Below are 55,281 nucleotides of genomic sequence, written 5' to 3'. Positions count from 1 at the left end.
GTTGCCGGGCACATCGGGCAGGTCGATGCGCAGCCGGCCGTTCTGGGCGAGGATCGCCGCGCGTTCGATCACGTTCTGCAATTCGCGGACATTGCCCGGCCAGTCGTAGCGGGCAAGGCGCCTGGCGTCGCCCTCCGACAGGCGCAGATCGGATCTCGGCGCCTTGCTTTCGCTGCTCAGGAAATGCTGCGCCAAGAGCGGGATGTCTTCGCGCCGCTCGCGCAAGGGCACCGATTCGATCGGAAACACGTTGAGGCGGAAATAGAGATCCTCGCGAAACCGGCCGCGCTGCACCTCCTGCTTGAGGTCGCGGTTGGTGGCGGCGATCAGCCGCACATCCACGGTGCGGGTGCGTTCCTCGCCGACCCGCTCGAAATTGCCTTCCTGCAGCACGCGCAGCAGCTTGCCCTGCAGCTCCAGCGGGATTTCGCCGACCTCGTCGAGAAACAGCGTGCCGCCGTCGGCCAGCTCGAACCGGCCGATGCGGTCGCGCGTCGCGCCCGTGAAGGCGCCGCGGACATGGCCGAAGAATTCGCTCTCGAACAGTTCGCGCGGGATCGCGGCGCAGTTGACGCGGATCAGCGGCCGGTCGGAGCGGCTGCTCGCTTCATGGATGGCGCGCGCGATCAGCTCCTTGCCGGTGCCGGACTCGCCTGTGATCATCACCGCCGCCGACGTCGGCGCCACCAGCTTGACCTGGCGCAGCGTCTTCTGGATTGCCTCGCTCTGGCCGATGATGCCGCGTGGATTGGTCTCGATGCGAATTTCTTCTTGCAGGTAGGCGTTTTCCAGCTCCAGCCGCTCGCGCAGGCGATCGACCTCGGCAAGCGCGGCGTGCAGCTTCTCGTCCGCCTCGCGCCGCTGGCTGACGTCGCGAAACACCACGACGGCGCCGACCACGACGCCGCGGTCGCGGATCGGCGTCGAGGTATATTCGACCCAGACCGGCGAGCCGTCCTTGCGCCAGAACACTTCGCCGTCGACCTGGTGCACGGCGCCGTCGCGGAACGCCGCATAGATCGGGCAATCATGATCGGGATAGTGCCGCCCGTCATGATGGGTGTGGTGGACGATCGGGTGGATCTCCTTGCCCACCAATTCCTCGGCGGTCCAGCCCAACATCCGCTCGGCGGCGGGGTTGACGAAGGTGGTCTTTCCTTCCGCGTTGACGCCATAAATGCCTTCGCCGGCGGCGCGCAGGATCAGCTGGTTCTCGCGCTCGATGTCCTGGAAGACGCGCTCGACCCGCTGCCATGTGGCAATGCCGCTGCGCATGTGATCCTCGGCGGCGGCATCGACATAGCGCCGGCGGCGCGCGTCGAGGTCGCTCATCGTCAGCAGCATCAGCGTGCGCCCGTCATGCGGCACCACGCAGCCGGCATATTCGATCCGAAGATTCTGTCCGGTCGCATGTCGCGGTGTCAGCGCATCGGTCCAGTACGCGCCCTTGTCGAGCACCGCCTGGGTGAAGACGATCAAAGCCGGCAATTGGCCTGCATGCAGCGTGCTCACCTTGGTCTGGCGCAGCAGCGCGCGGTCATAGCCGAGCAGGGAACAGGCGGCGGGGTTGGCGTCGAGGATCACGTCGGCATCGGGATCGAGCAGCAGCGTCGGCTCGATCGAGCACTCGAAGGCAGCGGCACGCAGGTTCGCATCGTGCGCGCTCGCGGTCGCGCTGAGAGCCAGGTCCATTGTGCAGGTCGCCCCGAAAAATCGTAATTTGATTACGATTTGTCGTGTATCACGAATTCTTGTAGTCGCCAATGCGCTGATAAAAGCCTGCGACATCAATGCTATCGGCTCAAAAAGAGGCTGGCATGGACCTTGCGTAAATGCACGGCAAACGCCGCGCGCAGGAGGCCCGATGTCCATCTTCGACAATCCATTCGATCCCGATCGCCATCTCCACACCGGTTGCAGTTGCGGCCGCCATCTCAGCGAGGCCGAGCACCGGAATGAGGCGCTGGCGCTGCGCAGCGCGCTCGCGGAAAGCGAGGACAGGCGTTACGAGGGCGTCGTCGCCTCAGCCGTAATGCGCGCGGTGTTTCCGCAGGACGCGACCCGGCGGGCGTTCCTGAAGTCGGTCGGTGCTTCGACGGCGCTTGCGGCGTTGTCGCAGTTCTTCCCGATCAAGGTGGCGACCGAGGTGTTCGCGCAAGGCGCTGCGCCCGAGAAGAAGGACCTCAAGGTCGGCTTTATCCCGATCACCTGCGCGACACCGATCATCATGGCCGCGCCGATGGGCTTCTACGCCAAGCACGGATTGAACGTCGAAGTCATCAAGACCGCCGGTTGGGCTGTCATCCGCGACAAGACCATCAACAAGGAATACGACGCCGCGCACATGCTGTCGCCGATGCCGCTCGCCATCACCATGGGCGTCGGCTCCAACCCGCTGCCCTACACGATGCCGGCGGTCGAGAACATCAATGGGCAGGCGATCACGCTTGCGATCAAGCACAAGGACAAGCGCGATCCCAAGGATTGGAAGGGCTTCAAGTTCGCCGTACCCTTCGACTATTCGATGCACAATTACTTGCTGCGTTATTATCTCGCCGAGCACGGCCTCGACCCCGACGTCGATGTGCAGATCCGCGCGGTGCCGCCGCCGGAGATGGTCGCCAATCTCCGCGCCGACAATATCGACGGCTTCCTCGGGCCCGATCCGATGAATCAGCGCGCGGTCTATGACGGCGCCGGCTTCATCCACATCCTGACCAAGGACATCTGGGAGGGCCATCCCTGCTGCGCCTTCGCGGCATCGAAGGAGTTCGTCACGTCGATGCCGAACACCTATGGCGCGCTCCTGAAATCGATCATCGAGGCCACCGCGTTCGCGCACAAGGCCGAGAACCGCAAGCAGATTGCGGAAGCGATCGCGCCGGCGAATTACCTGAACCAGCCGCAGATCGTGCTCGAGCAGATCCTGACGGGCACCTTCGCGGACGGTCTCGGCAACGTCGTCACGCAGCCGGGCCGCGTCGATTTCGATCCGTTCCCCTGGCAGTCCTTCGCGGTCTGGATCATGACGCAGATGAAGCGCTGGGGCCAGATCAAGGGAGACGTCGATTACAAGGCGGTCGCCGAGCAGGTCTATCTCGCCACCGACACCGGCAAGCTGATGGCCGAGATCGGGCTGACGCCGCCGACCACCACGTACAAGTCGTTCGCGGTGATGGGCAAGACGTTCGATCCCGCTAAGCCCGACGACTATCTCGCCAGCTTCAAGATCAGGAAGGCGTCGTGAGGGCGCTTACGGGGAGAGGGAGATGATGAACTCCCTTCGCCTGCGCGCGGCGATCGTCTCGATCGTGCTGTTCGCCGCCTTCATCGGCGTCTGGCATCTTGCGACCCGCAGCACCGGTCCGGCCACCAACATGAGCCCGGAATACGCGAAGCTGATGGGGCTCACCGCCACGCAAGGCAAATCGGCGATGCCGGGTCCGCTCGATGTCGGCGCCAAATTGTGGGAGCACTTGAGGCGCCCGTTCTACGACAACGGGCCGAACGACAAGGGGCTTGGCATCCAGCTCGCTTATTCGATCGGCCGCGTCGGGCTCGGCTATCTGATTGCGGTCCTGGTCGCGATCCCGCTCGGCTTCCTGATCGGCATGTCGCCGTTGATCAGCCGGGCGCTCGACCCGTTCATCCAGGTCTTGAAGCCGATCTCGCCGCTCGCCTGGATGCCGCTCGCGCTCTACACCATCAAGGATTCGTCGATTTCAGCGATCTTCGTGATCTTCATCTGCTCGGTGTGGCCGATGCTGCTCAACACCGCGTTCGGCGTCGCCGGCGTGCGCAAGGAATGGATCAACGTCGCGCGCACGCTCGAAGTCGGCACCGTCAGGCGCGCCTTCACCGTGATCCTGCCGGCCGCGGCGCCGACGATCCTGACGGGCATGCGGATCTCGATCGGCATCGCCTGGCTCGTGATCGTCGCTGCCGAAATGCTCGTCGGTGGCACCGGCATCGGTTATTTCGTCTGGAACGAGTGGAACAACCTCTCGATCACCAATGTCATCATCGCTATCCTCATGATCGGGATCGTCGGCATGCTGCTCGACCAGATCCTCGCGCGCTTCACGCGCATGGTCACGTTTCCGGAGTAGGGCGATGACCGACAAATTCATCTCGATCGAAGGCATCGCGCGGCGTTATCCGGGCGCGGGAGGCGGCACCACCACCGTGTTCGAGGACTTGTGGCTCGCGATGGCGCGCGGCGAATTCGGCTGCGTGATTGGCCATTCCGGCTGCGGCAAGACCACGGTGCTCAACATCCTGGCAGGCCTCGACGAGCCGAGCGAGGGCGCCGTGATCGTCGACGGGCAGGCGATCGAGGGCACGAGCCTCGACCGCGCCGTGATCTTCCAGAGCCACGCGCTGCTTCCCTGGCGCACCGTGCTCGGCAATGTCGCCTACGCCGTCAGCTCGAAATGGCGCAAATGGGACCGCGCGAAGGTCAAGGCGCATGCGCAGAAGTTCATCGATCTCGTCGGTCTCACCGGTTCGGAGCACAAGCGTCCGTCCGAACTGTCGGGCGGCATGAAGCAGCGCGTCGGCATCGCGCGGGCGCTGTCGATCACGCCGAAGATCATGCTGATGGACGAGCCGTTCTCGGCGCTGGACGCGCTGACGCGCGGCACGCTGCAGGACGAGGTGCGGCGCATTTGTCTCGAGACCGGGCAGACCGCGTTCATGATCACCCACGACGTCGACGAGGCAATCTATCTCGCCGACAAGATCTTCCTGATGACCAACGGCCCGGGCGCCGTGCTGGCCGAGATCGTCGAAAATCCGTTGCCCAAGGGTCGCGGCCGCATAGATCTGCATCGGCATCCCTATTACTACGCGCTCCGCAACCACATCATCGATTTCCTGGTCAGCCGCAGCAAGAGCTTTGCGGCTGATGCCACCGATCACGACCCGCGCAACGTGCCGACGGTGCGGCCGGGTTTGCCTGAATTGGCGATCGCATCGGACGCCGAGCCGCCAACCGAGACGTCATGGCCGGGCCTGTCCCGGCCATCAACGTCTTCCTGAATCCGATCGATAATTTGGATGCCCGGGACAAGCCGGGGCATGACGAGCAGAAGGAGACCCTGACATGAAACGTTCCGACCTCACCGAAAAGCTGCTCGACATCAAGCGCGAGAAGGGCTGGAGCTGGAAATACATCTGCGAGCAGATCGGCGGCTATTCCGAGGTGCTGATAACAGGCGCGATCCTCGGCCAAATGAAGTTGACCAAGCCGCAGGCCGCGAACGCCGGCGAACTGTTCGGCCTGTCCAAGTCGGAAATCGCGATGCTGAACGAGACGCCGATGCGCGGGGAGGGCGTGCCGATGCCGCCGACCGATCCCTTGATCTACCGCTTCTACGAGCTCGTGATGGTCAATGGCCCGGCCTGGAAGGCGCTGATCGAGGAGGAGTTCGGCGACGGCATCATGTCGGCGATCGACTTCGACATGGTGATGGAGCGCCTGCCGAGTCCCAAGGGCGACCGCGTCAAGTTCACGATGTCCGGAAAATTCCTGCCGTACAAATATTACGGCGCCAGCGGCAACGTACCAGAGTACGGGTTCAAAGAGGGATAGACATACGGCGGTTAACGCGGGATGAAGTGGTGCATCGATTTTTCGCGGCATGGGTTCGTCTTGTTGCAATCCAAGGTCGCTATAGACCGGCGCGTCACTTCAACCGCAAGGGTCCGCCATAATGTCGCCGATGCGCCTTCTTCTCCCGGCAGCTATAGGCCTGCTGTTCCTGATCGCTCCTGCTTTCGCCCAGACGCCGGGGCAGCGGATCGTCGTTGAGCAATCCGGCAGCTCTCCGCGCCAGGAGGGGGCGGTGCGGGTTCAGAGCTCGATCAATTTCTTTATCGCCGGTCCGACCGGAGAGGGGGATGAGGCGTAGAAGCTCCGTGAACGCGCGCGCCGCATCGTGTATGAGATGGCGGCGCGCGAATGTGATCTGCTGCGGGAAGTGCTGGCCAAGGACTGCCGGATGGAATCGGTGACCAGCAACATCAACATCAACCGGTAATTTGGTCAGCAGCAGGAGGGCTTGACCATCAACGGCTCGATGAGCTTTCAAACCACGTTGAAATAGCCCCGAGCAGCAGGGGCCTATGCCCCCGCCTTCACCTGCGCCACGGCCTGGACCAGCAGTTCGTCCATCTTGGCGCGGATTTGAGCTTCCGTGATGGCCTCGCCCTTCGCGGTGAGGTCCTTGAAGACCTTCTGCAGCACGTCCTGGTCGCCGGCTTCCTCGAAATCGGCGGCAACCACTTCCTTGGCGTAGGTGTTGGCGGCATCGCCCGCGAGGCCAAGCTTTTCCGCCGCCCACATGCCTAACAACTTGTTGCGGCGCGCCTCGGCCTTGAATTTCTGCTCCTCGTCGAGGGCGAATTTCTTCTCAAAACCTTCCTCGCGCTTATCGAATGTGGTCATCGGTGGTTCCAATTGCTGCTGACGGACGGATGGAGCTTGCGTTGCGGCAGCCCCAGCGGATGCCTAGATAGAAGGGACGAATCGGCAAGACAACGAGCCGTTAAGCCGCAGGCAGAATGGCAGATTTTGGCGCCCTAATCCAAGGCGGATAAGTCGGCCATAAAGGGTCCGGGTCGATTGTGCTGGATGGGCCAATCGGATAGGTTGCCATACGGCTTGGTTCTTGTTCTGTTTGGGGTTCCAGGCTTCCGCGGCAGCTCCGTCGTGGGTCGCGATCCCTAGTCAACCGGAGCACACCAGATTCATGGATTTCAACAAAACACGGTACATCCCAATGAGCCGTCGACGCCGCATTTATGAAGGCAAGGCCAAGGTCCTTTACGAAGGTCCCGAGCCCGGAACCCTCATCCAGCACTTCAAGGACGACGCGACCGCGTTCAATGCCAAGAAACACCAGGTGATCGAGGGCAAGGGCGTCCTCAACAACCGGATTTCGGAGTACCTGTTTCAGCACCTCAATGACATCGGGGTGCCGACGCACTTCATCCGTCGCCTCAACATGCGCGAGCAATTGATTCGCGAGGTCGAGATCGTGCCGCTGGAAGTGGTGGTGCGGAACGTCGCCGCCGGCTCGCTGTCGCAGCGCCTCGGTATCGAGGAAGGTACGCAGTTGCCGCGCTCGATCATCGAATTCTACTACAAGAACGACCAGCTCAACGACCCCATGGTGTCGGAAGAGCATATCACCGCCTTCGGCTGGGCGACGCCGCAGGAGATCGACGACATCATGGCGCTCGCTATCCGCGTTAACGACTTCCTGACCGGGCTGTTTTTGGGCATCGGTATCCGCCTTGTCGACTTCAAGATGGAATGCGGGCGGCTGTTTGAGAACGAAATGATGCGGATCATCGTCGCCGACGAGATCTCGCCCGATTCGTGCCGGCTGTGGGACATCAAGTCGAATGAGAAGCTCGACAAGGACCGTTTCCGCCGCGATCTCGGCGGGCTGCTGGAAGCCTATACCGAGGTGGCAAAGCGGCTCGGCATCCTCATGGAGAACGAGCGGCCGGCGGGCTCCGGTCCGGTGCTGGTGAAGAGCTGAGAGGGGCTAGGTTTAAGTGAAGGCACGCGTCACCGTTACGTTGAAGTCCGGCATCCTCGATCCCCAAGGCAAGGCGATCGAGGGCGCCCTGAAATCGCTCGGCGTCGATGGTGTCGCCAGCGTCCGCCAGGGCAAGGTGTTCGACATCGAGCTCTCCGGCTCCGACCGCGCCAAGGCGGAAGCCGCGCTGAAGGAAGCGGCCGACAGGCTGCTCGCCAATACCGTGATCGAGAATTATCGGGTCGAACTGCTCTGATGAAATCCGCCGTCCTCGTCTTTCCCGGCATCAATCGCGAGCGCGACATGGCGCGGGCGCTCAAGCTCATCTCGGGCAAGGAGCCGGCGATGGTCTGGCATGCCGAGACCTCGCTGCCTGAAGGCACCGACCTCGTCGTGGTGCCCGGCGGCTTCTCCTATGGCGATTACTTGCGCTGCGGCGCGATTGCAGCGCGGGCGCCGATCATGAACGCGGTGCGCGACTACGCCAGTAAGGGCGGTCTCGTGCTCGGCGTCTGCAACGGCTTTCAGATCCTCTGCGAATCCGGCCTGCTGCCGGGCGTGTTGATGCGCAATGCGGGATTGAAGTTCATCTGCCACGACGTGCATCTGCGCGTCGAACGTTCCGACACGCCGTTCACCCGCGGCTACAATGCCGGCCAGGTGATCCGCGTCCCGGTCGCGCATGGCGAGGGCAATTACGAGGCGGATGAAGAGACGATCAAGCGATTGGAAGGCGAGGGACGGGTGCTCTATCGCTACTGCTCGCCGGACGGCGTGGTCGACGAGCGCCACAATATCAATGGCGCCGCGCAATCGATCGCCGGCATCGTCAACGACGGCGGCAATGTGCTCGGCATGATGCCCCATCCGGAAAATCACGTCGAGGACATCATGGGCTGCACCGACGGCCGCGGCCTGTTTGCGGGCCTGGTCCGGCATCTGGAAAAGGCCGCGTGAAGTCGGTCGTCGCGAGGTGGCTCGCGGCGATTGCGTCGCTTTGGTTTGCGACTACGGCGCATGCCCAGGATTTCCCGAAACACCCCATCACCATGATCGTGCCGTTCGCGGCCGGCGGCACCTCCGACGTGATTGCGCGCGTGGTTGCCGAGCAGATGAGCGTGGCGCTGGGGCAGCCGATCGTGATCGAGAATGTCGCGGGCGCCGGCGGCTCGACCGCGCTGTCCCGGGCCGCGCGTGCGGAGCCGGATGGCTACACGATTGCGATCGGCAACGCCGGCACCAGCGCCGCCACCTACACGATCTATCCGAAACTGCCGTTTACGCCGGACTCCTTTGTGCCGTTCGCGGTGGTCGCAAAGACCTTTGGCATCATTGCTTTGCGCAAGGATTTTCCCGCCAAGGATCTGCAGGAGTTCATCGCTTACGCGAAGAAGAATCCCGGCAAGATCAATCTTGGCCATGCCGGCGTCGGCTCCTCGAATTACCTGATCTGCAAGAGTTTTGTGAACGCCGCCGGAATCGACGTGACGCTGGTCGGCTATCGCGGCGCTGCGCCAGCGCTGACGGATGCGATCGGCGGCCAGATCGACGGCGTTTGCGATGCGGCGGCCTCGGTGTCGCAGGCGATCAACGAGAAGCTGGTGAAGGGACTCGTGGTCGGCTCGACCGTGCGGCTTGCGACGCTGCCTGATCTGCCGACCTCGGCAGAAGCAGGCCTGCCCGAATTCGAGGCGCAGGGCTGGAACGGGTTATTCGCGCCAAAGGGTACGCCGCCCGAGATCATCGCCAAATTGAACGCCGCGGCGCGGACCGCCGTGGAGAGCGAGGCGGTGAAAAAACGCTTCACCGATCTGTCGACGGTTGCGCCCGACGCCAACGAGCATGCGCCGGACGTGCTGCAACAGCTCGTCGCGCGCGATGTCGAGAAATACAAGAAGCTGCTGGCGGACGACCAGAAATAGGCGGCCCGCTCTGCTGGCCTGAAACTTGCCCGTACTCCCCCGATCCAGGCACGGATCTTTCCGATCGTTGGGCGGGAGGACTTTTATGCTTATTCGCAAGGCTTGCTGCACGTTCACGCTCACCGCTGCGCTGCTTTCGTCGCATGCGGCAATGGCCGAAACCACGCTGCGCATCGGCATGACGGCATCCGATATCCCCACGGCGACCGGGCTGCCGAACAACGGCTTCGAAGGAATGCGCTTTCTCGGCTACCCGATCTTCGAGGGATTGGTGCTGTGGGATTTGACCAGGACCGACAGATTGGCCGGTTTGCGTCCGGGGCTAGCAGAGAAATGGGAACAGGATCCCGAGAACAACAAGACCTGGATCTTCCATCTGCGCCATGGCGTCAAATTCCACGACGGCACGGATTTCAATGCGGATGCCGTGATCTGGAATCTCGAGCGCTATTTCAACACGTCCAGCCCGCAATTCGAGGCCGCCAGTTCGGCGATGTCGCGAGCGCGCGTTCCCGTGATGGGCAGCTACAAGAAGATCGATGCCTTCACGGTCGCCATCACCACGACCAAGCCGGCGTCCTATTTCCCCTACATGGCGGTCTATCTTCTGTTCACATCGCCGGCTTCGTTCGAAAAGGCGGGGCGGGATTGGGCCAACGTCGCGACTTTGCCCGCGGCCGGTACTGGACCGTTCCGCATCACCAAGGTCGTGCCGCGTCAGGAGGCGGATCTCGCGCGCTGGGATGGGTATTGGGACGCGAGCAAAAGGGCGAAGGTCGACAACGTCGTGCTCATGCCGATCCCTGAAGCGAACTCGCGCTTGGCCGCGCTTCGCTCCGGTCAGGTCGACTGGATCGAGGTGCCGCCGGCCGACGGCGTCGCTTCGCTGAAATCGGCGGGCTTCACCATCACCACCGGCTCCTATCCCCATGTCTGGCCGTGGTTCTACAATATCGGCGCGACCAACAGCCCCTTCAAGGACGTGAAAGTCCGCCAGGCCCTGAACTATTGCATCGACCGGGAAGGGCTCGTGGCGCTCCTCAACGGGACTGCGGAGCCTTCGGTGGGGTGGCTCAAGGCCAGCGACCCCGATTTCGGCTCGCCAGCCAACCGCTACAAGTTCGACCCCGCCAGGGGCAAGGCGCTGCTTGCCGAGGCCGGATACACGCCGGCGAAGCCATTGTCCTTCAAGATGCTGATCTCGAATTCCGGTTCGGGCCAGATGCTGCCTTTGCCGATGAACGAATTCCTGCAGCAAAACCTGAAAGAGGGGTGCGGTGTGAACGTGGCCTTCGACGTGATCGAATGGCAGGTTCTGTTGACCGCCGCGCGGGCGACGCCGGATAGTCCCACTTTGCAGGGCGCCATGGGGCTCAATATCTCCTCGCCATCCTCCGATGCCGGCATCATGGCGCGCTATTTCTCGTCCGAGAATTTTTCGCCGAACGGGTTCAATTTCGAGCAGTGGAAGGACCCTGAGTTCGACGATGCGCTCAAGACGATCTCGGAGGCCACCGACCCCAAGGTGATCGCTGCCGCCTATCGCAAGGCGCATGAACGCCTCGTCGACAACCCGCCCTGGCTCTACATCGTGCACGATCTCAACCCGCGCGCGATGAGCCCGAAGGTCAAGGGATTCGTCTCGCCGCAATCGTGGTTCGTCGATCTGACCCTGGTGAGCCTGCAGTAAAGGCTTTCGAGGCCCTCAGCCCCTCAGCCGCATCCGCAGCCAGTTTAGGCCGAGCCTGTAACGGTCGCCCGGAACGGTCATCGCGGCTACGCCCGCCATGACGAGCACAAGCCCGAGGGTGAGGTTCGAGGGTACGGCTTCGCCGAGCAGCACCACCGACAGGCCAACGCCGATCGGGATGCGCAGGTAGCCTTGCGCGTTGGTAATCAGCGTGCCGAGGCGGGAGAGGCACATGTAGAACAGCATCAGGCCGATCGCGCTGGAGAAGATGCCCATGGTCGTGACGGCGGCGAGCGCCTGCGGCGTCGGATGCAGCGTCCACGGATGTTCGACGACGATGGCGGCTGGCAGCAGCACGAGGCCGCCGAACAACAGCGAGCCGGCGGCAACCACCATCGGGTCGTAGTCGGACAGGCGCAGGCCGAAGATCGTGGCACACGCAAAGGAGATGGTGGCGAGCAGGATCGCCATCTCGGCAAAGATCTCGCTGCCGAGGCCACCGAGCGCATCGAGACCGATGATCACGGCGGTGCCAGCGAGGCCAAGGATCGCCCCAGCGAGCTTCAACAGCGTCGCCGGCTCATGCCGCGTGATGGCCCAGGTGATCAGGAAGGCAAAAATCGGCGTGGTCGAGGCGAGCACCACGGTGGGAGCCGCCGCCACATATTGCTGCGCCCAGGTGATCACCAGGAACGGGACTGTCGAGTTGATGGTCTGCTGGAAGGCAAACAGCTTCCACGCCTTGGCGTCGGTCGGAATGCGACGGCCGCGGATGCGCAGGATCACCAGGAGGAACAGCGCCGCGATCAGGGAGCGGGCGGAGATGAAGGTGATCGGCGGGATCGAGCCGAGACCGATCTTGGTCAAGGGATAAGTCGAACTCCAGCAGCAGGCGAGCGCGAGCAGCAGCGCATAATCCTGCCAGCGATGGTGCGGCCGCTTCAGCGCTGATCGTGCAGACGTCTCCACGGCAGCCGTCACGCTACCCGTCCTTAATGTGCTCTTCGGCACCTCTTGCTCCCGGCGCATTGGCGCGCTGGAGCCAGTCTTAGCCTGAGAGCGCAAAAAGGAAAGGCGGGAGCTATGCGCTGGCCTCAAGCGGCGCCTTCAGCTTCACCCGCTTGATCGTCCCGGAGAAGGTGAACAGCGAGCGCTCACCCGTTTTCAGCATGCCGCGCAGGAAGATCAGCGAACCGCCCGCGCGGGTCACTTCGCCCACGCATTCGACCAATTCGCCCTCGCGTGCCGCGTCGAGGAATTCGCAGGAGAATGCCACCGTCACGCCCGGGCCTTCCAATTCGGCCGAGGCGATCGCGAACAGGCAGTAGTCCGCAAAGGCCATGAAGCAGCCGCCATGGACGTTGCGCATGCCGTTGAGATGCTTTTTCTCCACCCGGAACGCGCACTGCACGCGGCCGTTCTCATCCATCCGGTGCCAGAACGGGCCGATATGGCTCTCGAAACTGTCCCGGATCCAGGTGCGCCAGCCCTTGAATTCGCCCTCGGTCGCGACATGCAGGTCGGGGCGGCGGAGGAATGCAGTCTTGGAGAGCTCGTTCACGCTGGCAGGCTTTCAAAATTGAGTTCCGGTCCTTAAATCCGATCCTGTCCGTTTGTGCAAATTCGTCAGCCCGCGGCCCGCCGCCGCAAAGCTCTGGACAGGGCGGAAAAGCGCCATAAAAGGCCTTTGCCCGCACCGCCGATCTACCTAATAAGGGACCCATGAACGAGCCCCAGATCACCCCCGAACTCGTCGCCGCCCACGGGCTCAAGCCTGACGAGTATGAGCGCATCCTGAAATTGATCGGGCGGGTGCCGAGCTTCACCGAGCTCGGAATCTTCTCGGCGATGTGGAACGAGCATTGCTCGTACAAGTCCTCGCGCATCCATCTGCGCGGACTGCCCACGAAAGCGCCATGGGTGATCCAGGGGCCCGGCGAGAATGCCGGCGTGATCGACATCGGCGACGGCCAGGCCGTGGTCTTCAAGATGGAGAGCCACAACCACCCGAGCTATATCGAACCCTATCAGGGCGCGACCACTGGCGTCGGTGGCATTTTACGCGATGTGTTCACGATGGGTGCGCGGCCCCTCGCCTGCCTCAATGCGCTGAGCTTTGGCGCGCCGGAGCATCCGAAGACGCGCCATCTCGTCTCGGGCGTGGTCGCCGGGGTCGGCGGCTACGGCAATTCCTTCGGCGTGCCGACGGTCGGCGGGCAGGTTCGCTTCCACACCCGCTATGACGGCAACATCCTGGTCAATGCGATGGCGGTCGGTCTCGCTGACGCCGACAAGATCTTCTATGCGGCGGCCTCCGGCGTGAACATGCCGATCGTCTATCTCGGCTCGAAGACCGGCCGCGACGGCATCCATGGCGCCTCGATGGCCTCGGCCGAGTTCGACGACAATTCCGAGGAGAAGCGGCCGACCGTGCAGGTCGGCGATCCCTTCGCGGAGAAGCTGTTGCTCGAGGCCTGCCTCGAGATCATGGAAAAGGGCTGCGTGATCGCGATCCAGGACATGGGCGCGGCGGGGCTCACCTGCTCGGCGGTCGAGATGGGCGCCAAGGGCGATCTCGGCGTCGATCTCGATCTCGACGCGGTGCCGACACGCGAGACCGGCATGAGCGCCTACGAGATGATGCTCTCGGAAAGCCAGGAGCGCATGCTCATGGTCCTCAAGCCCGAGAAGGAGCAGGAAGCCGAGGCGATCTTCCGCAAATGGGGCCTCGATTTCGCGGTGGTCGGCTACACCACGCCGACCAAGCGGTTCGTTGTCAAGCATGGCGGCGACGTCATGGCGGATCTGCCGATCAAGGAGCTTGGCGACGAGGCGCCGGTCTACGACCGCCCGCACACGGCTTCCGCCGCGCAGCCCGTGATCCATGCGCGCGACGTCGAGGCGCCGCTTGGCATTCCGCAGGCGCTGGAGAAGCTGATTGGCACGCCCGAGCTGTGCTCGAAGCGCTGGGTGTGGGAGCAATACGATCACGTCATCCTGGGCAACACCGTGCAGCGCCCCGGCGGCGATGCGGCTGTTGTCCGCGTGCAGGATGGGCCGAAGGGGCTTGCGATGACGGTCGACGTGACGCCGCGCTATTGCGAGGCCGATCCTTATCAGGGCGGCAAGCAGGCAGTGGCGGAAGCCTGGCGCAACATCACCGCGGTGGGCGGCAAGCCGCTCGCGATCACCGACAATCTCAATTTCGGCAATCCTGAGCGGCCCGAGATCATGGGCCAGTTCGTCGGCTGCCTGCAGGGCATTTCCGAAGCTTGCCGCGCGCTGGACTTCCCGGTCGTTTCCGGCAACGTCTCGCTCTACAACGAGACCAACGGCCGCGCCATTCTGCCGACGCCCTCGATCGGTGGTGTCGGCGTGCTCGACGATTTCGCCAAGTCCGCGACGCTCGCGTTCAAGGCGGAAGGCGAGGCGATCCTCTTGATCGGCGAGACCCATGGCTGGCTCGGCCAGTCCGTCTATCTGCGCGACATCTGCGGCCGCGAGGAGGGCGCACCGCCGCCGATCGATCTCGCCGCCGAGAAGCGTAACGGCGATGTCGTGCGCGGGATGATCCACGGTGGTACCGCGACCGCGGTGCATGACATCTCCGACGGCGGGCTGTTGATCGCGCTCGCCGAGATGGCGATCGCAAGCGGCATCGGCGCGCGGTTGTTGGCAGCACCGACGGCGCTGGTGCCGCACGCCTACTGGTTCGGCGAAGATCAGGCGCGCTATATCGTTACCGTACCGGAGGCTGACGCCGGCCGTGTGCTTGCGAAGATGCGGGGTTGCGGCATGCCGTGCGCGCGCATCGGCACCACCGGCGGCGACGCGATCTCAATCGTAGGCGAAACGCCGGTGGCGATCACGACGCTGAACGAAGCGTTCGAGCGCTGGTTGCCGGCCTATATGAGCGGCAAGGCGGCGTAGGGGCGCCGCGTTCTATCCGCTGTCATTGCGAGCGGAGCGAAGCAATCCATGTCGCCACTTGTGGAGCTATGGATTGCTTCGTTGCTGTCGCTCCTCGCAATGACGGCGGAGAGGGCGGCGTCACAACACGTGCTTCGCGCCTGGAATCTTCCGCAAGCCCGCCGTCGCCGCCCAGCTCAGCAGCACCGTCAGCACAAACGCGATGGCCGCCTTCACGATCGCCGGCCAATTGAAATCAAACATCCAATATTGCAGCCAGAGCACGATCGGATAGTGCACCAGGAACATGCCATAGGCATCAGGCTGCATCGGATCGAGGATGCTCCGGCCGGATTGTTTGAATCGCAGGAAATAGGCCAGGATCACGAACATGATGGCGACGCTGAAGGAAGCGAAGAAGAGACCGTAGGTCGCCTCATACCAGTCCGGCAGACGTACCGGATTGCCCAGGATTTCGCGCTTGATGTAAATCAGCACCCACATCAGGCAATACGGAACCAGCGCCACGACCGCCCAGCCCCAGCTACTCTTCGCAAGCCGGCCGTCTGCAGCCAGCAGACCGCGATCCAAATACATGGCGCCTATGCCTGCACCGAAAAAGAAGTAGGTCGCATAGAGCAGCACGCGGCCGTGCTGGACCGAGAACGGTCCGAACTCGAACCAGCTCCCTGCCCCAAAGTGAACGCGCCCCGGAATGTAGAGCACGGCAGTGACCGCGAGCATGACCACGAAGAACAGGGTGGGCCGTTCGCGCCCCTGCAGCGACAGGCGATTGATCGGATCGATGATTTTGGGTGACAGCAGATACGCCGCGCTCGCAACGAGGTCGAAGGCGAGCAAGATCCAGAGAAACCAGATCGGGCCGCTCGGCCACGGCCCGACGGTGATTGTTTTCCACCAGAACTCGGAGAAGCTCAGATCCGGAGTTTGACGCAGCGCAAAGGAGTAGTAGGCCAGCGGAATGAGCGTGAACGCGCAGATCACGAAGGGCAGGCCAAGTCGAACCAGGCGATCGAGCAAGTATTGCACCGGCCCCTTCCGAGACAGGCCCGGCCACACGAACAGTCCCGACAGGAAGAAGAACATCGCCATGAAGAAGCTGTCGGTGGCGAGCACGATCATGTCGAAAACGATCGAGTACTTGGGATCGGTGTGTCCGAAATACGTATAGGGAATCACCGAGTGATGCAGCAGCACGACCAGCGTCAGGAACGTGCGGGTACGATCGAGCGCGGCGTTGCGCGCTTTTGCTTTCGGTGCAGCGTGAGCTTCCGCGGTCGCCATGGTGTGGGAGATCGAGCTCATATGCGCCCCCCTCTCAGAGGTGATCGGTGGTGATGTTGCAATCCGGAACCGGATTGGGCAAGGCCCAATCGCTGCAATCCGGAAACGTCGATGTGATTGCACGGTCGCCGAAACAACGGAACGAGGCGATTCACGGCACGTTGGTGCGGCCGCATGCAACGCGGAGAGTTATCATGCGACACAAATTGCATCTATCGGTCGTCATCGCGATGTCATTGATGACGGTGTCATCGGCCGCCTTCGCGCAAGCTCCAGGCGGCGGCGGCACCGGGGCAGCGCAGCAGGCCGGTGGCAGCACGCCTCCACCGGCGGCCACACCTACCAACCCGGGATCGGCCGGCATCTCGGCGGCGCCCGGCGGGCAGTCGAGCTCCACCACCGGAATGGGCACCGGCGGAACGTCCACCACGAATCCATCCCTGCACCAGCCAGGCACGCGCAGCACATCGCCAGGTGCAGCCGGGACCGGTCTGCCGCCGAACGGCATCCCGGAAGACGATGCCATTCCGTCCGGTTCTTCCGGGTCCATCGAACGGTAGAGGAAGCTTGCAGGGTCAAGCGGGGCGGCGATCAATTCGCCGCCTCACTGCTTTGGAACTCGCGCTATCGCCCGAGGTTACCCCCGCGAAATAGCTGGAGAAGAGGGCGATGACGTTACTGAAATGGGCGCTGATTTTTCTTGTGGTGTCGATTATAGCCGGCTTGCTCGGCTTCACTGGCATATCGGCAGCCTCCGCCGATATCGCGCGGGTATTGTTCTATATTTTTGTCGTGATCTTCCTGGTGCTCCTGATACTCGGGCTCACGATATTCAGGGCGTAGTATTGAGCAGCGTCGTCGTCATGCCCCGGGGCTCGCCTGGGCATCCACGTCCTCTTGCCGGGGAAGCGGCAGCGTGGTGGATGGCCGGGTCAGGCCCGGCCATGACGAGACCTTGTCTTCCGCGCTTACGCCACTTCCTCGATCGTGACCTTGTCCGGATAGAACGCCAGGTGACCGGCGATTTCCTTCATCGCCGGGAAGGGCGTCTCATAGGTCCAGATCGAATTCTCCAGCGTCTTGCCGTTGGCATTGATGCTGAAATAGTTCGCATCGCCCTTGTAGGGGCAATGTGTGGTCCGCTCGGTCCGGGAGAGCAGGGCCATGTTGGCGTCTTCCCGCGGGATGTATTGCACGGCAGGATAGCTGGCTTCCTTCAGGGTCAGCGCATGGGTGGAGTCGGCGATGACGACGTCCCCCGCCCGGACGCGGATGCGCTTGGGATTGGAGGCAATCGTGATCGGATGGTCGGGACCTGGGAGTTTCATGATTCTGCGCCTTTTTTGGTCAGTTCGTTGTGACCGAATGATGCAGCTAAAACGATTGGAAGCGGTATATAGTGGCTGATAGGATGAGCTAGAAGAGCGCAATCGCTAGGTTTTGCTCCGTGTGGCCGGCCATGCCGGCCGCGATTTGAACGTCGAAATGGAGGTGTACTGGGATGCCGATGGACGCCCGCGATATCGAATCCATGATCAAGGCAGCCATTCCCGATGCCGTGGTGACGATCCGCGACCTGGCCGGAGACGGCGACCATTACGCGGCAACGGTGATCTCGGAATCTTTCCGCGGCAAGTCCCGTGTCCAGCAGCACCAGATCGTCTACCAGTCTCTCAAGGGACAGATGGGCGGCATACTGCACGCATTGGCGCTGCAGACCGGGGTGCCTGGCGGGCCCGAGGCCTGATCATCTCGTTAGATCATGATCCGATTGGACGGAATCGGATCATGACCTCATCTCTTTGTTTGAGCATGCTGTAGGGGGCACCGATGGCTGCGGAGAACCGACGCGGCGCGATGTTTCGCGTCGTCGTGCCACATCAGCACAGCCGCGTCACCTATGTCGAACTGTTCTTCGATCTGGTGTTCGTGTTCGCGGTCACGCAGATCTCGCACACGCTGCTGCATCATTTCACGCCGATCGGCGCGGTCCAGGTCACGCTGCTGTTCCTCGCGGTCTGGTGGGTCTGGGTCTTCACGGCCTGGGTAACCAACTGGCTCAATCCGGAACTGACGCCGGTCCGCATCCTCTTGTTCCTGATGATGCTCGGCGGCCTCGTGCTGTCGACCACGATTCCGACGGCCTTTGAAGGCCGCGGCCTGTGGTTCGCCATCGCCTATGTGGTGATGCAGGTCGGTCGTACCGCATTCTGGTTCCTCTCGACCCCGCACCACTGGACGGCGGTGCGCCACAATGCCATCCGCATCCTGGCCTGGCTCTCCACGTCCGCGGTGTTCTGGATCCTCGGCGGCCTTGCCGAGGGTGAGTCGAGGCTATGGCTGTGGATCATCGCGGTCGTGATCGAATATGTCTCGCCGGCAGCGCGGTTCTGGATCCCGGGGTTGGGGCCGTCCTCGCTTGAGGCTTGGGCGGTCGAAGGCGGCCATATGGCCGAGCGCTGCGCCCTTTTCATCATCATCGCGCTCGGCGAGGCTGTTGTCGTCAACGGAGCGACCTTTGCCGAACTGAGCTGGACCACCGAGATCGTGCTGGCCTTCGTGTCCTCCCTGGTCGCCAGCATCGCGATGTGGTGGATCTATTTCCACAAGGGCGCCGAGGCCGGCTCAGAACTGATCTCGACATCGGCCGAATCAGGGAAACTGGCGCGCCTTGCCTACACCTATCTGCACATGCCGATCGTCGCCGGCATCATCCTGACGGCGGTGTCGGACGAGTTGGTGCTGAAGCATCCCAGCGGTCATTCCGATCTCAAGACAATCTTGAGCACGATCGGCGGCCCGCTTCTGTTCCTGGTCGGGACGATCCTGTTCAAGCTCTCGATTCGGGGCTTTCTGCAGCTCTCCCACATCGTCGGCATCCTCGCTCTGCTCGCGGTGGGCTGGTTCGGAAGCGAGCTGTCGCCGCTATGGCTCTCGCTCCTCACGACCGCGATCATGATCGTGGTCGCGGTGTGGGAATCGGTGTCGCTGCGCTCGGCTTCGGAATCTCATTCCGAAGCGACCAGCGCGTGAACCGAGAACATCTTTGCCGCGTCGGTCCAGGACTGCCGCACCGTCCAGCCCGAGCTTCGGGCCAGCTCCGTGAACCGTTCCAGCGAATATTTGTAGCTGTTCTCGGTGTGAATGCTCTCGCCGGGACGGAACGAAAAGGTGTTGCCGAGGACCCGTACGCTCTGCGCCTTGCGGCTGATCAGGTGCATCTCGATCCGGTGGCGGTCGCGGTTGTAGATCGAGCGATGGGAGAAGGCGGAGAGATCGAAATTGCCGCCGAGCTCGCGGTTGATCCGCACCAGCACATTCAGATTGAAGCGCGCCGTGACGCCGGCTGAATCATTATAGGCGTTGTACAGCACGCGCTCGTCTTTCTCGAGGTCGACGCCGATGATCATCTGCGCGCCCGCACCTAAGATTTCACGCGCGGTGCGCAGGAGATCGGTGGCTTCGTGCGGCTCGAAATTGCCGATCGTCGATCCCGGGAAGAAGCCGACTTTCGGCATCCCGGCGATCTCGGCCGGCAGCGTGAACGGGGCGGTGAAGTCGGCCGCGACCGGATAAACGCGCAGGCCGGGAAAGTCCTTGCGCAGGCCTTCCGCCTGCGCATTCAGGAAATCGCCTGATATGTCGACGGGCACGTAGGCGCCGAATTCGCAGTGCTCGAGCAACAGGCGCACCTTGGTGGTCGCACCCGCGCCGAACTCGACCAGCGCGGCGCCCGCAGGGATGATCGCGGCGATCTCGGCCCCGCGATCGCGCAAGATGCCGAGCTCGGTGCGGGTCGGGTAGTATTCCGGCAGCACCGTGATCTGCTCGAACAGCTCCGAGCCGGTCGCGTCATAGAAATATTTGGGCGACAGGTGCTTGGGATGTTGCGCGAGATGTCCGATGACATCTTCGGCAAAGGCTGCGGTCTGTTCGTCAAAGGCATAGGCCTTGGCTAAAGCGCGGGCATGCACATTCATGATACTCTCCTGAACGCGCCTTCCCGCGCGCTATGATTTTTGGTTGTTTTTGCGCATGATTTTTTCGGAAAACCGGTATGTGCTTTTCCGGATCATGCTTGAGGACCGATCAGGCGTAATGGGCGAGACGTAGTCCCGTGAATTGCCAGCGGTGGTGCGGATAAAAGAAGTTGCGGTAGGTGATACGGCTGTGACCGTTCGGAGTTGCAAGCGAGGAGCCGCGCAGCACCAATTGATTGACCATGAACTTGCCGTTGTACTCGCCGAGCGCGCCCTCGATCGCCCGATAGCCGGGATAGGGTGAATAGGAGGAGCGGGTCCACTGCCAGACGATGCCGAAGGCGTCGTTGAGCTGCCCGGCGCGCGCGGCGACCTCCCATTCCATCTCGGTCGGCAGGTGTTTTCCGGCCCAGCGGGCGAAGGCGTCGGCCTCGTAATAACTGACGTGGGAGACCGGAGCTGCCGGATCGATCGGCTGCAGTCCGCCCAAGGTCATGATCTGCCATTGGCCGTCGACGTTGCGCCAGTGGCCGGGCGCGTCCCAGCCTTCCTTTTCGACGGTTGCAAAACCGTCCATCAGCCACAGCGTCGCTGTCGAATAGCCGCCGTCCTTGATGAAGGCGAGCCACTCCGCGTTGGTCACGAGATTCCGCGCCAATTTGACCGGGCCGACCAGGGCGCGATGCGCCGGCTTTTCATTGTCGAAATGAAAGCTGTCGCCCGCATGCCCGATGGTGTGGATGCCCTCGTTCAGCGTCACCCATTCCTCGCCGCTGCGGTTAGAGGCCGGGAAGCGCCAGGCCGGATCGTATGCCGGTGGGATCGGGTTCTGCGCGAAGGCATGCAGGATGTCGGTCCACATCAGTTCCTGATGCTGCTGTTCGTGATTGAGTCCGACCTCGACCAACGGGACCAGCTTGGCCAGCTTCTCCTCACCCGCAGCCTTGAAGAATTTCACCACAGCATCGTCGACATAGCGGCGATAGGCGGTGACTTCATCGGCACTTGGCCGGGTCAGATGACCGCGCTGGGCGCGGGCATGGCGAGGGCCGGCGCTGACATAATAGGAATTGAAGAGATAGGCATAATCGGGATGGAAAGGCTTGTAGCCGTGCTGGTGCTCGCCGAGCAGAAACTGCTCGAAGAACCAGGTGGTATGGGCGCGGTGCCACTTTGCCGGGCTCGCGTCCGGCATGGACTGGATCAGTTGGTCCTCCGCGGACAGGGGAGCGGCCCGGCGTTCGGTTTCATCCCGCACCGCGAGAAACGCCTCCACCAGACCCCGGGACAGGGGACCGGAATCAGAAGCGCGTGATGGGGAAGGGGTGGCAAGGGTGGCGGCAGCGGATGCTGGTTTCGTCACGGGTGTCTCCGAATGCTGGAGAGAACGTTGCTCTGCCAAACTGGTTCCCTACGGACAGTCCGTCCTAGATAGGGGCTCCCGTTCGGGAAAAAAGCCTCCCGGGGCCATGATATTAGTGTCGTCAGACTATGGACCCGGAGCCCGGCCGCCGTTCGAAAAGGGCCTCATGCATGCCAGCTCACCGCCATTTTGCTTTGGATGCACAACGGTTTGGGCTACATATATAGCTAGTCGCGGGGTAAGCGGGTCGAGCCGGCCCACCAGCAATGCCGCAAGGGGCGGAGCCCCAAAGGGAAACGAAAATGAGCATCGAACAATTCATCGACAACGAAGTGAAGTCGAACGACGTCGTGCTGTTCATGAAGGGCACGCCGCAATTTCCGCAGTGCGGTTTCTCCGGCCAGGTGGTGCAGATCCTCGACCACATCGGCGTGGGCTATAAGGGCTTGAACGTGCTGGAGTCCGCCGAGCTGCGCGACGGCATCAAGGTCTATTCGAACTGGCCGACCATTCCCCAGCTCTACGTGAAGGGCGAGTTCGTCGGCGGCTGCGACATCATCCGCGAGATGTTCCAGGCCGGCGAGCTGCAGCAGCTTTTCGCCGACAAGGGCGTTCCGGTCGGCGCCGCCGCCTGAGCCTGATGGCGCGCCAATTCGGCAACGCGTGCCTCGAAGTCATCGTTGCCGACATTACAACGTTACGCGTTGACGCCATCGTCAACGCGGCCAATTCGTCCCTCCTGGGTGGAGGCGGTGTCGATGGAGCGATCCATCGCGCCGCCGGACCCGAATTGCTCGCCGAGTGCCGCTCCTTGCGCGGCTGTGCGACCGGCGACGCCAAGATCACACATGGTTATCGGCTTCCCGCCCGGCATGTGATCCACGCCGTTGGCCCGGTCTGGCACGGCGGCGGCCAAGGCGAGGATGGATTGCTCGCCTCCTGCTATCGCCGCGCGCTCGAGCTCTGTCAGGCGAACGGGCTTGCCACATTGGCGTTTCCGGCCATTTCGACTGGTGTCTATCGCTTCCCCGCCGACCGTGCCGCCGGGATTTCGGTTGGGGCGGTCGCGGAGGGACTTAGCTATGCGCCGGCGGTCAACCGGGTGATCTTCTGCTGCTTCTCCGAGGCCAGCGCCCGGCCGCATGAGCAGGCTTTGGCCGGTCTTGACGGCCCTTGTGCTGGTTGACGCGCCGCCGCTACACTCCCTGCCGAATTCGGGAGGGGTCCAAATGAATTCAGTTAAATTGCTGCGCCTGCTGGTGACAGGCGCGCTGATGCTCGTGGCATGGCCTGCCGCTGCTGCGGAAGGAACCTTCGATATTCCTGCAGGCGCGCATTTCAACCAGGGCAAGCTTGCGAAGATCGGGGCGTTCTTCGACAACGAGGTGGCGACCGGAAAAATCCCGGGCGCGATCGTCCTGATCCAGCAGCATGGCAAGCCGGTCTATCACCAGTCCTTCGGCGTGCAGGACGTGGCGAGCAAGGCGCCGATCACCGACAAGACGATCTTCCGCCTGTTTTCGATGACGAAGGCGATCACCGCCGTCGTCTCGGTGCAGCTCCTTCAAGAGGGCAAGTTCAAGCTGGATGATCCGGTTGCGAAATACATCCCGTCCTTCGCTAATGTGAAAGTCGGCGTCGAGAAGAAGAACGAGGACGGCAGCAAGACGCTCGAACTGGTGCCGCCGGACCGGCCGATGACCGTGCTCGACCTGATGCGCCACACCTCCGGCATCACCTATGGCTTCTATGGCGATAGCCTGGTGCGCAAGGCCTATGCATCCTCCAATCTCTATGCCGGCGATTTCGATCTTGCCGAATTCGCCGAGCGGATCGCCAAGCTGCCGCTGCACAATCAGCCGGGCGCGCTCTGGCAATACGGCCACTCCACCGATGTGCTGGCGCGCATCATGGAGATCGTGTCCGGCAAGCCGCTGCTCGCGATCGAGCGCGAGAAGCTGCTCGATCCGCTCGGCATGAACGACACCCGCTTCCTCGTCACCGATCCGGAGAAGCAGAAGCTGCTGGCGCTCCCGATGCCGAACGACAGCGATTTCCGGGTCGGCCGCATCAACGATCCGACCGTTGTCAAGAAAATGGAGTTTGCCAGCGGCGGCATGGTCTCGACCATGGCGGATTTCTCCCGGTTTGCGCAGATGCTGCTCAATGGCGGCACCTTCGATGGCCGGACCTATCTGACCCCCGAGGCATTCAAGCAGCTGACGACCGATCAGGTCGGTCCCGGCTCGGGAGTGGGGCGGGACTACTTCTATTTTCCCGGCGATGGCTTTGGCTTCGGGCTCGGGCTCGCGGTTCGGACCGATCCTGGCAACGCAAAGCCGCCACCACCGGGCTCGCTGGGCGAACTGAAATGGGACGGCGCCAGCGGTTGCTACTTCGTGATCGACCGCAAGCAGGATATGTTGTTCGTGCTCCTGGAGCAGACGCCGACCGAGCGGCAACGCATCCAGCGGACGCTGAAGCAGCTCGTCTATGAAGCGATGGAGAACTGAAGCTTTTCGCGCCGCCTCGTTCTCGTGGCGGCGCTCGCGGTCCCCGAAGGCGACATGTTCGCTGTTTTTATGGTGCAGACGCCCTCGCCGTGGGGGCGGATTCAGTTGCAGTTGAAGGCGCTGATCTATCGGGCAATGGGGCGGTGAAGAAGAACGCCGTCATTGCGAGCGAAGCGAAGCAATCCATTTTTCTGCACGCGGAGGCATGGATTGCTTCGTCGCTTGCGCTCCTCGCAATGACGCGGGATCATCTGTCTATGCTCCACGCACGATTTCCCGCACCAAGCTGACCGTTTCTTCGATCATGCCGGCCGTCACGTCGAGATGTGTGCAGGCCCTGATGCGACCGTCCATCATCGCGAGCAGGACGCCGCGTCTGCCTAGTTCGGCGACCATGTTGTCGCCGGAGACGCCCGCACCATCGGGCTTGAAGAAGACGAGATTGGTTTCCGGCTGTTGCACCTCAATGCCCGCGATCTGCGACAGCCCGCGCGCCAGCGCCCTGGCATTGGCGTGATCGTCGGCGAGGCGTTCGACGTGATGGTCGAGCGCGTAGATGCAGGCGGCGGCGCAGATGCCGGCCTGGCGCATGGAGCCGCCAAGGCGCTGCTTCCACCGCCAGACTTCGTCGATGAAATCGCGGCTGCCTGCGATGACGCCGCCGACCGGCGCGCCAAGCCCTTTCGAGAAATCGATCCAGGCGGAATCCCAGCCCGCGGCCATGTCGCGCGCGGAAATGCCGGTGGCGATCGTAGCATTGAGCAGCCGTGCGCCGTCCATGTGGGTGGCCATCCCGTGGGCCTTCGCGATACCGACGATCTTGTCGAGATCGGCCTTCTTCCAGATCGTGCCGCCGCCGATATTGGCGGTCTGCTCGACGCTGACCAGCACCTGCGGCGGCTGGTAGCGCGAACGCGGATGCAGCGCCGCGCGGAACGTCTCCGGCGCGAACTGTCCGTCGTCGCCGGGCAAAGGCGTGATCTGGAAGCCGCCGAGCGCGGCATGCGCGCCGCCTTCACGGGCGATGATATGGGCGGTAGCATGCGCCAGGATTTCATCGCCGGGCCGGCAGTAAGCGAGCGTTGCGGCGACGTTGCACATCGTGCCCGAGGGCATGAACACCGCAGCCTCCTTGCCGAGCAGGTCGGCAACGCGCTCGCAGAGCAGATTCACGTTCGGATCGTCGCCGATCTGCTCATCGCCGACCTCAGCCCGCGCCATCGCCTCGCGCATCGCCGGCGTGGGACGTGTTTGGGTGTCGGATAAAAGATTGATGCGAACGGGCGGAGCCTTGGGATCGCGCGGGGCAGGGGTGTAGGACATGGCTTTCCTCATTGCTCCTTGACGTCGTCGTGCCAGCAAAATGCAGTGCGAATCATTCAGCCGATCGGTCGCCGGGCGGCGTGCCGAAACCGCATAATGATAATTTCGGTCGCGGTCACCCGATAATCAATCAGATAAGGATGTGGGTTCACCGGAAGGCGACGGACGTTAGGACGGCTTGTTGCACGGCCTGCGTAGGGATGCTCTCGCAACAATGCCACGAGCGCCGCGATCCGGTCGAACATGAACCGCGCCTTGAAGTGATCGTGCTTCAACGTATGTGAGGACTTGATCGATCTGCGCAAGCGCACGACGCGTGTAGCGGATATTCACAGCCCGTGCTTCGCCCACATGGCCCGTACTTCTTCGGCGGAGGCGAGATCGCCGCGTGCGATCTCGGCATCAGCTTCCGCGAGATCGGCTTCTTCCTCGGGTGTCAACTGAAGAGGCGGCTGATCGACGCCCGCGAGCTGCAGCATGACGCGCGCGAGTTCGTCCTGCTCTGCATCAGGCAAGTTGGCAACGGTACTAAACGCTTCTTCGAGTAACCGGGTCATAGCTGGAACTATAACACCAATTTGGCGCCCAAACAAAAAGGCCCCGGCGAACCGGGGCCTTTGATATCTGTAAATCTGTGTCCGATCAGCGCGAATAGAATTCGACGATCAGATGCGGCTCCATCTGCACCGGGAACGGCACGTCGGACAGGCCGGGAATGCGGATGAACTTCGCGGTCATCTTGCCGTGATCGACCTCGATGAAGTCGGGCACGTCGCGCTCGGGAAGCTGCGAGGCTTCCAGCACGGTCACGAGCTGCTTGGAAGCTTCCTTGACCTCGATCACGTCGCCGAGCTTGAGGCGGTAGCTGCCGATGTTGACGCGGCGGCCGTTCACCTTGACGTGGCCGTGGTTGATGAACTGGCGGGCGGCGAACATCGTGGGCACGAACTTGGCGCGGTACACGACGGTGTCGAGACGGCGCTCGAGCAGGCCGATCAGGTTCTCACCGGTGTCGCCCTTCAGGCGGCCGGCTTCGACGTAGATGCCATGGAACTGGCGCTCGGAAATATTGGCGTAATAACCTTTAAGCTTCTGCTTGGCGCGGAGCTGCACGCCGAAGTCGGAGAGCTTGCCCTTGCGGCGCTGGCCGTGCTGGCCGGGGCCGTATTCGCGGCGGTTCACAGGGCTCTTCGGGCGGCCCCAGATATTCTGGCCCATGCGGCGATCGATCTTGTATTTCGCCTCACTGCGCTTTGTCATCGCGGTCCTCTTCAGGTCAAAGTTGGGTTTGAGGAGACGCGCCCTCCTGTGCAGCCTGCCATGTGGCCGGTGCCGACAGGTCCGCCTCGAAAGCTCGAGGACGAACCACGGGTCGCGAAACGCTTCGCGGGCCGAAACCGGCCCGCGAGCAGGGGGCTTTTAGGGGAAAGATGGCGGTCCTGTCAACGAAAGAGGGGGCTTTTTAGTGCTGTCACGTCGCTATTGCCGGGACCGCTCGGTCGGTTTGCTGCCGATTCACCCGCAGTTCCGCTGCTATTTCGGTGTTCAGGACCTGTTCCAGCCGGCACAGCGTCCGGGCGACCAGGGCGGCGTCAGTAATCCGATGGTCCCAGCGCAGCACCACGCTGATCGTCCCGTCCTCCTCCACCCCATAGCTGAGGATGAACGGCCCCGGTGTGACGGCGTGCAGTTCCCCGGGTCCGATGGCCGCCACCGACGTCACGGAAAAACTGCCGAAGTAATTGGCGCGCTGGCGTCCGGAATTCAGCCCGATCCACCAGAGCAGGCGGCGCAGCGGCAACGGCAGCCCGGTCGCCCTCAGCGCCTTCCTGAACGCCGCCACGTCCTCGACCGGCGCCTCCTTGGCGTGGTGGATCAGGGCGTCGATCTCGGCGAGCGGCTTGATTTCGGGGGTGCCGATCTTTTGCGGCAGCACGCAGTCCTCGCCGTCCACGACACGGGCGATCGCGACAGTGGCGGCGCTGCGTGGCAGCTCGTAGAAGCCGGGCCACGGCCATTTGACGTAGAGCGTCCGCAAGGCCGGCTCGTCCTTCGCAACCAGGGCAAAGGCCTTCACGAAGATCGCCGCCCAGCCGGACGGACAGGCCGCCTCCGCGCGAGCTTCCACCAGGTCCCGGATGTTGAGGAGGCGCGTGAGCGACACGAAGGGGATGTCGAGCGATGCCCGCATCAGGTCGGCAATGAAACAGCGCGGGATAGAGATTTTTCGGGCCGTTCCGCGCATCACTCCGCCGGAGATTCCAGATTCAATAAAAGGCTGGCGAGCCGGACTATGCGCTCGCCAGCCCTGAACCGAGCATGAACCAACGGCCGTCCAGCACATAGCCGGTTTCGGCACCAGGATGGGTGTGGCGTCCCGCCGCACCGCCCGCGTGGCGGGAGCAGCACCCTAGCGCCTGATTCCCGCAAAACCTGCCGCAATGCCGCGCTGGAGCAGGGACCAGTCGAAGCCGAGCGCGAGGGCCACGTAGCCGCGCTCGATCATCGCGTTGGCCTGGTCGGCGGTGCGAGCGACCCCGCCGATCGGCACGCCGCTCCTCAGGATACCTTCCTCGGCGCGCTGCATCAGCGCCACCACTTCGGGATCGTCGGGAAGGCCGCGCTTGTTGATGGAGGTAGCGAGGTCGCCGGGCCCGATCACGGCGATGTCGATGCCGGGAGTGGCCATGATCTCGTCGATCCGTTCGACCGCTTCGACATGCTCGATCGTGATCATGCAGATCATGTCGTCATCGACAGTGGCCATGTAGTCCGCCATCGAGACGCCCCAGCGGAACGGCGCGTGGAACGGCCCCCACAGCCGGTCACCCCTGGGTGGATAACGCACGCTGCGCGCGGCCTTCTCGGCCTCGGCGCGGCTGCAGATCATCGGGAAGTTGATGCCGAGTGCGCCGAGGTCCATCGGCGCCTTGGCGAGCCAGGGCTCGTTGGCGGCAATGCGCGCCATCGGCACGCAGGGGGTGCCGGAGGTTGCCACGATCATCGCATGCGCGGTGCCAAGGTCGATCGGGCCGTGCTCGAGGTCGACGATGATCCAGTCGAGCGACTGCGCCATGATCTGCACGGTCTGGATGCTCGGGATGGTGGCGATCGCGCCGAAGGTCGGGCGCCGCTCTCGCCATTGCTGTCGCAGCCGGTTGAGGGGAGTTGGCGTAGGTGAGGACAAAGCGGGTCTCCACAGTCTGTGTTGAGGGCGCGCTGGTCGATCGCCCATATCATAAAGACAAAATCTGCACGCATCGAGTGCTCGACCCCTCATCTTGGCGCTATGTCTCGTTGGCGGACGCGGCGACGGATGCCCACCCGAAGAAGCTTAAATTCGAAGGACGCCCAATGATTTTCACCAGACGCTCGCTGCTGGCCACTCTGTCGTGTCTGGCGATCTCGCCCGTGCGAGCGCAGGAGCAGCCGTCCCTGTTTGAAGCCTATGAGCGCGAGACCGGTGGGCGAATCGGCCTCTATGCCGAGGATGTCGCCACAGGTGCCAAGGTCACTTGGCGAAGCGGCGAGCGCTTCGTCATGTGCAGCACGTTCAAGGCCTCGCTTGCCGCGTGCGTGCTGGCCCGCATCGATCGCGGCAAAGACCAGCTTGAGAACGTGGTGCGATACCGTGCCGCCGATCTTCTCCACCATGCACCGGCGGCAAGGCAGAACCTCTCGAGCGGAGCGATGTCGGTCGCCGATATGTGCAAGGCTGTGGTCGAGCTCAGCGACAACACCTGCGCCAATCTGCTGCTGGCGCGGATCGGCGGTCCCGCCGCGCTCACTGCTTTTTGGCGCGATACGGGCGATACCGTCTCGCGCCTCGATCACTATGAACTCGAGCTCAATCGCTCTCCGCCCGGCGATCCGCATGACACGACCACGCCTGCAGCCATGGCCGGCAATCTGCGCCATTTCGTGCTTGGCGAGGTGCTATCTTCGGCGTCGCGCCAACGCCTCACGGGCTGGATGCTGAACTGCAAGACCGGAAACAACCGCCTTCGCGGTGGTTTGCCGAAGGACTGGAAGATCGGCGACAAGACGGGCAACAACGGCAAGGATGCTGCCGGCGACATCGCGGTGGTTTGGCCGAGGAAAGGTGGACCGGTGCTAATCTCGGCGTATACGCAGGGCGGCTCGCCGACCGCTCAGCAGCTCGAAGCCGTTTTCGCGGCGATCGGCCAAATGAGCGGCCGGCGCTTTGGCTAGCCAAACGGGTATGCGGCCTCAGGCCGGGACCCGGCCGCCGAAAAACGGCATCAACGCCCGGCTCAGCGTGTGCGGGCGGTTGGACGTGAACAGCATTTCGGCGCCGGCGTCGTCCCTGCTGTCGCCGGGCGGTCCGAGCAAATCGGAAACCCGTCGCGCGATGGCGGGCGCCGGGTCGATCCAGGCGACCGGCCATGGTGCGAGCTTCACCAGACGATCCAGCAGCAAGGGATAATGCGTGCAGGCGAGCACCACGGTATCGGTGCGGGTAGCGCCGTCGACAAAGCAGGGCGCCAGTTCAGCGGCGATATCGGTGTCGCTGACTTCCTCACCGCTCAGCGCCGCTTCCGCCAGCGAAGCGAGCTCGCCCGAGCCGACCAGCGTCACCTCGCAGCCCTGCCCGAAATCGTGGATCAGCTTTTTCGTATATTCGCGCTTGACGGTGCCCTTGGTGCCCAGCACGGACACGCGTTTGGTCTTCGAGCTGGCGCAGGCCGGCTTGATCGCTGGAACGGTTCCGACGAACGGCAGGTCGTAGGCGTCCCGCAGGTGTGACATGACGAGCGTCGAAGCGGTATTGCAGGCGATCACGACCAGATCGGGTGTGTGCCGCCGGATCAATTCGCCGACCAGCGGCACCACGCGCGCGATGATGTCTTCCTCGCCATGGTGGCCGTAGGGGAAGAAGGCGTCGTCGGCGACATAGACGTAACGTGCGTCGGGCCGGGCGCGCACGATCTCGCGCAACACCGTCAGCCCGCCAAGGCCGGAATCGAATACCAGGATGGTTGGGGGTGCCGCCACGGTTCAACGTTGTCCCATTTCAGCGTTACGATTCAGTTGATTTGAGGGCACTGCCGGCCCTTGCGGATCGGTCGCGGTGCAGGGTGGAGTTTTTGGAACGATTCAAATCGCCTTGATCTGACCGGAGGGTTATCAGGACGCGCTGCAGCGCGGCAAGGGCCCGGCGGCAACGAACTCGAAGCCGATGGGGCCGGGCGCATGATCCGAAACACGACATCGAGCTGGGGCAGCGTTGCGCGCGGATTCCACTGGGCGCTGGCGGCGGCGATTATCGGCATGATCGCTTTCGGCTGGTGGATGAACCATATCCCCGCTCGGCCGGACCGCTTCTTCTATCGCTCGATCCATGCCGATATCGGCTATGTCGTGCTGCTCCTGACCCTGCTCCGGCTGGTCTGGCGCGGCGTCAATCCGACGCCGGCCTTGCCGGAGGATACCTCGCGCTGGCACCGGATCGCCGCCCGGGTCAGCCATTTGGCACTCTATGCCGTCACCATCCTGGTGGCGGTGCTGGGCTGGGCGCACTCGGGCGCCCGGACACCCAACTATTCGGACTGGTTCGGGCTGTTTCACGTGCCCCAGATCACCTCGCCTGACCGCGCCGCGGCGCAGGCCTATGAGAACAGGCACATCTACTTCGCCTATGTGCTGCTAGCGCTGATCGGAATTCACATCGTGGCCGTAGCCTGGCATCACTTCATGCGCCGCGACCGCGTCGCCGCCCGCATGGTCGACGGCGCGCCGGGTTAAGGGCTGTGGCCGGGGTTAGACTTCCCCAAATACGCGCTTGAAGATCGTGTCGACGTGCTTGAGGTGATAGCCGAGGTCGAACTGCTCCTCGATCTCAGCGTCGCTTAGATACTTCCTCACGTCCGGATCTTTCTTCAGCAGCGTCAGGAAATCGCCTTCGCCGCGCCAGACCGGCATGGCGTTGCGCTGCACGAATTTGTAGGCGTCCTCGCGGCTCGCGCCCTTTTGCGTCAGCGCGATCAGAACCCGCTGCGAATGTACGAGACCGCCGAGGCGGTCGAGGTTCTTCTGCATGTTTTGCGGATAGACCAGGAGCTTCTCGACCAGGCCGGCGAGGCGCACCAGCGCGAAGTCGAGCGTCACGGTGGCGTCCGGGCCCATCATGCGCTCAGCGGAGGAATGCGAGATGTCGCGCTCGTGCCAGAGCACGACGTTCTCGAGTGCGGGCACGGCATAGGCGCGCACCATCCGCGACAGGCCGGAGAGGTTCTCCGACAGCACCGGGTTGCGCTTGTGCGGCATCGCCGACGAACCCTTTTGCCCTTCGGAGAAGAACTCTTCGGCTTCCAGCACCTCGGTGCGCTGCAGGTGACGGATTTCGACTGCGAGGCGCTCGATCGAGGCGGCGATCACGGCCAGCGTCGCGAAATACATCGCATGGCGGTCGCGCGGGATCACCTGGGTCGAGATCGGCTCCGGCTCGAGCCCCATGGCCTTGGCGACATGCTCTTCGACGCGCGGGTCGATTTGCGCAAAGGTGCCGACCGCGCCCGAGATCGCGCAGGTCGCGACTTCCTTGCGGGCGGCGACGAGCCGCGCCCGGGCCCGGGAGAATTCTGCATAGGCGTAGGCGAGCTTGAGGCCGAAGGTCACCGGTTCGGCGTGAATGCCGTGAGAGCGGCCGATGGTCGGCGTCATCTTGTGCTCGAAGGCGCGCTTCTTCAGCGCGGCCAAAACCTTGTCGATGTCGGCGAGCAGGAGGTCCGCGGCGCGGGTGAGCTGCACGTTGAGGCAGGTGTCGAGCACGTCGGAGGAGGTCATGCCCTGATGCACGAAGCGTGCCTCGGGGCCGACGATTTCAGCCAGATGGGTCAGGAAGGCGATGACGTCGTGCTTGGTCTCCCGCTCGATCTCGTCGATCCGTGCGACGTCGAAGGTCGCGTGCTTGCCCTTGGCCCAGATCGTCTTCGCCGCCTCCTTGGGAATGACGCCGAGTTCCGCCAGCGCATCAGCCGCATGCGCCTCGATCTCAAACCAGATCTTGAAGCGGGTCTGCGGCTCCCAGATCGCGGCCATCTCCGGGCGGGTGTAGCGGGGGATCATCGAAAACTCCGGGAAAGTGTAGGGCGGGATCGCTAAGCGACTCCCAGCCGGTTTGTTTTTACGCCGTGCTTTAGCAGAGCGGGCTCGGAGAGGCCACCCATACGGGCTTGCTGCAGATAGAAAATGGGGCTGCGTCCCAAGGCGGTGGCGCGACTGTCGGGGCGCGGCTACAGGCTGGTCAACCCACACTCGACGGCGAGGCGGACGAGCTGCGCGTCGGTCCGCATGCCGGTCTTGGTCTTGATCAGGTAGTGATAGTTCTGAACCGTCTTCATGCTGAGATTGAGGTTCGCGGCGATCTGCTCGGTGGTCGCGCCGGCAGCCAATTGCCGCAGGATCTCGATCTCCCGTTCTCCCAATTGGTCAAGGACCGATCCTGACGGGGTCAGGCTTTCCATCGCCAGGACATGGGCGACGTCGTCGCTCATTGCATGTTCGCCACGCGCCACCGAGCGGATCGCCGCGATCAGCACGGTCGGTTCATTGCTCTTGGTGACATAGCCGCTTGCCCCGGCGCCGAAGGCGGCTTTCACCAGCGCCGCCTCGCTGTGCATGCTGAAGACGAGAACGCGCGCACCAGCGCTGCGCTGGCGGATGTTCCTGATAGCTTCAAGCCCGCTGGCACCCGGCATCGAGATGTCCATGACCACGACATCAGGGGCGTGGCTCTTGTATGCGCGGTAAGCGTCGGCTGCGTTGTCGGCTTCGGCGACCACCCTGAAGTCGCCTTGGTGCTCCAGAACGCGTCGGTAGCCTTGCCGGACCACGGGATGATCGTCGACAAGCAGGATCGAAATGCCACTGGTCTGCGACGCCGGCATCAGGCAGCAAGCGGGATGGTGGCGGCAACGCTCAGACCGCGCCTTGCGTGCGCGATCGACAGCGAGCCGCCGAGAGCGGTTACGCGCTCGCGTATTCCGGTCAGGCCGAAGCCGGCGGACTGCGCCACCTTGGCGGCATCGCCGCCGCCGTCGTCCTCGACACGGACCAGCAGCGCATTTTCCAGCCCCGTCCGCCGCTCGATCCGGAGCACGATCTCGCGCGCCGCACTGTGGCGCAACGAGTTGGTCAGGCATTCCTGAGCCACACGATAGGCGGTCGCGGCGACGGCGCCTCGCACGTCGGCGAAATCGCCTTTGAGGTCGAGCTGGATCATCGGCTGCGTCGCGTTCTGCGATCGCCAACTATCAACCAGGTTGATGAGGCTCGCCTCCAGCCCGAGTTCCTCGGCGGGCGGGTGGCGCAGGCGGTTCAGGGTGCCGCGCAGGCATGCCATGATGTGCAGCGTGGCCTTCGAGATCATCCGCGCATCCTGCGCGACGTCGCCTCGGTCCTGCTCCTGCGCGCTGGCCGCTTCGATCGTGTTGGCGAAGGCCAGGATCGCTGTGAGGTTTTGCCCGAATTCGTCGTGCAGTTCGCGCGCCAGCGCCCGTCGCTCGTCGCTGCGGATCTCAAGCAGCCGGCGGGTCAGGACGGCCCGTTCTTCCGTGGCCTGCGCGAGGCGATCTCCGAGCTCGCCGACGGCTTGCCCGATCATGGCAAGTTCCATCGATCGGAAGCGCGGAAGCGACGTTCGATAATGGCCATTCGCCATGCGCTGCAGTGCGGTAACGATCAACTGCGCCGGGGCCAGCGCATGCGCAATCGCGAGCGAGGCAAGCAGGGCGATAGCCACAGCCATCAGCAGCGCGACGTGGACGTTATCGAGGATGTGCTGCCAGGCGAGGGATATCGCGGCGTCGGGATCGGCGACGGCCGTAACTGTGCCCGCAGTGGTCGAGCGCGCACTGATCGGCCGGGCGACCGCGGCGTGGTCGCCAAGGAATGTCTCTACGGCAGCTGCGAACCAATGCGGTGGAGATGCGCCGAGCCCTTTGCTCTGGCCGCACAGCGGATTCTCGAACTCGCCCTTCGGCTCAAACTGGACGCAGACTCCAGGCGAAATCAGGCTCATCGTCTGGGTGGTGCGCCATTCCGGTACCGGCAAAAGGTGTTCGCGTGTCCTGTTGCCGCGCAACAGCAATTCGCGCCAGTAGAGCGCTTCCAGCGCTTGCGAGACCCGTTCGGCGGATGCAGCCGTGGCGCGGTCGACACTGTGGTAGGCGTCGATCGTTGCCCAAACGGTTGCGCCTCCCAGACACAAGATGACGATGACGAGCAGACGGGCGACGAGCTGGAGCACGAGGCGCATGCGATCACTCCGCGGCTTCTGGATGAATCTAACAGCACCGCTATTCGGGGCCAATTGCAAGATGGCAGGTGAGGCGAAGCTCGGGAAATTTTCCCAACGAAGCGCGGGCATATGTCTTTGGACGCAACCTGTCGCCTCGGATTAACAAAAGCCGGGGAGCGTTTGCGGGCAGTCTCTCTTGGCCGCCCTCAGGGAGCAAAGCTGCATGAGTGCCACCGTTGGCGCCGAGCCTGTCTTGCCCGGCAAGGACAATTCAGAGCGAAGCGTCCTGTTGTTATGGATGATCTTCACGGGGCTTTCGATCTTCGCCGCCATGCTGCTGTGGCGATACGGGTTGCTCCATCTCATGGTGACCTCGGACCGCACCTATATTTCAAGCCTGATCGCCGTTCTCTACGTCATCACCTGCTTTCATTGCTTCTGGCGGACGCGAGCGATTGCGCGTGAAGGCGAAGCGGCCAGACGCTGCCGGGCGATCCTGTCCACTCCCGGCGCTGCGAGGAAGCTCGACGAGAATGCGGGCGCTCTGCCTGGCGGGCTCGTCAGCGATCACATCCGCAACCTGGTGAAGAAGGCCGCGGCGCAGGCGAGCGGCCGCATCGATCAGACGCTGCTGCTCAGGTCGCTGGCGGACCGGTTGCGCGGCTCCAACGCCTTCGGTGCGTTCGTTTCCGATACGCTGATGAAGCTTGGACTGCTCGGAACCATCATCGGCTTCATCATCATGCTGGCGCCGATCGCAACCCTCGACGCGGCCGACAAGGTCGCGATGCGATCGTCGATGGGCCTGATGAGCGATGGCATGGCGGTGGCCATGTACACGACGCTGGCCGGCCTGATCGGATCGATCCTCGTCAGGATTCAATACTACATGCTCGATGCCGCCACCCAGCGGGTGTTCTCCGATGCCGTCATGTTGACCGAGACGCACGTCACCCCGGCCTTGGAACACCATCATGATGGATGAGTTCGGCCTTTATCCACGGGAAGAACAGTTCGATCCGCTCGGCGTGATGCTGTTCAAGGCGCTGCAGGTCGTCGCCTTCCTGTTTTTCCTCGCGTTGCTTGCGGTTTCACCGGAGTCGAAGGAGGGGAAGATCGACTCCAAGGCCGAATTCATCATCACGATGGACTGGCCCGACAATCATCCCGATGATTTCGATCTGTTCGTGCAGGATCCCGCAGGCAACATCGCCTGGTATCGCCGCCGCGAAGCCGGCTTCCTCACGCTCGACCGCGATGACCGCGGCGGTGCCAACGATTTCATCATCGTCAACGGCAAGAAGATTCCGTCGCCGATCCGAGAAGAGATCGTCACCGTGCGCGGCATTATCCCCGGCGAATACACCGTGAATGTTTCGCATTTCCAGGCGACGACCGGGCAGCCGGTTCCAGTCAGCGTGAAGGTGCAGAAGCTCAATCCGACCGCCCAAGTGATCTTCGACAACAAGTTGACGCTCGATCACACCGGCGACGAGAAAACCGCGCTGCGCTTCTGGGTCGATGCGGAAGGCAAGGTGGTCGACGTGCAGCAGCGGCAGAAATCATTGATGGAGACGTTCCGCAACGTGCGCGCAAACGGCGCGGACCTCGATCCGAAGACAGGCGTCAGGATGTCTCGCCCGTGAACAACCTCCAGTCAGTCATCCTCACGCTCTCGGTCAGCTACGCTCTGATCAGCGCGCTGTTGCTCGTCATCCTGGTCTATGGACGCTTGCGTTGGTCGGCTAAGGCGGTCGCTGTGGTCGTGACCAGTGCGTTCTACATTGCGAGTTTCATGGGCGTCCGCGGCCTCTTGGGCTGGGCCAGCGTCGACAGGCTGCCGGCCTCGTTCAAGCTGCTGCAGGCGCGCATTGTGGAGCCGCACTCGCTGGAGGGCGACCCGGGCTCGATCTATCTCTGGGTCGAGACCCTCGACGAAGACAACCGGCCGAGCGGCATCCCCCGAGCCTACCGCATCCCCTACAGCGACTCGCTGGCGCAGAAGACCGATAAGGCCATCACCGAGATTGCCGCCGGCCGTCCCCAGGGCGGGCGGGCCGCGGATTTCGGGACCGGCGAGGGCGGCCTGATCGCGGCGGCCAGGGAATACATCACCCCGAGCGCCGTGATCGAGACGTCGGGGGGCGATCCCTCGACCGGCGGGGCCCTGATGGCGGCCCCAGGACCCGGCGAGGCCGTCTCATTTACCCCGCTGCTGCCACCGCGAATGCCTCCGAAGGACGAGCAATAGGGCGACCATGCATGCGCTGAGCGAGCGGATGGTCCGTCGCACTGACAACAAAATGACCGCGCTCAGGGCAGCGCTGATTGGAGTCCTATTACTCTGTGGAAGCGTGCCGCATGCGCGAAGCGGCCCCTACGATCCGGGAGCGAGTGATATTGAGATCAGGATCGGCCAGACGATGCCCTACAGCGGTCCAGTTTCCGCCTCCTCTATCATTGGCAAGGTGCAAGACGCTTACTTCCGTATGATCAACGATCGGGGCGGCATCAATGGACGCAAGATCAGGCTGATCTCTTATGACGATGCGGCGATGCCTTCGAAGACAGTTGAGCAGGTACGGAGGTTGGTTGAAGGCGACGAGGTGCTGTTCACGTTTCAGACGTTGGGCAACGCTTCCAATATTGCCGTTCAAAAGTATCTCAACGATCGCAAGGTCCCGCAGCTTTTCGTAGCCGGACGCGCAAAGCGGTTCGAGGATCCGACCAATTTTCCCTGGACGATGGGCTTCGCGCCTAACCTGCGGACAGAGATCAGTGTCTATGCGCGGTTCATCCTTGAGAACTATCCTGCAGCGAAAGTTGGCTTGCTCTATCAGAATGATGAGAGCGGGAAGGATTACTTGAGCGGCCTGAAGGAGGCCTTCGGCGCAAGAGCAAGTGAACTCCTCGTCGGTGAAGCCCCTTACGATGTCTCAGACGCGACGGTGGACTCGCAGATCGTGCGACTGAAAGCTGCTGGCGTCGACTTGTTGGTGAACATGGCGGCTCCCAAGTTCGCTGCGCAAACCATCAGAAGAATGGCCGAATTGGGTTGGACTCCTGTTCACCTGCTGGGAGTCGGCTCCTCGTCGATCGACGCCGTACTGGTTCCTGCCGGAATCAACCATGCCAAGGGGGCAATCTCAGCGAGTTCGTTCAAGGAGACGAGCGATCCCACCTGGCAGAACGACGAGGGCCTGAGTCGATGGACCGCATTCATGGACACCTATTTTCCGGGCGGTGACCGCAAAAGCATTTTTACGACCTATGGCTACAGCGCGGCCGAACTGCTGGTGGAGGTATTGAAGCGGTGCGGTGACGATCTTTCGCGCGAAAACGTCATGCGCCAAGCCACCAGCCTGCGCGACGTGACGCTCGACCTGCTGCTGCCTGGGCTCTCCATCAACACCAGCGCGAGCGACTATCGGGTGATCAAGGAGTTCCGGATGATGCGCTTCACCGGAGAGCGATGGGAGCCCTTCGGGCCGTTGGTCAGCGAGTAGGTAAGCGGGGCGGGCTTTCCGGCGGCGCGCCTGACGGATCGCTCCGCTGTGGGCGGCGGGCGGGAGGTCGAAGGCGCCAAGGGCCGGGCGCCGGTCTATCACAAGTTATTGAATGACAGATATTGAAATCTGTCAGTCAGAGATGCTATATCCGCTTCCGGACGCCAGATGGGGCGCCCCGTGGTTTGCGGCCGCGAAATGCCTGATCCGGAAGAGTTGAGTACCGGGTTCGGGTCAAAGAGCCGGCCACGGACTTGCCGGAGACTACGATGATGACGATCGAGATTTTGCATTTGACCGAACAGATCCAGCGCTGGCTCAATCAGCAGGTGGCTCGCCACTTGGCCGCCCAGGCGGAAAAATTGGCCCGCTAACTGGAATTAGGACTGCCTTAACGACCGGCCAGGCCGTTTTGTAATGCGCCTGACCGCCGGAGTGGAAAAGCCCAAGAGCTGGGGATAGGGTAAAGCCATGAACGAAGCAGTCGTCTTGACCCCTGAACGTATCCTGGAGGTCACCGAGGACGTCCTGCGTCGCTATGGGCTCGCCAAGGCGACAGTGGTGGATGTTGCCCGTGCGCTCGATGTGAGCCACGGCAGTGTCTACCGGCACTTTCCGAGCAAGGCTTCGCTGCGCGAAGCCGTGGCAAAACGCTGGCTCGATCGGGCCAAGGTCCCGCTGCAGGAGATCGCAGCGAGTGCCGGCCCAGCGCAGGCCCGGCTCGATCGGTGGCTGCGCACCCTGTTCGCAACCAAGCAGGCCAGGTTCGCCGACGACCCCGAGATGTTCCGCACCTATCTGACGCTGGCGCGCGAGGCTTGTGTTGTGGTCAAGGGCCACAAGGAATGCTTGACCGATCAGATCGCGCATATCCTGTCCGACGGCGTCGAGGAGGGCGTGTTCGAGGTCGATGATCTCAAGGCGACCGCCCGCGCGATTTTCGAGGCGACGAGAAGCCTTCATCACCCGGCCCATGCCGACGAATGGGCCGATCCGGATCTGCAGGAGCGCACCGACGCCTTGCTGGCGCTGCTGTTCCGCGGGCTCGAGGCCTGTCCTAAGCACTAGCTCGTAATTCGCGATCGATCCCCCCGATCCATTTGCGGGCACCGAGTTGCCCGTGTTTGATATCCATCAAGACAGATGTGATTGGGCCCGCCAGGATTGGCTGGGAGGATGATGTGCGTCTCGCGTTGTTTGCGGATATTCACGGCAATCGGCAGGCATTTGACGCCTGCCTTGAGGCTGCGCGTGCGCAAGGCGCAGAGAAATTCGTCCTGCTCGGCGACTTCGTTGGCTATGGGGCCGACCCCGAATGGATCGTCGATACCGTCATGGCGCTGGTCGAGGACGGCGCGATCGCGGTTCGCGGCAACCATGACACCGCCATCGGTATCGACAACGACGCGATGAACGCCGAAGCCCAGGCGGTGGTCGAGTGGACCCGCGGCAAGCTCAGCGCGGCGCAACGGCGTTTCCTTACCGAACTGCCGCTGATGCAGCAGGAGGACGACCGCCTCTACGTCCATTCTGAAGCGTCCAACCCGACCAGGTGGCGCTACGTGCGCGACGCGTCGGACGCTGCGCGCAGCATGATGGCTGCGGAGGCTCCAATCACCTTTTGCGGTCATATCCACCGTCCAGCGCTCTATTCGATGTCGTCGACGGCGAAGATGACCAGCTTTGTCCCGACCACGGGCGTAGCCGTGCAGCTCTTGGCCGGCCGGCGCTGGCTTGCGGTGCTTGGCTCCGTCGGCCAGCCCCGCGACGGCATTCCCGCAGCCGCCTTCGCCATGTTCGACACCGAGAGGCGGGAGGTCACCTATTGTCGTGCCCCCTATGATATCGATTCGGCAGCCGCCCGGATCCGCGACAATGGCCTGCCGGGCTGGCTTGCCGATCGCCTGTTGGTCGGCCGATAGCAAATGGCGAAAATTCTCATGCAGCCGGGCACGGTCATCGATGGCTTCACCGTCGGCGAGTGCGTGCACCGCGGCGGCATGGCGACGCTGTGGAGCGTCACCCATCCGGGCATCAACGTGCCGCTCCTGATGAAGGTGCCGCGAGTCTCGGAAGGCGAGGACCCCGCCGCCATCGTCAGCTTCGAGATGGAGCAGATGATCCTGCCGCGATTGTCCGGGCCGCATGTGCCGACCTGCTTCGGCACCGGCGATTTCGCGCGCCAGGCGTATGCCGTGCTCGAGCGCATCCCGGGCCGGACCCTCTACAAGCGGCTCGACGATCTGCCGATCGCTTACGAGGAGGCGAGGGCGCTCGGGATCAAGATCGCTGCTGCGCTGTCGGCGCTGCATCGGCAGAACGTCATCCATCACGACATCAAGCCGAGCAGCATCATGTTCCGCGAGAGCGGCGAGGCTGTGCTGATCGATTTTGGCCTGTCGCATCACGAACATCTGCCCGATCTGCTGCAGGAGGAATTTCGCCTGCCTTACGGCACCGCGCCCTATATGGCGCCGGAGCGCCTGCTTGGGGTGCGCGACGATCCGCGCAGCGATTTGTTTTCGCTCGGCGTGCTGCTGTATTTCTTCACCACCGGGGTGCGGCCGTTCGGCGAGAGCGAGACGCTGCGCGGCATGCGCCGGCGGCTGTGGCGCGATCCCTATCCACCGCGCAAGCTCAAACCCGACTATCCGCCCTGGCTGCAGGAGATCGTCCTGCGATGCCTGGAGATCGGGCCCGCCTGGCGCTATCCGACCGCCTCGCAACTCGCCTTCGATCTCAGCAATCCCGACCAGGTCAAGCTGACAGCGCGTGCGGAGCGGCGTGATCGCGATCCATTCGCGACGGTGATGCGCCGCCGCTTCAACCGCGGGGCATGGCAGCCGCAGCCGAAGTCCGACGTTGCCGTGCAACTGGCGTCGAGCCCGATCCTGGTGGTTGCGATCGATACGACGGAAACCTCGGGCCCGCTGAACGATGCCTTGCGCGTCACCACGCAGCGGATACTCGGGACCTTGCCGCAGGCCCGTCTCGCATGCGTCAACGTGCTCAAGCTTGGCCTCGTCACCATCGATCGGACGCTGGATGAGAAGGGCAGCAACAAGCATGTCGACCGCCTAGTCGCGTTGCGCCACTGGGCGTCCTCGCTGAAGCTCGACGAGAACCGGCTGTCGGTGCATGTGCTGGAGGCGATCGATCCCGCGGCGGCAATCCTGGAATTCGCGCAAGCCAATCAGGTCGATCACATCGTGATCGGCGCGCGGCGGGATTCCATGCTGCGGACGCTGCTCGGCAGCGTCTCGGCGAAGGTGGCGGCGGAGGCGCCTTGCACGGTGACCGTGGTGCGCCCGCCACGCTCGGGCTAGATCGCTTCGCCGCGCGCCAGCGCCGCCGCGTTGCGGATCGCGGAGATGTTGGCCTTGTATGCCTCCATCGTGCCGCCCTTGAACACGGCGGAGCCGGCGACGAACGCATTGGCGCCGGCCGCTGCCAGTTCCCCTGATACATCGGGCGCGACGCCGCCATCGACCTCGATGTCGATCGGCCGGCCGGCGGTCATCGCCCTGACGTCGCTGACCTTGCCGAGCGAGCCGCGGATGAAGGCCTGGCCGCCAAATCCCGGATTGACCGACATCACCAGCACTAAGTCGATGAGGTCGAGCACATGCTCGATCGCGCTGACGGGCGTTGCCGGATTGATCGAGACGCCAGCCTTCTTGCCCAGCGCGCGGATCGCCTGCAGCGAACGATGCAGATGCGGGCCGGCCTCGGCATGCACCGTGATGTGGTCGCAGCCGGCCTTCGCGAACGCCTCGAGATAGGGATCGCAGGGCGAGATCATCAGATGCGCGTCGAAGATCTTCTTGGTGTGCGGGCGCATCGCCTTGATGACGTCGGGGCCGTAGGAAATGTTCGGCACGAAATGCCCGTCCATGACGTCGAGATGGATCCAGTCGGCGCCGGCCTGGTCGACGGCGCGGACTTCTTCGCCGAGTTTGGAGAAATCCGAGGCCAGGATCGACGGCGCGATCACCAGCGGACGTGGCGTGAAGGGCTGGGACATGGACGCTCTCCAAGGCATCTCTGTAGCGGGCAGGATGGTTCCGCCTAACATGCATGCTGGTGCCGGGCAATGCACAGGAGGGAAATCGCGGGCAGGAAAAAATTGCCGCAGCGGCAGCAATTGCCGGCTGCGGCGAACACGTTTGTTTGCGTGAAACGCCGATTCCAAAGGGCTTTTCGCCATGGCACGGCGCTTGCTCGTAGCCATGCAGGTGTTGGGCCGCCGCTCACGCGGCATTGCCGGAGTTCCCTCTCATGCTGTTCGCCCTTGGCGCTGCCTCGTCGGCCATCGATCTCTTGAAGTCGTTGACGTCGTCGAAGACGTCGCAGGCAAAGCCCACCGGCCAGACTCAGGACGCCGGCAACATCTTCGATATTTCCGCCGCCACGACGACGCCGACGGGCGCGGCCCCGAGTTCCGGATCGGCCGGCAGCAGCTCTGCGCCGATCGCTCCTGAGACGATGAGCGCGCTGCTCGATGCGCAGAGCCAGGCGTCGACCGGTACGGCTGCCTCGACTAAGAGTCCCTCGGAGGCGCTGAAGGATTTGTTCGGGCAGATCGATGGCGACGGCGACGGCAAGATCACGAAATCCGAATTCGACAATGCGCTCGGCGCTGGCGGGACCAATCTGGCGAAGGCCGATGACGTGTTCTCCAAGCTGGACAAGGATGGCGACGGCAATGTCACGCTGGACGAGATGTCCTCGGCTTTGAAGGGCGGGTCCGGCCATCGCTCGCATGCTCATCGTCACTCCGGCGGCGGTGGCGGCGGTGCCGATGCGCTGATGCAGGCGCTTGATGGCACCAGCACTTCGATTGCCAACAGCGATGGATCGGTCACGACCACCACGACCTATGCCGACGGATCGAAAATAACGGCGACCTCTGCTGCGAGCCCGTCTGCCGCGCGGGCTGCCACCTCGTCCTACAATTTCGTCGACCAGTTGGGGCAGCGGCACGCCGTCGACCAACTGGTGCAGCTGCAGGCCAAGCCGATCTCGGCGCAGGCCTGGGCCTCCCTCTCGGTCAATGCGTGACAGATCGCGTTTAAGCCAATTGCTTGAGTTCGCGGTAACGGTAGCGATCACGTATCTCGTGGTTGAAGAACTGGCCCTTTGAGAATGCCTTGCCGAACGCCTCGGCCACATCGGGCGGAACGTCCTCATAGATGTAGCGGCGACCAGTAACGAAGACGACCAACAGCTCGCGTCTTTCGGCGTCGTAGCGGAAGAAGCGAATGACTGTGGATGGCATTGCGGCACCCGAGCTGGAACCCGCAGCCTCAACGCACGTCGCTGAACTAAGTTGCTAGCCAAAGCGATCCTGCCAGCTCGGCAGCGCATCGCGGAAGGGCAGCGCGGTCGCCGCATAGACGCCGCGCGCGATGGCGCGGGCCACAGTGTTGGCGGCGTGCATGCCGAGTTCGGTGAGGCCGAACAAAGGATCGATCGGCTTCTCGCCGGTCGCCGCGGCAAACACCACGTCGCCGTCGAGCGGCGCATGCACCGGATAGATCGCCCGCGCCATGCCGGTCTGCGCGATCATCGCCAGCCGCTTGGCCTGCGTTTTCGTCAGCGTAGCATCGGTGACGACCACGACCAGCGTGGTGTTCTCGCCGGATGTCGCCGCCGGTCCGCCCTTCAGCCGCGCCTTCAGCATATCAGGCGTGAACGAGGCCGGCAAACCGCGTCCGCCGAATTCCCCGTCGACCTCGAACGGTGCCGCCCAGAACCACGGGCCATCGCCGACCGTGACGGCGCCGACCGCATTGACGACGGCAAGCGCGGCAACCGTCACGCCGTCATCGGTCCGCGCCGATGCCGAACCTAGTCCGCCCTTCAGGTTGGAGGTGGTCGCGCCCGTGCCGGCGCCGACGCTGCCGAGCCGGAAATCGCTCCCGGCTGCGGCCGCCGCGGCATAGGCGAGATCGCGATAGGGCGGGAACCGTCCCCACGCCTTGTTGCCGCCGTTCAAGAGATCGAAGCAGATCGCACCGGGCACGATCGGGATCACGGCGTCGCGGATCCGCAAGCCGCGGCCTTGCTCGGCCAGCCAGGCCTGCACGCCGCCGGCAGCATCGAGGCCGAGGGCCGAGCCGCCGGACAGCGCGATCGCGTCCACCGCATCGACGGTATTGTGCGGCTGCAGCAGCGCGTCGTCGCGCGTGCCCGGGCCACCGCCGCGCACGTCGATCGACGCCACGGCGGGCTTGTCAAAGATGATCGCTGTGACGCCGGAGGCGATCGAAGCGTCGTCGGCATGGCCGACGCGGACGCCTGCGATGTCGGTGAGGAGATTTTTCAAAGCGCGCTTCCTCTTGTCGTCTTGTTGATCGATATAGCAACCGAACCGAATGCATCAACTGCCGAGCGCGAGCCGGATCATCTTGGCAAGCTCGGACTTGCGATAGGGCTTCGCCAGCAGCAGCACGCCGGAATCGAGCCGCCCGTGATGGACGATCGCGTTCTCTGTGTAGCCCGACGTGTACAGTGTCTTGAGCCCAGGCCGCCGCTTCAGCGCCTCGTCGACGAGCTGACGTCCGTTCATGGCGCCCGGCATGATGACGTCGGTGAACAGGAGGTCGATCGGCGCGCCGGTATCGATGATCTTGAGCGCCTCGGCGGCATTCGCCGCCTCGAGCGTGGAGTAGCCGAGGCTTGTGATCTGGGTCACGACATATTTGCGCACCAGCGCGTCGTCCTCGACCACCAGGATGGCTTCGTGTCCGCCCCGGAGATCGGTGGTCTGCTGCGCTTCCGCGATAGTCTGGGCGAGGCCGGTCGCGCGCGGCAGATACATCTTGACCGAGGTGCCATGGCGTTCCTCGCTGTAGATCTTGATGTGCCCGCCCGACTGCTTGACGAAGCCGAACACCATGGAAAGCCCAAGCCCGGTGCCCTTGCCGACTTCCTTGGTGGTGAAGAAGGGATCGAATACTTTTTCCAAGAGATGGGCCGGAATGCCGCCGCCGCCGTCGCTGACGGCGACCAAGACGTAATGGCCGACCGCGACCTCGCTGTGCATGCCGGCATAGCCCTCGTCGAGATAGACGTTGCGGCTTTCGAGCGCCAGCTTGCCGCCGCGGGGCATGGCATCGCGTGCATTCAGTGCGAGATTGAGGATTGCCGCGGTGAGCTGGTTCGGATCGACCATTGCCGTCCAGGCGTCGTCGGCCAGCATTGGCGTGATCTCGATATGCTCGCCGAGCGTCGGGCGCAGCAGCTTCGCCGCCTCCAGGATCAGCGCGTTGATATCGACATCGACCGGCTGCAGCGGCTGCTTGCGGGCGAAGGCGAGCAGGTGCCTGGTCAGGTTGGCGCCGCGCTCGGCGGCTTCGTCGATCAGCCGGGCGATGGCGACGAGGTCGGGCCGGTCGGAGACCGCTTCTTCCAGGATGCCGATGGTGCCGGTGATGACGGTCAGAATGTTGTTGAAGTCATGGGCGACGCCGCCGGTGAGCTGGCCTACCGCGTCCATCTTCTGCACCTGCCGGATCTGCGCCTCAGCGGCCTGCTTCTCGGTGAGGTCGCGGCCGATGAAGAAGTAGCGCTTGACCGGCTCCGAATAGGTTGCGGACCAGTTGAGTGATACCACTTCGCCGTCTTTGCGGATCAGGCGCGTCTCGAAGTTGCGCTTGCTCTGGCCGCGCCGCGCAGCGCGCATTTCGTTGCGGGTGTTTTCGAGATCATCCGGATGAACGAACTCGACCGCGGAACGTCCGACCATCTCGGCGGGATCGTAGCCGGCAATGGTCCTGGCGCTCGGGCTGACCTGGACGAAATGGCCCTGCTTGTCCGTTATCGAGAGGAAGTCCTGCGATGCTTCGAAGATATGCTGCCGCTCCTCGAGCTCCCGGCTCAGCGCCTCCCGCGTCCGCCTGCTTTCGGTGATGTCGTGTGCGATCTTGGAGGCGCCGATGATCTCGCCCGTCGCCGACAATAGCGGCGAGACGCTGAGCGAGACGTCGATCGGTTTGCCGCTCTTGTGCAGCCGCTGCGTTTCATATTGCGCCAGCTTTTCGCCGCTGCGGATCCGCTTGAGAATGTCGTTGACCTCGCCGCGATTGTCGGGCGGCACGATGAGGTCGATGTGCTGGCCGACCGCCACGGCTGCCGGATAGCCGAACAGGCGCTCGGCGGCCGGATTCCAGGCGGTAATGGTGCCGTCGAGCGACTTGGTGATGATGGCGTCATTCGAGGATTCCACGACCGCGCTGAACAGCCGCTCGCGCTCGGCGTGGTAGTCGCGTTCAGTGGCGGCCTGGCGACGAACTACGCCCAACAGCCGCGACATCTGCGCCTGCAGCGCGACGTTATCGATCAACAGCACCGCGAGCACGAAGCTGGCGGCGCATAAGGCGTAGATGCGTGCGGCGTAGAAACCGAGATCGAATCTCGCGACGTTGAGCATCGCCGACAGCGCGATGTCGAACAGCCAGGCGCACAGCACGACCATGAGCCAGATGTCGATGACGGAATGCGGCTTCCGGAACCATAGCGCAGCAAGCGCGGCGGCGCAGAAGAACAGCACCGTCGAGACCACGCCGAGCATGACCGGCGTGTAGTGACCGCCGCTCAAAAGGACTGGGAGGTGGTCGTGCTGGGCGGTGACGATCCAGGTAAACAGCGCCTTCGCGACGACGACTGCCGCAACGCTGCCCATGATCGCCGACATCGTCGAGCCGCGAATCCGGGCGCCGTCGTTTCCTTTCAAAACCGCGTAGCCGAGCACCGTCAGCGGGAAGAAGCCGTGCCAGACCATGTAGAGCCAGACCGTGGTCTGCGAACCGGCGCCGAACAGGCCCGCCGGCGCAAACAGGCCCGGAAAGGTCAGCGCGTGGGTGACCGCGGCCGCGGCGGTGAAAAGATACCCGCTCGCGAGCAGCAGCAGTGCCCGCCAGCGCAGGATGGCGAACTGCGAAAACAGCAGCACCGCGGTGATGAGATCGTTGATCGCCAGCGCGGACTGGTAGCTCGCCACGAAGGCCGGTACCGGCGTCAGTGGCATCCCGGCGAATGGTATCGCGATCACGAACAGCACGGCCGAGACGACGACCACCGCCAGCGCTACGTTGCGGTCGCCGCGCGAGGCCGGCATGGTCGAAAGGAAGAAGCTGCGATCGTTACCCTTGAGCACTGATGGTCTCCTGGAAGGCGGTATCGAACGCAAGACAGTCGATCACGTCAAATCCGCGCGCGGGCTGTCCACACAAAGTGGAATATCCGGCCCCTCTCTCCGTACCGGCGGAAAGGGAAGGCTGTGTCCGCTGATTTGGGGAACGTCGAAATGAAAGTCCCATAAACCCGCTACGCATCGCTTTGGCGCAAAACGAATTGCTCGAAATCGATCCAAGGTTATCTGCTACCGGCAGGGAATTGAACCGGGCGCCCGTATCCAATTGAGGTAACCACCTCTTTACTGACAGGATAGATAATTCGCCTGATCACCTACTGCATAGCGTTTTCCACGACTAGGCTTCCCGCAGCCGGTCCCGGGGGTTTTCATGGCCCGTGTTCTTGTTGTCGACGACCAATCCGACGTGCGCGCGATGATCGCAATTGTGCTGCGCGTCAATCGTTTCGAGATTGTCGAGGCGGCGTCCGCCGCGGAGGGGATCAAGGCGTTCGAAACGGCGAAATTCGATCTTGCGATCATCGATATCTTCCTGCAGGGCAAGAGCGGTCTCGACCTCATGTCGATGATGCGCGACCGCCAGCCGGATTTCCCCATCGTCGCGATCTCCGGCATGACGGCGCTGGATTTCGTCGCTGAAGCGCCAGACCTGTCGAACGTGGTCTGCCTGCAGAAGCCGTTCCGTCCGAACGACCTGATGCGCGCCATCGAGAACGCGCGGCAGGCGGTTGTCCCCGTTGCGGTGCGCGCGGCGGTTTGATCGGACGACTTCCCAAATTTCAAACAGCGGACCCGTAGGATGAGTAGAGCGAAGCGAAACCCATCGCGATGGAGCAAGCGGTGCGATGATGGGTTTCGCTTCGCTCTACCCATCCTACGTCTGATTCAAACAGCGGATATGAGTTCGCGTTCTCGCGGCATGATGTGCCCGAGCTATGCGTCTGGTTTCACCCTCTCGAAACACAGAGGGCGCAGGGAAAGCCGGGTGCTGGTTGCACCCATGGGTCCCGTGCAACAAAAAGCACGGGGGTAGGACCACAGGTTCAACCGAAGCATTCCGGCTTTCCCTGCGCGATGGTGTTACGGTTTCCTTCGTGCTCTCCCCGGTGACCGGGCTCTTTTGCCACCGTCACTTCACAAGAAGCTTAGCGCCAGCGTCGGGGCGCCAGGACCACACGACTTCGCCGTCCGCGTTACGCGCGCTCGTCAGTCGCACGCATCGCGTCCACCGCATCTCACCGCAACGTTCGTGACGATCGCGACCCGCCCCTCATCTGGGTGAGACGTGCGGAGTTAAATCACTGATTTGCCCGACGGGTTAAGCGATTTATTTTTCGCTGATAGTCTGGACAGACTTTTAGGTGATTTGCCCGTCGGGTTGATTTGTCGCACCCAAGGCATCCACATCATCATTGTGAGCGGAGCGAAGCAATCCATAGCGCCGCAAGCGGAAGAGTGGATTGCTTCGCTCCGCTCGCAATGACGGGGCTGTCATTCCGGGGCGATGCGGAGCGTCGAGCTATGATGTGCAATTGCACATCAGAGAATCCATTTCGCCGCTTGCGCCTGTGGCCCAATGGATTCCGGGTTCGTCCTTCGGACGCCCCGGAATGACGGCGGTGATGTGGATACGCCTACGACCCCTTCGGATTGACTTCGGCGTAGTTGCCCTTGGCGTCCCACTTGTAGACGACGTAGTCGATGGCCTTGATGTCGCCCTTGGCGTCGAAGGCCATCTTGCCGAGCACGGTGTCCCACTCGCCGGCCTTGATCGCGTCCATCACCTTCTTCGGATCAGTGGAGCCGACCTTGGCGACCGCCTGTGACCACACCTGCATCGCGGCGTAGGTGTAGAGTGTGTAGCCTTCGGGATCGATGTTCTTGGCCCTGAACTTCTCGACGATGGCTTTCGCGGTCGGCTTGTTGCGCGGATCGGGACCGAAGGTGAACAGCGTGCCTTCGGCGGCGGGGCCGGTGATCGAGGCGAACTCCTTGTCGTTCATGGCATCGCCCGCCATCAGCACCGTCTGCAGGCCCTGGTCGCGCATCTGGCGCAGGATCAGGCCGGCCTCCTGGTGATAGCCGCCGACATAGACGAGATCGATATTGTCGCGTTTGAGCCGCGAGACGATGGAGTTAAAATCCTTGTCGCCCTTGTTGTAGGACTCGAACATCTTCTCCTGGAAGCCGGCCTTGTTCAGCGCCTTCTTGGTCTCGTCCGCGAGGCCCTTGCCGTAGGTCGTCTTGTCGTTGAGGATCGCGACGTTCTTACCCTTGAAATTCTTCAGGATGTACTCGGCGGCGACCAGGCCCTGCTGGTCGTCGCGGCCGCAGACGCGCGCGACGTTCCAGAGCTTCCGTTCGGTGAACAGCGGGTTGGTCGAGGCCGGCGTGATCTGCAGCGTGTTGCCGTCGGCATAGGCTTCCGATGCCGGGATCGACGACGACGAGCAGAAGTGACCGGCGACGAAGGGGATCCGCGCGCTGGAGAGTTTTTCCGCGACCGAGCGCGCCTGCTTGGGATCGCAAGCATCGTCGCCGACCTCGAGCTTGAGCTTCTTGCCGAGCACGCCGCCCGCGGCATTGAGATCGGAAACCGCCTGTTCGGCACCGTTCTTCATCTGCCGGCCGAAAGCGGATTCGGAGCCCGTCATCGGGCCCGCCACTGCGATGGTGATATCCTGCGCGAATGCGCTCGCCGACAGTGCGAGCGATGCGCCGAGTGCAAGGCCAATCAGCTTGAGTGATTTCATGTGGAGTCCCCGTGGTCATCGCTTAAGGGAAGCATCCGGCGCGCCGCCGGATACGAAACCGACGGCATTGTCGACTGAATTTGCCGTGAAGTCATCGGCATTTTTCAGGCAAATGCACGCTCCCTTCGCAGCATCTTGCCGCAGGAAGGGTGCCGATCAGCTAGCCCCGCCGTCCGCCTTCCAGATAGGCAGCGCGGATCTCCGGCCGCTGCAACAGCTCGCTGCCGGTTCCAGACAGCGTGATCAAGCCGTTGACCATGACGTAGCCGCGATGGGCAAGTTTCAGTGCGTGGTTGGCGTTCTGCTCGACGATCAGGACGGTCAGGCCATCCTGGCGGTTCAGGGTGCGGATCGCGTCGAAGATCTGGCGTGCGATCAGCGGCGCGAGGCCGAGCGAAGGCTCATCCAGCATCAACAGGCGCGGGCGGCTCATCAGCGCGCGGCCGATCGCCAGCATCTGCTGCTCGCCGCCGGAGAGCGTGCCGCCACGCTGGTTAACGCGTTCCTTGAGCCGGGGGAACAGCGTGAACACGCGTTCCAGCACGGCCGCGCGTTCCGCTTCGCTGCACTCGGTGACGTCAGCGCCCATCTGCAGGTTTTCCGCGACGCTCATGCGCGGAAAGATCCGGCGTCCCTCGGGCGACTGCGCGATCCTAAGCCGCGCGATCTCGTGCGTCGGCACGCCGGTGATGTCATCACCGTCGAACTCGATCGCCCCGGCGCGGGCGCGCGGCTTGCCGAAGATCGTCATCATCAGCGTCGACTTGCCGGCACCGTTGGCCCCGATCAGCGCGACGATCTCGCCGGCATTGATCTCGAGATCGACGCCCTTGAGGGCTTCGATCTTGCCGTAGGCCGCGCGCAGTCCGCGGATGGCGAGGAGGGGAGAGGTTGAGGTCATAGGGCAACCTCGCAGCCGTCATGGCCGCGCTTGTCCCGGCCATCCACGCGCTTTCTCCGGCCTGTCGTCATTGCGAGCGAAGCGAAGCAATCCATCCCTCCGCGCGCCGCGGCATGGATTGCTTCGTCGCTTTCGCTCCTCGCAATGACGGAGGGCCGTCGGAACGTGGATGCCGGGGACGAGCCCGGGCATGACGGGGATAGAGCGTGGGCGATCACGTGCCGCTCTCCATGACGGCGATGGCTTCTTCCTCGTCGGCGCCGAGATAGGCGGCGATCACCTTGGGATCGTCGCGAACGGATTGTGGCGTGCCTTCGGCGATCTTGACGCCGTAATCCATCACCACGACGTGGTCGGAAATCTCCATCACCACGGACATGTCGTGCTCGATCAAGAGGATCGAGGTGCCCTGTTCGGTGCGGATCGAGAGCAAGAGCTCGCTGAGCGCGGCGCTCTCGCGCGCGTTCAGGCCGGCGGCGGGCTCGTCGAGGCAGAGCAGCGCGGGCTCGGTGCACATCGCGCGCGCGATCTCGAGCCGGCGCTGGTCGCCATAGGGAAGGTTGCCGGCGGCATCGTCGGCGCGGTCGAGCAGGCCGACGCGCGTCAGCCAGGTGCGCGCCAGCTCGATCGCGCGTGCTTCGGCGCTGCGCCAGGATGGCGCGCCGATCAGGCCGAGGAAGGTCAGGCCGGAGGCGCGCATCAGCGCGTTGTGCTGCGCCACCATCAGATTCTCCAGCGCCGTCATGCCGGGGAACAGGCGGATGTTCTGGAAGGTGCGCGCCACGCGCGCCTGCTTGGAGATGCGGAAATCGTTCAGACGTTCGAGCTGGATCGTCTTGCCGTCGTCATGGGTCAGCGCGATCGAGCCGCCGCTCGGCCTGTAGAAGCCGGTGATGCAGTTGAAGACGGTGGTCTTGCCGGCGCCGTTCGGGCCGATCAACGCGGTGATCTTGCGCCGTCCGGCATCGAAGGAGAGATCGTTCACGGCAACGATGCCGCCGAACCGCATCGACAGGCCATTGACGGAGAGGATGGTCTCACCGCTCATCCGTGTCCCTCCTTGACGAGGTCGGAGGAGATCGCCTGGTTGCGCTCGAGATAGACGGTCGGGGCGCGATGACCGATCAGTCCGCGCGGCCGCCAGATCATGAGCAGCACCATCGCCATCCCGAACACCAGCATGCGGTACTGGTCAAGGCCGCGGAACAGCTCGAAGCCGCCGATCATCGCCAGCGCAGCCAGCGCGACGCCGAGCTGCGAGCCCATGCCGCCGAGCACGACGATGGCGAGCACCAGCGCCGATTCCTGGAAGGTGAAGGATTCCGGGCTGATGAAGCCCTGGCGCGTCGCGAAGAACGCGCCGGCAAAGCCGCCGAACATCGCGCCGGTGGCAAAGGCCGTGAGTTTGGTCGTGGTGGTGTTGATGCCGAGCGCGCGGCAGGCGACCTCGTCCTCGCGCAGCGCCTCCCAGGCGCGGCCGATCGGCAGGCGGCGAAGGCGGATCGTGACCCAGTTGGTCAGCAGCGCCATCGCCAGGATCAAATAGAACAGGAACACGATGCGGTGCGTCGGCGAGAACTCGATGCCGAGCCGCGCCGCCAGCCCGTCCTCGCCCGGCGAGAGCGGAATGCCGAACAAGGTCGGCCGTGGGATGCCGGAGACGCCGTTCGGCCCGCCGGTCAGGCTCTGCCAGTTGATGATGACGAGGCGGATGATCTCGCCGAACGCCAGTGTCACGATCGCGAGATAGTCGCCGCGCAATCTGAGCACGGGAAAGCCGAGCAGCACGCCCCAGAACGCGGCGAGGATGCCGGCGAGCGGCAGGCAGACCCAGAACGACAGTCCGAAATTGGTGGCGAGCAGCGCGTAGGAATAGGCACCCACGGCGTAGAAGGCGACATAACCGAGATCGAGCAGGCCGGCGAGGCCGACGACCACGTTCAGTCCCCAACCGAGCATCACATAGGTGAGCACGAGGATCGCGAGATCGAGGATGTAGCGCTGATCATAGAAGATCACCGGCACCAGGAAGGTGAAGATCAGCAGCGCCGGCGCGATCAGGCGTCCGGCGAGCGACAGCGCATTTTGTACCGCCGGCGGAACGACGCGGACCTTGTCGGCGGGACCCCACCATTGCCGCAGCAGCTCGATGACGATGCTGCCGCCGAACACGGCGGCGACGATGGCGGCGAGATCGCCGAACCGCGTCCAGTAGATCAGCCCGCCTTGCGGGCCGGCCTCGGTGCGGACGCCGATCATCAACGAGAACAGCACCAGCGCGACCAAGGCACTGATGGTGGCTTTCTTGAGGATGAAGGCGGCGCCGCTCGCGCGCGACGCCGGCTTCTTCTCGAGCGCTGACGTGGTCACGCGGCCGCCCGTCAGACTTTTTCGACTTCAGGCCGGCCGAGCAGGCCGGTCGGAAGGAAGATCAGAACCACGATCAGGATGGAGAAGGCGGCGACGTCCTTGTACTCGACCGAGAAATAGGCCGACCAGAATGTCTCGATCAGCCCGATCGCCAATCCTCCCAGCATCGCGCCGGGCAGCGAGCCGATGCCGCCGAGGACCGCGGCGGTGAACGCCTTGATGCCGGCGACGAAGCCCATGAAGAAATCGACCAGGCCGTAGTAGAGCAGGTACATCATGCCGGCGACGGCGGCGAGCGCGGCGCCGATCACGAAGGTCATGGAGATGGTGCGGTCGACGTCGACGCCGAGCAGCGCCGCCATGGTCTGGTCCTGCTCGCAGGCGCGCATGTCGCGCCCGAGCCGCGTGCGCGACACCAGCCAGGTGAACAGCGCGAGCAGCACCACGGTGGCGAGCACGACGATGATCTGGATGTTGGAGAGCTGCACCACGAAGCCGCTTTCACCCTCATGCAGCGTGTAGCCGCCGGTGATGATCGGCGGCACCGGCTTCACGCGCGCGCCTTGCGCGACTTGCGAGAAATTCGTCAGCACGAAGGACATGCCGATGGCCGAGAGCATCGGCGCCAGGCGGAACGAATGCCGCAGCGGCCGGTAGGCGATACGCTCCACCGTCCAGCCATAGAGCGCGGTGATCGCCATCGACACCAGGAGCACGATGAACAGCACCAGCGGGATCGCGGTGAGGCCGAGCGAGACCAGCACCAAAAAGGAGATCAGCGCGATGAAACCGCCGATCATGAAGATGTCGCCATGGGCGAAATTGATCATGCCGACGATGCCATAGACCATGGTGTAGCCGATCGCGATCAGCCCATAGATCGAGCCGAGCACGAGGCCGTTGATGAGTTGCTGGGCGAAATAATCCATGCGCTGCCGCTTGTGAGAGAGCGACGCGGCGAGGGCTCCCGGCAGCCTTGTCCGACGCGTCGTATCATTTTCTAACAGTGGAACCCCTTGGGCGGCAACAGCGCTAGCTGCGGCATCAAGGGCTTGTACAGAGGTAGTTTTACCGGCGGTTCCCGATCCAGCATTTGCCTCACCGTGACGTGACGGTTCCCACCGAAACGGCGTCCTGGTTCCCGCGTTGGCCCGTGCCTGGTTCGAAGGGACCAGGTCCAACCAGGGAGATTTGTGAATGGCCAGTCAGAACCAGAACCCGGGTCAGCAGAATCAAAATCCGGGCCAGAAGCCCGGCCAGCAGCAGGGTGGCGGCAGCAAGCCCGGCCAGCAGCAGCAAGACCCGAACCGTCAGGGCCAGAAACCTGGCCAACCCCAGGATCCGGGTCAGGTGCGCTAGTTTCCCGTCCAAGCGAGAGCAAAAGGGAAGTCCTGCCGAAAGGCGGGACTTTCTTTTGGACGCCGTCCACAGCGGCCCGCCCCAATTAAGGTTAATAAAGGGTTTAGATTGCCGCTTCAGTTCCAACGAAGTTACCTCGCGACATACCCGCCATCGCGGCGTCGGGCGAGCGGAACAGCAGGGAGCGGCGGATGTCGACGAACTGGCGGATCAGCTCATTCAGCGGCGCGCTGCTTGCGGCCTATTTCGTCCCGGCGTGGGCGAGCATCGCCTTCCAGATCATGGCCTCGCCGGTCCGCGGTCTCTATGAACGGCCGAGCGTGTCGATCGGGTTCTTCATCAGCGATCATCTGCATCTGTCGGGCATCGCGAGCGTGCGTATCGCCTGGCTGCTGGCGCTGGTGCGGATCACCACAGT

General features: G+C 63.3%; 58 protein-coding genes (2 of these 58 running past the window's edge). 31 read left to right on the top strand and 27 right to left on the bottom strand.

The window, feature by feature from the left end; all coding sequences use genetic code 11:
- Positions 1-1,692, bottom strand: the 5' portion of a protein-coding gene (locus AC5ZG1_RS18125; RefSeq protein ID WP_496133653.1) for a sigma 54-interacting transcriptional regulator. Its footprint begins 267 nt before the window's first position; the window shows 1,692 of its 1,959 coding nt (coding positions 1-1,692); the start codon lies at positions 1,690-1,692; the stop codon falls past the left edge of the window.
- A 172-nt stretch (positions 1,693-1,864) separates the two neighbouring features.
- On the opposite strand from AC5ZG1_RS18125, the gene AC5ZG1_RS18120 reads away from it, so the two are divergent.
- The 5 genes from AC5ZG1_RS18120 to AC5ZG1_RS18100 all read left to right on the top strand — a co-directional run bounded on the left by AC5ZG1_RS18120 (position 1,865) and on the right by AC5ZG1_RS18100 (position 5,912).
- The gene (locus AC5ZG1_RS18120; RefSeq protein ID WP_496133652.1) at positions 1,865-3,247 is read left to right on the top strand and encodes a CmpA/NrtA family ABC transporter substrate-binding protein; all 1,383 of its coding nucleotides are present in this window, start codon (positions 1,865-1,867) and stop codon (positions 3,245-3,247) included.
- Between the two features lie 22 nt (positions 3,248-3,269).
- Positions 3,270-4,109 carry a nitrate ABC transporter permease gene (gene ntrB, locus AC5ZG1_RS18115; RefSeq protein WP_028166373.1) on the top strand — a complete coding sequence of 280 codons (840 nt, stop codon included), beginning with the start codon at positions 3,270-3,272 and terminating at the stop codon, positions 4,107-4,109.
- Positions 4,110-4,113: 4 nt separating this feature from the next.
- Positions 4,114-5,040, top strand: a complete 927-nt coding sequence (locus tag AC5ZG1_RS18110; RefSeq protein WP_496133651.1) for an ABC transporter ATP-binding protein — start codon at positions 4,114-4,116, stop codon at positions 5,038-5,040.
- Positions 5,041-5,104: 64 nt separating this feature from the next.
- Positions 5,105-5,593 carry a cyanase gene (cynS, locus tag AC5ZG1_RS18105; protein ID WP_456644464.1) on the top strand — a complete coding sequence of 163 codons (489 nt, stop codon included), beginning with the start codon at positions 5,105-5,107 and terminating at the stop codon, positions 5,591-5,593.
- Positions 5,594-5,723: 130 nt separating this feature from the next.
- Positions 5,724-5,912: a hypothetical protein gene (locus tag AC5ZG1_RS18100; protein WP_455998053.1), complete on the top strand. Its 189-nt coding sequence runs from the start codon at positions 5,724-5,726 to the stop codon at positions 5,910-5,912.
- 212 nt (positions 5,913-6,124) lie between these two features.
- Here the strand turns inward: AC5ZG1_RS18100 and AC5ZG1_RS18095 are convergent, their stop codons facing one another.
- Entirely contained in the window at positions 6,125-6,448 is a 324-nt protein-coding gene (locus tag AC5ZG1_RS18095) for a DUF1476 domain-containing protein (RefSeq protein WP_028166375.1), read from the bottom strand.
- 334 nt (positions 6,449-6,782) lie between these two features.
- Here AC5ZG1_RS18095 and purC point away from each other — a divergent pair, with 334 nt between their 5' ends.
- The 5 genes from purC (at position 6,783) to AC5ZG1_RS18070 (ending at position 11,162) form a co-directional block, all read left to right on the top strand.
- The gene (purC, locus tag AC5ZG1_RS18090) at positions 6,783-7,550 is read left to right on the top strand and encodes a phosphoribosylaminoimidazolesuccinocarboxamide synthase (protein ID WP_008974302.1); all 768 of its coding nucleotides are present in this window, start codon (positions 6,783-6,785) and stop codon (positions 7,548-7,550) included.
- 16 nt (positions 7,551-7,566) lie between these two features.
- Positions 7,567-7,806, top strand: a complete 240-nt coding sequence (purS, locus tag AC5ZG1_RS18085) for a phosphoribosylformylglycinamidine synthase subunit PurS (RefSeq protein WP_028166376.1) — start codon at positions 7,567-7,569, stop codon at positions 7,804-7,806.
- Entirely contained in the window at positions 7,806-8,507 is a 702-nt protein-coding gene (gene purQ / locus AC5ZG1_RS18080; RefSeq protein WP_496133650.1) for a phosphoribosylformylglycinamidine synthase subunit PurQ, read from the top strand. The genes purS and purQ overlap by 1 nt, the downstream gene beginning before the upstream one ends.
- A complete protein-coding gene (locus AC5ZG1_RS18075; protein ID WP_496133649.1) occupies positions 8,504-9,472 on the top strand; it encodes a tripartite tricarboxylate transporter substrate binding protein BugD in 969 nt (322 codons plus the stop codon). The genes purQ and AC5ZG1_RS18075 overlap by 4 nt, the downstream gene beginning before the upstream one ends.
- 85 nt (positions 9,473-9,557) lie before the next feature.
- A complete protein-coding gene (locus AC5ZG1_RS18070) occupies positions 9,558-11,162 on the top strand; it encodes an ABC transporter substrate-binding protein (protein ID WP_496133648.1) in 1,605 nt (534 codons plus the stop codon).
- 15 nt (positions 11,163-11,177) lie between these two features.
- On the opposite strand, the gene AC5ZG1_RS18065 is transcribed toward AC5ZG1_RS18070, so the two are convergent.
- Together AC5ZG1_RS18065 and AC5ZG1_RS18060 are read right to left on the bottom strand one after the other, a co-directional pair.
- Positions 11,178-12,173 carry a DMT family transporter gene (locus AC5ZG1_RS18065; protein WP_496133647.1) on the bottom strand — a complete coding sequence of 332 codons (996 nt, stop codon included), beginning with the start codon at positions 12,171-12,173 and terminating at the stop codon, positions 11,178-11,180.
- Positions 12,174-12,243: 70 nt separating this feature from the next.
- Positions 12,244-12,723 carry a PaaI family thioesterase gene (locus AC5ZG1_RS18060; protein WP_496133646.1) on the bottom strand — a complete coding sequence of 160 codons (480 nt, stop codon included), beginning with the start codon at positions 12,721-12,723 and terminating at the stop codon, positions 12,244-12,246.
- A gap of 161 nt (positions 12,724-12,884) precedes the next feature.
- Here AC5ZG1_RS18060 and purL point away from each other — a divergent pair, with 161 nt between their 5' ends.
- On the top strand, positions 12,885-15,092 hold the full coding sequence (gene purL, locus AC5ZG1_RS18055; protein WP_496133645.1) for a phosphoribosylformylglycinamidine synthase subunit PurL: 2,208 nt from the start codon (positions 12,885-12,887) through the stop codon (positions 15,090-15,092).
- Positions 15,093-15,212: 120 nt separating this feature from the next.
- Here purL and AC5ZG1_RS18050 read toward each other — a convergent pair whose 3' ends face one another.
- Positions 15,213-16,397 carry an acyltransferase family protein gene (locus AC5ZG1_RS18050; protein ID WP_496133644.1) on the bottom strand — a complete coding sequence of 395 codons (1,185 nt, stop codon included), beginning with the start codon at positions 16,395-16,397 and terminating at the stop codon, positions 15,213-15,215.
- Between the two features lie 173 nt (positions 16,398-16,570).
- Here AC5ZG1_RS18050 and AC5ZG1_RS18045 point away from each other — a divergent pair, with 173 nt between their 5' ends.
- Together AC5ZG1_RS18045 and AC5ZG1_RS18040 are read left to right on the top strand one after the other, a co-directional pair.
- Positions 16,571-16,936 carry a hypothetical protein gene (locus AC5ZG1_RS18045; protein WP_456644458.1) on the top strand — a complete coding sequence of 122 codons (366 nt, stop codon included), beginning with the start codon at positions 16,571-16,573 and terminating at the stop codon, positions 16,934-16,936.
- A 109-nt stretch (positions 16,937-17,045) separates the two neighbouring features.
- Entirely contained in the window at positions 17,046-17,219 is a 174-nt protein-coding gene (locus AC5ZG1_RS18040; protein WP_028166384.1) for a DUF1328 domain-containing protein, read from the top strand.
- Positions 17,220-17,344: 125 nt separating this feature from the next.
- Here AC5ZG1_RS18040 and AC5ZG1_RS18035 read toward each other — a convergent pair whose 3' ends face one another.
- A complete protein-coding gene (locus AC5ZG1_RS18035) occupies positions 17,345-17,704 on the bottom strand; it encodes a DUF427 domain-containing protein (protein WP_456644457.1) in 360 nt (119 codons plus the stop codon).
- A gap of 173 nt (positions 17,705-17,877) precedes the next feature.
- On the opposite strand from AC5ZG1_RS18035, the gene AC5ZG1_RS18030 reads away from it, so the two are divergent.
- Positions 17,878-18,123 (top strand): BolA/IbaG family iron-sulfur metabolism protein, encoded by a 246-nt coding sequence (locus tag AC5ZG1_RS18030; RefSeq protein ID WP_028166386.1) that lies wholly within the window; start codon positions 17,878-17,880, stop codon positions 18,121-18,123.
- A gap of 83 nt (positions 18,124-18,206) precedes the next feature.
- Entirely contained in the window at positions 18,207-19,409 is a 1,203-nt protein-coding gene (locus tag AC5ZG1_RS18025; protein WP_496133643.1) for a low temperature requirement protein A, read from the top strand.
- Here the strand turns inward: AC5ZG1_RS18025 and egtD are convergent.
- Together egtD and egtB are read right to left on the bottom strand one after the other, a co-directional pair.
- The gene (gene egtD / locus AC5ZG1_RS18020; RefSeq protein WP_456644456.1) at positions 19,385-20,356 is read right to left on the bottom strand and encodes an L-histidine N(alpha)-methyltransferase; all 972 of its coding nucleotides are present in this window, start codon (positions 20,354-20,356) and stop codon (positions 19,385-19,387) included. The two genes, AC5ZG1_RS18025 and egtD, sit on opposite strands and share 25 nt — an antisense overlap.
- A gap of 109 nt (positions 20,357-20,465) precedes the next feature.
- Positions 20,466-21,719 carry an ergothioneine biosynthesis protein EgtB gene (egtB, locus tag AC5ZG1_RS18015; RefSeq protein ID WP_130226220.1) on the bottom strand — a complete coding sequence of 418 codons (1,254 nt, stop codon included), beginning with the start codon at positions 21,717-21,719 and terminating at the stop codon, positions 20,466-20,468.
- A gap of 302 nt (positions 21,720-22,021) precedes the next feature.
- Between egtB and grxD the strand changes: the two genes are divergently transcribed.
- From grxD to AC5ZG1_RS18000, 3 genes are read left to right on the top strand one after another with little or no spacing between them, the layout of a single operon-like run.
- Positions 22,022-22,354 (top strand): Grx4 family monothiol glutaredoxin, encoded by a 333-nt coding sequence (gene grxD, locus AC5ZG1_RS18010; protein ID WP_028166390.1) that lies wholly within the window; start codon positions 22,022-22,024, stop codon positions 22,352-22,354.
- A 5-nt stretch (positions 22,355-22,359) separates the two neighbouring features.
- Entirely contained in the window at positions 22,360-22,905 is a 546-nt protein-coding gene (locus AC5ZG1_RS18005; RefSeq protein ID WP_496133642.1) for an O-acetyl-ADP-ribose deacetylase, read from the top strand.
- Between the two features lie 43 nt (positions 22,906-22,948).
- A complete protein-coding gene (locus tag AC5ZG1_RS18000) occupies positions 22,949-24,232 on the top strand; it encodes a serine hydrolase domain-containing protein (RefSeq protein WP_496133641.1) in 1,284 nt (427 codons plus the stop codon).
- A gap of 255 nt (positions 24,233-24,487) precedes the next feature.
- Here AC5ZG1_RS18000 and AC5ZG1_RS17995 read toward each other — a convergent pair whose 3' ends face one another.
- From AC5ZG1_RS17995 to AC5ZG1_RS17970, 6 genes are all read right to left on the bottom strand, one after another.
- Positions 24,488-25,555, bottom strand: a complete 1,068-nt coding sequence (locus tag AC5ZG1_RS17995; RefSeq protein ID WP_496133640.1) for a threonine aldolase family protein — start codon at positions 25,553-25,555, stop codon at positions 24,488-24,490.
- A 56-nt stretch (positions 25,556-25,611) separates the two neighbouring features.
- On the bottom strand, positions 25,612-25,800 hold the full coding sequence (locus tag AC5ZG1_RS17990; RefSeq protein WP_349645080.1) for a type II toxin-antitoxin system RelE/ParE family toxin: 189 nt from the start codon (positions 25,798-25,800) through the stop codon (positions 25,612-25,614).
- Between the two features lie 84 nt (positions 25,801-25,884).
- Entirely contained in the window at positions 25,885-26,112 is a 228-nt protein-coding gene (locus AC5ZG1_RS17985) for a hypothetical protein (protein WP_130226224.1), read from the bottom strand.
- 85 nt (positions 26,113-26,197) lie between these two features.
- Positions 26,198-26,815: a 30S ribosomal protein S4 gene (gene rpsD / locus AC5ZG1_RS17980; RefSeq protein WP_130226225.1), complete on the bottom strand. Its 618-nt coding sequence runs from the start codon at positions 26,813-26,815 to the stop codon at positions 26,198-26,200.
- 211 nt (positions 26,816-27,026) lie between these two features.
- On the bottom strand, positions 27,027-27,800 hold the full coding sequence (locus AC5ZG1_RS17975) for an acyltransferase (protein WP_496133639.1): 774 nt from the start codon (positions 27,798-27,800) through the stop codon (positions 27,027-27,029).
- 165 nt (positions 27,801-27,965) lie between these two features.
- Positions 27,966-28,790 carry an HpcH/HpaI aldolase family protein gene (locus AC5ZG1_RS17970; RefSeq protein ID WP_496133638.1) on the bottom strand — a complete coding sequence of 275 codons (825 nt, stop codon included), beginning with the start codon at positions 28,788-28,790 and terminating at the stop codon, positions 27,966-27,968.
- Between the two features lie 119 nt (positions 28,791-28,909).
- Here AC5ZG1_RS17970 and bla point away from each other — a divergent pair, with 119 nt between their 5' ends.
- On the top strand, positions 28,910-29,767 hold the full coding sequence (bla, locus tag AC5ZG1_RS17965) for a class A beta-lactamase (RefSeq protein WP_496133637.1): 858 nt from the start codon (positions 28,910-28,912) through the stop codon (positions 29,765-29,767).
- An 18-nt stretch (positions 29,768-29,785) separates the two neighbouring features.
- Here bla and murI read toward each other — a convergent pair whose 3' ends face one another.
- On the bottom strand, positions 29,786-30,571 hold the full coding sequence (gene murI / locus AC5ZG1_RS17960; RefSeq protein WP_456644450.1) for a glutamate racemase: 786 nt from the start codon (positions 30,569-30,571) through the stop codon (positions 29,786-29,788).
- Positions 30,572-30,769: 198 nt separating this feature from the next.
- On the opposite strand from murI, the gene AC5ZG1_RS17955 reads away from it, so the two are divergent.
- Complete coding sequence (locus AC5ZG1_RS17955) at positions 30,770-31,321, top strand: cytochrome b (protein ID WP_496133636.1); 552 nt, start codon at positions 30,770-30,772, stop codon at positions 31,319-31,321.
- Between the two features lie 15 nt (positions 31,322-31,336).
- On the opposite strand, the gene purB is transcribed toward AC5ZG1_RS17955, so the two are convergent.
- The 3 genes from purB to AC5ZG1_RS17940 all read right to left on the bottom strand — a co-directional run bounded on the left by purB (position 31,337) and on the right by AC5ZG1_RS17940 (position 34,835).
- The gene (purB, locus tag AC5ZG1_RS17950; RefSeq protein ID WP_496133635.1) at positions 31,337-32,644 is read right to left on the bottom strand and encodes an adenylosuccinate lyase; all 1,308 of its coding nucleotides are present in this window, start codon (positions 32,642-32,644) and stop codon (positions 31,337-31,339) included.
- A gap of 167 nt (positions 32,645-32,811) precedes the next feature.
- Positions 32,812-33,465, bottom strand: a complete 654-nt coding sequence (locus AC5ZG1_RS17945) for a response regulator (RefSeq protein WP_496133634.1) — start codon at positions 33,463-33,465, stop codon at positions 32,812-32,814.
- Positions 33,465-34,835: a sensor histidine kinase gene (locus tag AC5ZG1_RS17940; protein WP_496133633.1), complete on the bottom strand. Its 1,371-nt coding sequence runs from the start codon at positions 34,833-34,835 to the stop codon at positions 33,465-33,467. The genes AC5ZG1_RS17945 and AC5ZG1_RS17940 overlap by 1 nt, the downstream gene beginning before the upstream one ends.
- Positions 34,836-35,040: 205 nt before the next feature.
- On the opposite strand from AC5ZG1_RS17940, the gene AC5ZG1_RS17935 reads away from it, so the two are divergent.
- The 7 genes from AC5ZG1_RS17935 (at position 35,041) to AC5ZG1_RS17905 (ending at position 41,649) form a co-directional block, all read left to right on the top strand.
- Positions 35,041-35,802 (top strand): MotA/TolQ/ExbB proton channel family protein, encoded by a 762-nt coding sequence (locus tag AC5ZG1_RS17935; RefSeq protein ID WP_463327612.1) that lies wholly within the window; start codon positions 35,041-35,043, stop codon positions 35,800-35,802.
- Positions 35,792-36,463, top strand: coding sequence for a hypothetical protein (locus AC5ZG1_RS17930; RefSeq protein WP_130226234.1), 672 nt, complete (start codon positions 35,792-35,794; stop codon positions 36,461-36,463). The genes AC5ZG1_RS17935 and AC5ZG1_RS17930 overlap by 11 nt, the downstream gene beginning before the upstream one ends.
- On the top strand, positions 36,460-37,068 hold the full coding sequence (locus tag AC5ZG1_RS17925) for a hypothetical protein (RefSeq protein ID WP_496133632.1): 609 nt from the start codon (positions 36,460-36,462) through the stop codon (positions 37,066-37,068). Before AC5ZG1_RS17930 ends, AC5ZG1_RS17925 begins: the two co-directional genes overlap by 4 nt.
- Positions 37,069-37,075: 7 nt before the next feature.
- A complete protein-coding gene (locus AC5ZG1_RS17920; protein WP_496133631.1) occupies positions 37,076-38,323 on the top strand; it encodes an ABC transporter substrate-binding protein in 1,248 nt (415 codons plus the stop codon).
- 471 nt (positions 38,324-38,794) lie between these two features.
- A complete protein-coding gene (locus tag AC5ZG1_RS17915; RefSeq protein WP_028166406.1) occupies positions 38,795-39,391 on the top strand; it encodes a TetR/AcrR family transcriptional regulator in 597 nt (198 codons plus the stop codon).
- 113 nt (positions 39,392-39,504) lie between these two features.
- The gene (locus AC5ZG1_RS17910) at positions 39,505-40,245 is read left to right on the top strand and encodes a metallophosphoesterase family protein (protein WP_456644444.1); all 741 of its coding nucleotides are present in this window, start codon (positions 39,505-39,507) and stop codon (positions 40,243-40,245) included.
- A 3-nt stretch (positions 40,246-40,248) separates the two neighbouring features.
- The gene (locus AC5ZG1_RS17905) at positions 40,249-41,649 is read left to right on the top strand and encodes a serine/threonine protein kinase (RefSeq protein ID WP_496133630.1); all 1,401 of its coding nucleotides are present in this window, start codon (positions 40,249-40,251) and stop codon (positions 41,647-41,649) included.
- On the opposite strand, the gene rpe is transcribed toward AC5ZG1_RS17905, so the two are convergent.
- On the bottom strand, positions 41,646-42,347 hold the full coding sequence (rpe, locus tag AC5ZG1_RS17900) for a ribulose-phosphate 3-epimerase (RefSeq protein ID WP_456644442.1): 702 nt from the start codon (positions 42,345-42,347) through the stop codon (positions 41,646-41,648). The genes AC5ZG1_RS17905 and rpe overlap by 4 nt on opposite strands.
- Before the next feature lie 254 nt (positions 42,348-42,601).
- Between rpe and AC5ZG1_RS17895 the strand changes: the two genes are divergently transcribed.
- Entirely contained in the window at positions 42,602-43,384 is a 783-nt protein-coding gene (locus AC5ZG1_RS17895) for an EF-hand domain-containing protein (protein WP_496133629.1), read from the top strand.
- Positions 43,385-43,394: 10 nt separating this feature from the next.
- Here AC5ZG1_RS17895 and AC5ZG1_RS17890 read toward each other — a convergent pair whose 3' ends face one another.
- The 3 genes from AC5ZG1_RS17890 to AC5ZG1_RS17880 are packed head-to-tail and all read right to left on the bottom strand — an operon-like array spanning position 43,395 to position 47,444.
- Complete coding sequence (locus tag AC5ZG1_RS17890; RefSeq protein ID WP_456644440.1) at positions 43,395-43,601, bottom strand: KTSC domain-containing protein; 207 nt, start codon at positions 43,599-43,601, stop codon at positions 43,395-43,397.
- Between the two features lie 54 nt (positions 43,602-43,655).
- A complete protein-coding gene (locus tag AC5ZG1_RS17885) occupies positions 43,656-44,651 on the bottom strand; it encodes a P1 family peptidase (protein WP_496133628.1) in 996 nt (331 codons plus the stop codon).
- A 54-nt stretch (positions 44,652-44,705) separates the two neighbouring features.
- Complete coding sequence (locus AC5ZG1_RS17880) at positions 44,706-47,444, bottom strand: PAS domain S-box protein (RefSeq protein ID WP_496133668.1); 2,739 nt, start codon at positions 47,442-47,444, stop codon at positions 44,706-44,708.
- A gap of 406 nt (positions 47,445-47,850) precedes the next feature.
- Here AC5ZG1_RS17880 and AC5ZG1_RS17875 point away from each other — a divergent pair, with 406 nt between their 5' ends.
- Positions 47,851-48,240, top strand: coding sequence for a response regulator (locus tag AC5ZG1_RS17875; protein WP_496133627.1), 390 nt, complete (start codon positions 47,851-47,853; stop codon positions 48,238-48,240).
- 874 nt (positions 48,241-49,114) lie between these two features.
- Here AC5ZG1_RS17875 and AC5ZG1_RS17870 read toward each other — a convergent pair.
- From AC5ZG1_RS17870 to AC5ZG1_RS17850, 5 genes are all read right to left on the bottom strand, one after another.
- The gene (locus AC5ZG1_RS17870) at positions 49,115-50,233 is read right to left on the bottom strand and encodes a branched-chain amino acid ABC transporter substrate-binding protein (protein WP_496133626.1); all 1,119 of its coding nucleotides are present in this window, start codon (positions 50,231-50,233) and stop codon (positions 49,115-49,117) included.
- A 160-nt stretch (positions 50,234-50,393) separates the two neighbouring features.
- Entirely contained in the window at positions 50,394-51,134 is a 741-nt protein-coding gene (locus tag AC5ZG1_RS17865) for an ABC transporter ATP-binding protein (protein WP_130231725.1), read from the bottom strand.
- A 214-nt stretch (positions 51,135-51,348) separates the two neighbouring features.
- On the bottom strand, positions 51,349-52,182 hold the full coding sequence (locus AC5ZG1_RS17860) for an ABC transporter ATP-binding protein (protein WP_496113939.1): 834 nt from the start codon (positions 52,180-52,182) through the stop codon (positions 51,349-51,351).
- Positions 52,179-53,504 (bottom strand): high-affinity branched-chain amino acid ABC transporter permease LivM, encoded by a 1,326-nt coding sequence (gene livM, locus AC5ZG1_RS17855; protein WP_130229673.1) that lies wholly within the window; start codon positions 53,502-53,504, stop codon positions 52,179-52,181. Before livM ends, AC5ZG1_RS17860 begins: the two co-directional genes overlap by 4 nt.
- An 11-nt stretch (positions 53,505-53,515) precedes the next feature.
- Entirely contained in the window at positions 53,516-54,433 is a 918-nt protein-coding gene (locus AC5ZG1_RS17850; protein WP_028166346.1) for an ABC transporter permease subunit, read from the bottom strand.
- Between the two features lie 268 nt (positions 54,434-54,701).
- Between AC5ZG1_RS17850 and AC5ZG1_RS17845 the strand changes: the two genes are divergently transcribed.
- Positions 54,702-54,863 (top strand): hypothetical protein, encoded by a 162-nt coding sequence (locus AC5ZG1_RS17845; protein WP_165435551.1) that lies wholly within the window; start codon positions 54,702-54,704, stop codon positions 54,861-54,863.
- Positions 54,864-55,054: 191 nt separating this feature from the next.
- Positions 55,055-55,281, top strand: partial view of a hypothetical protein gene (locus AC5ZG1_RS17840; protein ID WP_496133625.1) — the 5' end (the start) only. Its footprint extends 301 nt past the window's final position; only the first 227 of its 528 coding nucleotides appear in the window; the start codon lies at positions 55,055-55,057; its stop codon lies beyond the right edge, outside the window.

It is taken from the genome of Bradyrhizobium sp. Leo78, from assembly GCF_059512425.1.
Note: the sequence above shows the minus strand (reverse complement) of the source record. Positions and strands in the feature narration are given on the sequence as shown.

Coding starts and splice junctions, on each gene's coding strand:
- AC5ZG1_RS18070 (WP_496133648.1), top strand. CDS start 9,558: ATGCTTATTCGCAAGGCTTGCTGCACGTTCACGCTCACCGCTGCGCTG.
- bla (WP_496133637.1), top strand. CDS start 28,910: ATGATTTTCACCAGACGCTCGCTGCTGGCCACTCTGTCGTGTCTGGCG.
- AC5ZG1_RS18110 (WP_496133651.1), top strand. CDS start 4,114: ATGACCGACAAATTCATCTCGATCGAAGGCATCGCGCGGCGTTATCCG.
- AC5ZG1_RS18030 (WP_028166386.1), top strand. CDS start 17,878: ATGCCGATGGACGCCCGCGATATCGAATCCATGATCAAGGCAGCCATT.
- AC5ZG1_RS18120 (WP_496133652.1), top strand. CDS start 1,865: ATGTCCATCTTCGACAATCCATTCGATCCCGATCGCCATCTCCACACC.
- AC5ZG1_RS17935 (WP_463327612.1), top strand. CDS start 35,041: ATGAGTGCCACCGTTGGCGCCGAGCCTGTCTTGCCCGGCAAGGACAAT.
- grxD (WP_028166390.1), top strand. CDS start 22,022: ATGAGCATCGAACAATTCATCGACAACGAAGTGAAGTCGAACGACGTC.
- AC5ZG1_RS17905 (WP_496133630.1), top strand. CDS start 40,249: ATGGCGAAAATTCTCATGCAGCCGGGCACGGTCATCGATGGCTTCACC.
- AC5ZG1_RS17880 (WP_496133668.1), bottom strand. CDS start 47,444: ATGCCGGCCTCGCGCGGCGACCGCAACGTAGCGCTGGCGGTGGTCGTC.
- AC5ZG1_RS17930 (WP_130226234.1), top strand. CDS start 35,792: ATGATGGATGAGTTCGGCCTTTATCCACGGGAAGAACAGTTCGATCCG.
- AC5ZG1_RS17975 (WP_496133639.1), bottom strand. CDS start 27,800: ATGCGCGGAACGGCCCGAAAAATCTCTATCCCGCGCTGTTTCATTGCC.
- AC5ZG1_RS18005 (WP_496133642.1), top strand. CDS start 22,360: ATGGCGCGCCAATTCGGCAACGCGTGCCTCGAAGTCATCGTTGCCGAC.
- AC5ZG1_RS18050 (WP_496133644.1), bottom strand. CDS start 16,397: ATGAGCTCGATCTCCCACACCATGGCGACCGCGGAAGCTCACGCTGCA.
- AC5ZG1_RS17940 (WP_496133633.1), bottom strand. CDS start 34,835: ATGCGCCTCGTGCTCCAGCTCGTCGCCCGTCTGCTCGTCATCGTCATC.
- cynS (WP_456644464.1), top strand. CDS start 5,105: ATGAAACGTTCCGACCTCACCGAAAAGCTGCTCGACATCAAGCGCGAG.
- purQ (WP_496133650.1), top strand. CDS start 7,806: ATGAAATCCGCCGTCCTCGTCTTTCCCGGCATCAATCGCGAGCGCGAC.
- egtD (WP_456644456.1), bottom strand. CDS start 20,356: ATGAATGTGCATGCCCGCGCTTTAGCCAAGGCCTATGCCTTTGACGAA.
- AC5ZG1_RS17895 (WP_496133629.1), top strand. CDS start 42,602: ATGCTGTTCGCCCTTGGCGCTGCCTCGTCGGCCATCGATCTCTTGAAG.
- AC5ZG1_RS17860 (WP_496113939.1), bottom strand. CDS start 52,182: ATGAGCGGTGAGACCATCCTCTCCGTCAATGGCCTGTCGATGCGGTTC.
- purB (WP_496133635.1), bottom strand. CDS start 32,644: ATGATCCCCCGCTACACCCGCCCGGAGATGGCCGCGATCTGGGAGCCG.
- AC5ZG1_RS17870 (WP_496133626.1), bottom strand. CDS start 50,233: ATGAAATCACTCAAGCTGATTGGCCTTGCACTCGGCGCATCGCTCGCA.
- AC5ZG1_RS17845 (WP_165435551.1), top strand. CDS start 54,702: ATGGCCAGTCAGAACCAGAACCCGGGTCAGCAGAATCAAAATCCGGGC.
- AC5ZG1_RS18045 (WP_456644458.1), top strand. CDS start 16,571: ATGCGACACAAATTGCATCTATCGGTCGTCATCGCGATGTCATTGATG.
- AC5ZG1_RS18000 (WP_496133641.1), top strand. CDS start 22,949: ATGAATTCAGTTAAATTGCTGCGCCTGCTGGTGACAGGCGCGCTGATG.
- rpsD (WP_130226225.1), bottom strand. CDS start 26,815: ATGACAAAGCGCAGTGAGGCGAAATACAAGATCGATCGCCGCATGGGC.
- AC5ZG1_RS17875 (WP_496133627.1), top strand. CDS start 47,851: ATGGCCCGTGTTCTTGTTGTCGACGACCAATCCGACGTGCGCGCGATG.
- AC5ZG1_RS17945 (WP_496133634.1), bottom strand. CDS start 33,465: ATGCCGGCGTCGCAGACCAGTGGCATTTCGATCCTGCTTGTCGACGAT.
- AC5ZG1_RS17850 (WP_028166346.1), bottom strand. CDS start 54,433: ATGGATTATTTCGCCCAGCAACTCATCAACGGCCTCGTGCTCGGCTCG.
- AC5ZG1_RS17920 (WP_496133631.1), top strand. CDS start 37,076: ATGCATGCGCTGAGCGAGCGGATGGTCCGTCGCACTGACAACAAAATG.
- AC5ZG1_RS17985 (WP_130226224.1), bottom strand. CDS start 26,112: ATGACCCGGTTACTCGAAGAAGCGTTTAGTACCGTTGCCAACTTGCCT.
- AC5ZG1_RS17955 (WP_496133636.1), top strand. CDS start 30,770: ATGATCCGAAACACGACATCGAGCTGGGGCAGCGTTGCGCGCGGATTC.
- AC5ZG1_RS18100 (WP_455998053.1), top strand. CDS start 5,724: ATGCGCCTTCTTCTCCCGGCAGCTATAGGCCTGCTGTTCCTGATCGCT.
- AC5ZG1_RS17890 (WP_456644440.1), bottom strand. CDS start 43,601: ATGCCATCCACAGTCATTCGCTTCTTCCGCTACGACGCCGAAAGACGC.
- AC5ZG1_RS18025 (WP_496133643.1), top strand. CDS start 18,207: ATGGCTGCGGAGAACCGACGCGGCGCGATGTTTCGCGTCGTCGTGCCA.
- AC5ZG1_RS17995 (WP_496133640.1), bottom strand. CDS start 25,555: ATGTCCTACACCCCTGCCCCGCGCGATCCCAAGGCTCCGCCCGTTCGC.
- AC5ZG1_RS17970 (WP_496133638.1), bottom strand. CDS start 28,790: ATGGGCGATCGACCAGCGCGCCCTCAACACAGACTGTGGAGACCCGCT.
- purL (WP_496133645.1), top strand. CDS start 12,885: ATGAACGAGCCCCAGATCACCCCCGAACTCGTCGCCGCCCACGGGCTC.
- AC5ZG1_RS18095 (WP_028166375.1), bottom strand. CDS start 6,448: ATGACCACATTCGATAAGCGCGAGGAAGGTTTTGAGAAGAAATTCGCC.
- rpe (WP_456644442.1), bottom strand. CDS start 42,347: ATGTCCCAGCCCTTCACGCCACGTCCGCTGGTGATCGCGCCGTCGATC.
- ntrB (WP_028166373.1), top strand. CDS start 3,270: ATGATGAACTCCCTTCGCCTGCGCGCGGCGATCGTCTCGATCGTGCTG.
- AC5ZG1_RS18040 (WP_028166384.1), top strand. CDS start 17,046: ATGACGTTACTGAAATGGGCGCTGATTTTTCTTGTGGTGTCGATTATA.
- AC5ZG1_RS17915 (WP_028166406.1), top strand. CDS start 38,795: ATGAACGAAGCAGTCGTCTTGACCCCTGAACGTATCCTGGAGGTCACC.
- AC5ZG1_RS18035 (WP_456644457.1), bottom strand. CDS start 17,704: ATGAAACTCCCAGGTCCCGACCATCCGATCACGATTGCCTCCAATCCC.
- AC5ZG1_RS17865 (WP_130231725.1), bottom strand. CDS start 51,134: ATGACCTCAACCTCTCCCCTCCTCGCCATCCGCGGACTGCGCGCGGCC.
- purC (WP_008974302.1), top strand. CDS start 6,783: ATGAGCCGTCGACGCCGCATTTATGAAGGCAAGGCCAAGGTCCTTTAC.
- AC5ZG1_RS17990 (WP_349645080.1), bottom strand. CDS start 25,800: ATGTTCGACCGGATCGCGGCGCTCGTGGCATTGTTGCGAGAGCATCCC.